Source organism: Pseudomonas sp. TNT3 (genome assembly GCF_010095445.2).
GTDB lineage: Bacteria > Pseudomonadota > Gammaproteobacteria > Pseudomonadales > Pseudomonadaceae > Aquipseudomonas.
The window spans coordinates 1-57403 of the sequence record NZ_WFGV02000034.1; the positions used below are offsets into that span (position 1 = coordinate 1).

A 57403-nucleotide genomic window follows, 5' to 3' on the forward strand; every position below is an offset into this window, starting at 1 on the left:
CGGCCGGTTGTTGCCAAAACCGGTCATTCGGATGCCGCCGCACTGCTGGCGAACATCGCCGCCCTGGCCAACGAAGGCAAAAGCGCCGAGGCCCGGGCTGCGTGCGAACGTTATTTGCGCAGTCACGAACCGGTTGCCCAAGTGTTTTACTGGTTGGGATTGCTCAGCGATGTCGCCGGTAGCGCCCTTGAAGCCCAAGGGTTTTATCGCAAGGCGCTGTACCTTGAACCCCAACACCCCGACGCGTTGATGCACCTGGCAGCCTTGCTGCAATCCCAGGGCGACACGGCGGGCGCCAGACGATTGCAGGACCGCGCCGCCCGTAGCGAGCGCGCCGCTGACAGTGAGCGCAAACGATGAACGCCTCCGACGCCTTGAGCGTAACTCACGACGATGCCCAGGCCATCGATGACTGCTGGAACCGCATCGGTGTCCATGGCGACAGGTCCTGCCCGCTGCTGAGCGAACACATTCATTGCCGCAACTGCGCTGTCTACTCGACCGCTGCCACGCGTTTGCTCGATCGCTACGCCTTGCAGCAGGAAGACCGCGGACAGGTGTCCAGCGCGGTCGAAAGCGATGTCAAAACCCGATCGCTACTGATGTTCCGCCTCGGCGAAGAATGGCTTGGTCTGGCCACCCGTACCTTGGTGGAAGTGGCGCCGCTGCAGGCTATTCACTCGTTACCCCATCAACGCTCCCGGGCCTTGCTCGGTGTGGCCAACGTGCGCGGCGCGCTGGTGGCCTGCCTGTCGCTGGTCGAGCTGTTGGGGCTCGATGCGGTTGGCAGCGTCGTGTCCGGGGCACGGGTGATGCCGCGCATGCTGATCATCGCCGCCAACGGTGGTCCCGTGGTGGTGCCGGTGGACGAGGTCGATGGCATTCATGCCATCGACGAGCGAATCCTCGACGCGGCGTCGCGTTCCGGGACACAGGCCAGCAGCAAATACACCCATGGCGTGTTGCAGTTCAAAGGTCGCAGCCTGCGTTGGCTCGATGAAGAGCAACTGTTGTCCGCCGTGACCCGGAGCCTTACATGACCCCTGAACAGATGCGCGACGCCTCGTTGCTGGAACTGTTCAGCCTGGAAGCCGAAGCCCAGACGCAGGTGCTGAGCGCGGGCTTGCTGGCACTTGAACGCGACCCGACTCAGGCCGATCACCTTGAGTCGTGCATGCGTGCCGCGCACTCGCTCAAGGGCGCTGCGCGGATCGTTGGCGTCGATGCCGGTGTCAGTGTTGCCCACGTCATGGAAGATTGCCTGGTCAGCGCGCAGGAAGGGCGTCTGTACCTTCGGCCAGAACATATCGACGCTTTGCTGCAAGGCACCGATCTGCTCATGCGCATTGCGACGCCTGATCACGCGCCGAGCCCGGCGGACATTGAAGCCTATGTGGCGCTGATGACACTGTTGCTGGACCCGCTGGCACTGGCTCCACCCATCAGCACACCGATCGCGCCGTTCATGGCCGAGCCTGAACCCGAAGCACCTGCTGCACCGATCGAGGTGCCGATCCCGGTCGTCGAGCCGCTGCCGGTGGCGCCCACCGAGTCGCCACCGAAAAACAGGCGCACCACGGAAAATGGCGAGCGAGTCCTGCGGGTCACGGCCGAACGCTTGAACAGCCTGCTCGATCTGTCGAGCAAGTCCCTGGTGGAAACCCTGCGGCTCAAACCGCATCTGGCGACCATGCAGCGCCTCAAACGCACGCAAAGCAACGGCTTGCGCGCGCTGGAAAATCTCAATGTGCACCTCAAGGACCACGCCTTGAGCCTCGAAGCCCGGGAAGCCCTTGAGGATGCTCGTCGGTTGCTGGCGGAATCCCAGCAGTTGCTGGTGGAGAAAAACGCCGAGCTGGACGAATTCGCCTGGCAAGCCAGTCAACGCGCCCAAGTGTTGTACGACACGGCGCTGGCGTGCCGCATGCGACCCTTCGCCGACGTGCTGACCGGGCAAGTACGCATGGTCCGCGACCTGGGTCGCAGCCTGGGCAAACAGGTGCGGCTGGAGATCGAGGGCGAGAAAACCCAGGTCGATCGCGACGTATTGGAAAAACTCGAAGCGCCGCTGACTCATCTGCTGCGCAACGCTGTCGACCATGGCATCGAATCTGCGGAGCAACGTCTGTTGGCCGGCAAGCCCGCTGAGGGCTTGATCCGACTGCGCGCCTCACACCAGGCCGGTCTGCTGGTGCTGGAACTTAGCGATGATGGCAACGGCGTCGACCTGGAAAAGGTCCGCCGCAGCATCATCGAGCGTCAATTGTCCCCGGCGGAAACCGCCGCGCAGTTGAGTGAAGAAGAGCTGCTGACGTTCCTGTTCCTGCCGGGTTTCAGCTTGCGCGACAAGGTCACCGAGGTTTCCGGGCGGGGGGTCGGTCTGGATGCGGTCCAGCATATGGTCCGTCAGCTGCGGGGCGCGGTGGTGCTGGAACAGACGGCGGGCGAGGGCAGTCATTTTCACCTCGAAGTGCCGCTGACACTGTCAGTGGTGCGCAGCCTGGTGGTGGAGGTCGGTGACGAGGCGTATGCGTTTCCGCTGGCTCACATTGAACGCATGTGCGATCTCGAACCTGCGGACATCGTTCAGGTCGAGGGCCGTCAGCATTTCTGGCACGAAGGCCGACATGTCGGGTTGGTCGCGGCCAGCCAATTGCTGCAACGGCCGGCCAGCCAGAGTGCGCAGGAGACGCTCAAGGTCGTGGTCATCCGCGAGCGCGAGGCGATTTACGGCGTGGCTGTCGAGCGGTTCATCGGCGAACGCACCCTGGTGGTGCTGCCGCTGGACGAGCGGCTGGGCAAGGTGCAGGACATCTCCGCCGGGGCTTTGCTCGACGACGGTTCGGTGGTGTTGATCGTCGACGTTGAAGACATGCTGCGTTCGGTGGACAAGCTGCTCAATACCGGTCGCCTGGAGCGCATTGCGCGTCAGGGCAATCAGGTCGTCGAAGCGGCTCGCAAACGGATTCTGGTGGTCGACGACTCGCTGACGGTGCGCGAACTGCAGCGCAAACTGTTGCTCAATCGCGGCTACGATGTGGCCGTGGCGGTCGACGGAATGGATGGCTGGAATGCCCTGCGCTCGGAGGATTTCGATCTGCTGATTACCGACATCGACATGCCGCGCATGGACGGCATCGAACTGGTGTCGTTGATGCGGCGGGACAACCGTCTGCAATCGCTGCCGGTCATGGTGGTGTCCTATAAAGATCGCGAAGAAGACCGCCGTCGTGGACTGGACGCGGGAGCCGACTATTATCTAGCCAAAGCCAGTTTTCATGACGACGCCCTGCTTGATGCAGTGGTTGAGCTCATCGGAGGAGCGCGGACATGAAAATCGCAATCGTCAACGACATGCCCATGGCGGTAGAGGCTCTGCGCCGCGCCCTGGCATTCGAACCGGCGCATCAGGTGATCTGGGTCGCCAGCAATGGCGCCGAGGCGGTTCAGCGTTGCGCTGAAAACACGCCGGACCTGATCCTGATGGACCTGATCATGCCGGTGATGGATGGCGTCGAAGCCACACGACGGATCATGGCCGAGACCCCGTGCGCCATCGTGGTCGTCACCGTCGACCGCCAACAGAACGTGCATCGGGTGTTCGAGGCCATGGGGCATGGCGCGCTGGACGTCGTCGATACCCCGGCGCTCGGTGCCGGCAACGCCCAGGAAGCGGCGGCGCCGTTATTGCGCAAGATCATGAACATTGGTTGGCTGATCGGCGACAAAGGCAACCGGGAACGTCCGGCGCCGAGTCCGCTGCGCAGTTCGGGTTCGCGGCAGCGGCTGATCGCCATTGGCTCGTCCGCGGGCGGGCCGGCTGCGCTGGAAGTGCTGCTGAAAGGGCTGCCACGGGATTTCCCGGCAGCCATTGTGCTGGTGCAGCACGTGGACCAGGTGTTTGCGGCCGGCATGGCCGAGTGGCTCAGCAGTGCCAGCGGCCTCAACGTGCGCCTGGCCCAGGAAGGCGAGCCACCGCAAAGCGGAACAGTGCTGCTGGCCGGCACCAATCATCATATTCGCTTGTTGAAAAACGGTACGCTGGCGTACACCGCTGAACCGGTCAACGAGATTTATCGGCCCTCGATCGACGTGTTTTTCGAAAGCGTGGCCAATTACTGGAACGGTGATGCCGTCGGCGTGTTGCTCACGGGCATGGGACGCGATGGCGCGCAGGGCCTCAAGCTCATGCGCCAGCAGGGCTACCTGACGATTGCTCAGGACCAACAAAGCAGTGCGGTTTACGGAATGCCCAAGGCAGCAGCGGCTATCGACGCGGCCTCGGAAATTCGCCCACTGGACAAGATAGCGCCACGATTGCTGGAGATTTTCGCTAAATGACTATTCTTGGCAGCAATCCTGGCTTCGGCAGTACTCAGGTGATCGCACATGAATGATTTACAGCTCGACGATTTCAAGACCGATGAAAACGCCGCCATGGTGTTGTTGGTGGACGATCAGGCGATGATCGGCGAGGCCGTGCGACGTGGGTTGTCGAATGAAGAAAATATCGACTTCCACTTTTGTGCGGACCCACATCAGGCGATCGCCCAGGCGATTCGCATCAAGCCGACGGTGATCCTGCAGGATTTGGTGATGCCCGGTCTCGATGGCCTGAGCCTGGTGCGCGAGTACCGCAATCACCCGGCGACCAAGGACATTCCGATCATTGTCCTGTCGACCAAGGAAGACCCGCTGATCAAAAGCGCGGCCTTCGCGGCGGGGGCCAACGATTATCTGGTGAAGTTGCCCGACAACATCGAGCTGGTGGCGCGCATCCGCTATCACTCGCGCTCCTACATGACCCTGTTGCAGCGTGACGCGGCTTACCGCGCATTACGCGTGAGCCAGCAGCAGTTGCTTGATACCAACCTGGTCCTGCAGCGGCTGATGAACTCCGACGGCCTGACCGGACTGTCGAACCGTCGTCACTTCGATGAGTACCTGGAGCTGGAATGGCGACGCTCGTTGCGTGACCAGACTCAGCTGTCGTTGTTGATGATTGATGTGGATTACTTCAAATCCTACAACGACAGCTTCGGTCACCTGGAAGGCGATGAGGCGCTGCGCAAGGTCGCCACGTCGATTCGCGATGCCAGCTCCCGTCCTTCTGATCTGCCGGCCCGTTACGGCGGTGAAGAGTTCGCGCTGGTGCTGCCCAACACGTCACCGGGTGGCGCGCGACTTGTGGCGGAAAAACTCCGGCAGACCGTCGCGGCCCTGAAAATCCCGCACAACGCACCGGCAGAAGGCTCGAGCCTGACCATCAGCATCGGCCTGTCGACCATCACCCCGCAGCAGGGCAGCGATTGCCGGCAACTGATCCTGGCGGCGGACAAGGGTTTGTATGCGGCGAAGAACAATGGGCGTAATCAGGTGGGGATTGCGTAGAGATAGATGGGGAGTTTGAACTCGCTGCCCCAGACCGGGAAAATCCCCTGTGGCGAGGGGATTTATCCCCGTTGGGCTGCGAAGCGGCCCCAGCATCCGGCCAAATAGATTGAGTTGACCGGACTTGCGACTGCTGCGCAGCCGAACGGGGATGAATCCCCTCACCACAGAACACCCTGCATTCGATTGAATCATTCACCCCTAAAGCCGCCAGGCGGGCTGCCTTGACAGCCTGATTACGGTATACTCGCCGGCTTTCAAAAGTTCGCCAACGAGTGCTGCCCGCCATGGAAATCAACCCGATCCTTAACAGTATCAAGGACCTGTCCGAGCGCTCCGAAACTATTCGGGGGTATCTTTGACTACGATCAAAAGCATGAGCGTCTGACCGAAGTCAATCGCGAGCTTGAAGATCCGTCTGTCTGGAACAACCCGTCGTACGCTCAGGAACTGGGTCGCGAGCGCTCCCTGCTGGCCCAGATCGTCGAAACCCTCGACGAAATGCACAGCGGCCTGGCTGACGCCAAAGACCTGCTGCTGATGTCCGCCGAAGAAGAAGACCAGGCTGCCGTCGATGACGTCGCCGCCGAAGTCGAGCGCCTTCGCGAATCCCTGGAAAAACTCGAATTCCGTCGCATGTTCAGCGGTGAGATGGACGCCAACAACGCCTACCTGGACATCCAGGCCGGCTCTGGCGGTACCGAAGCCCAGGACTGGGCCAACATCCTGTTGCGCATGTACCTGCGCTGGGCTGACAAGCGCGGCTTCGACGCGACCATCATGGAACTGTCCGCCGGTGAAGTCGCCGGGATCAAGGGCGCTACCGTGCACATCAAGGGCGAGTACGCCTTTGGCTGGTTGCGTACCGAAATCGGCGTGCACCGCCTGGTTCGCAAGAGCCCGTTCGACTCTGGCAACCGTCGCCACACCTCGTTCTCGGCTGTGTTCGTGTCGCCGGAAATCGATGACAACATCGAAATCGACATCAATCCGTCGGACCTGCGCATCGACACCTACCGCTCCTCCGGTGCCGGTGGTCAGCACGTAAACACCACCGACTCGGCCGTACGTATCACTCACGTACCGTCCAACACCGTGGTGAGCTGCCAGAACGAACGCTCCCAGCACGCTAACAAAGACACCGCGATGAAAATGTTGCGGGCGCGCTTGTACGAGCAGGAAGTGCAGAAGCGCAACGCTGCCTCGCAAGCGTTGGAAGACACCAAGTCGGACATCGGCTGGGGTCACCAGATTCGCTCGTACGTGCTCGATGCCTCGCGGATCAAGGATTTGCGCACTAACATCGAACGCAGCGACTGCGACAAGGTGCTCGACGGCGACATTGACGAATACCTGGTGGCGAGCTTGAAACAAGGCCTGTAAGGCATGCAATACAGGATCGACTGACACACATCGATCCTTGTAGGAGCCGGCCTGCCGGCGATCCCCAGGCCACAGGCCTGGGGGCAACGAACCTGTGATGGAATATTTAAAGACATGAGCGACCAACAACTCGACCCGCAAGCCCTGCAACAGGAAGAAAACTCCCTGATCGCACTGCGCAAGGAAAAGCTGGCTGCCGAGCGCGCCAAGGGCAACGCCTTCCCGAACGACTTCCGCCGCGACAACTACTGCGATGCGCTGCAGAAGCAGTACGCGGACAAGACCAAGGAAGAGCTGGCCGAGGCTGCGATTCCGGTCAAGGTTGCCGGTCGTATCATGCTCAACCGTGGCTCGTTCATGGTGATCCAGGACATGACCGGTCGAATCCAGGTCTACGTCAACCGCAAGACCCTGTCCGAAGAAACCCTGGCCGCGGTGAAAACCTGGGACATGGGCGACATCATTGCCGCTGAAGGCACCCTGGCCCGTTCCGGCAAGGGCGACCTGTACGTCGAAATGACCAACGTGCGCCTGCTGACCAAGTCCCTGCGTCCACTGCCGGACAAGCACCACGGGCTGACCGACACCGAGCAGCGCTACCGCCAGCGTTACGTTGACCTGATCGTCAACGAAGACGTGCGCCAGACATTTCGCGTGCGCTCGCAAGTGATTGCTCACATCCGCACCTTCCTGATGCAGCGTGACTTCCTGGAAGTGGAAACGCCGATGCTGCAAACCATTCCGGGCGGCGCGGCAGCCAAGCCGTTCGAAACTCACCACAACGCATTGGACATGGGCATGTTCCTGCGTATCGCGCCGGAGCTGTACCTCAAGCGCCTCGTGGTTGGTGGTTTTGAGAAAGTGTTCGAGATCAACCGCAACTTCCGTAATGAAGGCGTTTCGACTCGTCACAACCCTGAATTCACCATGTTGGAGTTCTACCAGGCGTACGCCGACTACGAAGACAACATGGACCTGACCGAAGAACTGTTCCGTGAGCTGGCGCAGCTGGTTCTGGGCAGCACCGACGTGCCTTACGGCGACAAGGTGTTCCACTTCGGCGAACCGTTCGTGCGTCTGTCGGTGTTCGACTCGATCCTCAAGTACAACCCTGAGCTGACCGCTGACGACCTGAACGACATCGACAAGGCTCGCGCCATCGCCAAGAAAGCCGGCGCCAAGGTGCTGGGCTTCGAAGGCCTGGGCAAGCTGCAGGTGATGATTTTCGAAGAGCTGGTCGAGCACAAGCTGGAGCAGCCGCACTTCATTACCCAGTACCCGTTCGAAGTGTCGCCGCTGGCTCGTCGCAACGACGACAACCCGAACGTCACCGACCGTTTCGAGCTGTTCATCGGTGGTCGTGAAATCGCCAACGCCTATTCCGAGTTGAACGACGCGGAAGACCAGGCCGAGCGCTTCATGGCGCAGGTAGCCGACAAGGACGCCGGCGACGACGAAGCCATGCACTACGACGCCGACTTCGTTCGCGCGCTGGAGTACGGCATGCCGCCAACGGCCGGCGAAGGTATCGGCATCGACCGTCTGGTGATGCTGCTGACCAACTCCCCGTCGATCCGCGACGTGATCCTGTTCCCGCACATGCGGCCGCAAGCGTAAGTGTTTTAGTTAAAAAGCCGCCTTTCAAGGCGGCTTTTTATTGCCTGTCTGGTACAAACGTATCAACTTGTTACTTTCATGTGAGAGGAAATACCTGTCGTGATTCGTGCAATGGCTCAAGAAGGTGCAGCGGGTATCGCCACTGCGGTCGCTGAAAGTGTTCAGTACCAGGGTCGCAAGGCCAGCCGACAGGGCAGCGAGCAGCGTCGACAGGACATTCTCGATGCGGCCATGCGCATTGTCGTGCGCGAAGGCGTGCGGGCTGTACGTCATCGAGCAGTGGCTGCTGAAGCGGGCGTGCCGTTATCGGCCACGACCTACTATTTCAAAGACATCGACGACTTGCTCACCGATACCTTCGCTCAGTATGTGGAGCGCAGCGCGGCGTTCATGGCCAAGCTGTGGGTGAACAACGAAGGCCTGCTGCGCGAGATGGTGGTCAGCGGCGACGGCAGCCCCGAGTCTCGCTCGCAGTTGGCGGATGATATTGCGCGGTTGATGGCGGACTATGTTCACCACCAATTGGTGAGCCGCCGCGAACATCTGATGGCCGAGCAGGCGTTTCGTCAGGAGGCGTTGTTGAACCCGCGCCTGGCGCAGTTGGTGCGCTCGCATCAGCAAATTCTCCTGCAGGGTACGTGTCAGCTTTTCGAGGTGTTGGGTTCACGAGAGCCACAACAGGACGCCAAGGTGTTGACGGCGATTATCGGACGGATGGAATATCAGGGCCTGCTCAACGACGCCGAGCCTGCTGCCGAAGCGGAAATGCTCGGTATTCTCAATCGCTACATGCATTTGGTATTGGCGTCGGTATAACTCTGTGGGAGCCGGGCGTGCCCGCGAGGGTGATCTGACATTCACCATGGATGTCGTCTGACACACCGTCATCGCGGGCAAGCCCGGCTCCCACTGATCGGTGTTTTGTTCATAGGGAGTGTTGAATGAAAACCTGGCGTGTCGTTGTGATCGCCTTGTCGTTCCTGCTGCTCAGTGGCTGCCTGGTGACCTTCAAGGAGCCGCTGCCCGAAAGCGATCCCGCGCCTAAAGGTTTGCTTGGCAAATGGACCAGCACCAACGCCTGGGGCGAGCCGATGGACCTGGAGCTCAGCCGCCTGGGCGACAGCCGTTATCAGGCCGTCAGCTATTTCAAGGCCAAACCCAAAACCCGCGAAGCCTATGCTTTCACCGTGTCGCGCCATGGCGATCGCTGGTACCTGTCAGCCAAAGTCCCGGCGCAATTTGGCGGGCATTTCATCATTGCCGGCTTCGAACTCAACGATCAGCATGAATTGGTGGTCTACAACCTCGATCTCGATCAGATCAAACAAGCTCTGGGCCAGAAAGTCTTCAGCGGCGAAGGCTTCCAGACCGACGACGGCGAGGGAGTACTGATCGACTCCCGCATGGATCAGGTTTTCGCCTGGCTCGATGATCCGGCCAATTCCGATGTCTTCGTCGAAGCGGTGCGTTATCAGCGCCTGGCCAGAGCCAAATAAATTCAGTGTTTACGGTTTGACTACAGGAGTTTCGGGTGGACGATTACCAGCAGACGATACGCATATTGTCCGATCGCATTGTGCTGGCACAGACACCGATTCGCGTCCTCGATGCGGTCAAATGGGATGACAGCATCCGCAAGGGTTTCCTCAAGGCCAAAGGCAAGGAAATGCCGGCGGTGGACCGCGATTACTACCTTAATCGGCCGCTTTCCTTCGACTCCAGCAAAGTGAAGCTGGAGTTCCAGAACATCGAGCGCGACATCACCCGCCAGCTTGGCCAGTTCAACCCGGTCGGGCAAATCATGCGACGCATGTGCAAGGAATACCGCATGGTGGTGCGCATGCTCGAAGCACGCGGTACCGAGGATTTCGGGCTTATTTCCCAAGAGCTGTACGGCGCGGCGTCCGACGCGTTCCACGCCGGCGACCCGACCTTGTCCGATCTGGGCTTGATGCTCTCCGATTACCTGAACAATATTGACGGCCGCGGCGACCTGAAGGACGAGCCGAAAACGCTCACCGCCAAGGACGCCGTGAATTTATTGCAAACCCGGTTGAGCAAAGTGTTTGGCGAGGCCGAGGAAACCATTCGCGTATTCGAGTCCGACGGCATTGTCGCGGACGCGGCGGCGGGCGCGGATTACATCAAGATCCGCACTGACGCGATGTTCAACGAACGTGATGTGCGTGCTCTGGAAGTTCATGAAGGTCTGGTGCACGTCGGCACCACGCTGAACGGCCTGAACCAGCCGATTTGTACCTTTCTCTCCAAGGGCCCGCCTTCTTCGACGGTGACCCAGGAAGGCCTGGCGATCCTGATGGAAATCATCACCTTCGCCTCGTACCCGAGTCGCTTGCGCAAACTGACCAACCGCACCCGCGCCATTCACATGGTGGAGGAGGGGGCCGACTTCCTGCAGGTGTACGAATTCTTCCGTGAGCAAGGCTTCGAAATGCCGGAAAGCTACGGCAACGCCAGCCGCGTGTTCCGTGGCTCGGTGCCCAACGGTTTGCCATTTACCAAAGACTTGTCCTACCTCAAGGGCTTTATCATGGTTTACAACTACATTCAGTTGGCCGTGCGCAAGGGCAAGCTTGAGCAGATTCCGCTACTGTTTTGTGGCAAGACTACGCTGGAAGACATGCGTACCCTGCGCCAGTTGGTGGATGAAGGCCTGGTGGTGCCGCCCAAGTATTTGCCTGAACAGTTCCGCGACATGAACGCGCTGTCGGCGTGGATGTGCTTCTCCAACTTCCTGAACCACCTGAGCCTGGACCGGATCGAAGCGGATTATTCCAATATCCTTTGAGTACAACACCAACCCTGTGGGAGCGGGCTTGCCCGCGATAGCGGTCTAACATTCACATCCAGGTTGTATGACACACCGCTATCGCGGGCAAGCCCGCTCCCACAGGTTATTCATTTTCCACGAAGTCGTATTTCAACTCGTATTTGCGAGGTTTCAACGGATGAGAATCCTCGGCATCCTCTGCCTTCTCCTGACCCTGGGCGGTTGCAGTTCGCTGCTGTTCTATCCCGAACCAGGCCAGTTGTTCACGCCGGAAAAAGCCAAACTCGAGTACCGTGAAGTCACCCTGACCACCGCCGACGGCCTCAAGCTGAACGCCTGGTGGCTGCCCGCCAAACAAGGTGTCGAGGTCAAAGGCACGGTGCTGCACCTGCACGGCAACGGCGGCAACTTGCCGATGCACCTCGGCGGGAGCTGGTGGTTGCCTGAAGAGGGGTATCAGGTGTTGCTGGTGGACTATCGCGGTTATGGCTTGTCCGAGGGTGAGCCGAGCTTGCCGGCGATCTATAAGGACATCGATGCGGCATTCAAATGGCTCGACCAAGCGCCCGAGGTCAAAGGTAAACCGCTGATCCTTCTCGGCCAGAGTCTCGGTGGTTCGATGGCCGTGCATTACCTGGTCCAGCACCCGGAACGCCAGAAACAACTCAAGGCGTTCGTGCTCGACGGAGTGCCCGCCAGTTACCGCAGCGTCGGCCAGTTTGCCTTGAGCACCTCCTGGCTGACCTGGGCGTTTCAGGTGCCATTGTCCTGGCTGGTGCCGGACGGTGACAGCGCGATCAACTCCATGGCTCAGCTCAATGGCGTGCCGAAACTGATCTACCACAGCATCGACGATCCGATCGTGCCCCTTTCCAACGGCATCCGACTGTATCAAGCTGCGCCGCCGCCGCGAGTGCTGCAACTGACCCGTGGCGGTCATGTGCAGACGTTCGCCGACCCGGTCTGGCGCAAAGTCATGCTGCGCTACCTTGACGATCCGCAGCATTTCAACGGCCTGCGCCGCCTGGGTGAAATCCCCAATTACCCGGCAACCCCGAATTCTGAAGATGAACCACCAGAGAGTCCGCAATGAGTGAAGAACGTAACGCCATCCCGCTGATCATCACCGGTATTTGCAGCATCCTCGGCACCGTCGCCGCCCTGTGGTGGTACGGCTACCTGCACTTCGCCAAACCCGAAGATGCGCTGCTGCTCAGCGACTTCACCATGCTCAAGACCGTGCCGGGCGAAGACTACAAGGTCTCCCTGGACCCGGCTCCGCAAGTCGCGCAGTGCATTGATGGAGTGCTGGTGCTGTTCGACACCGAGCAAAAAGGTTTGACAGGTGTGTTGATCAACGGCCAGAAAAAAGCGGTGCGGTGCATGGGGCAGGAAACGCCGCAGAAGCTGGAGCAGTAACTTCGTTTTGATCTTCAACAAAAAGCCCCGCCTGATCAGATCAGGCGGGGCTTTTAGTTACAGCGTGAGGCTTAGTTCGAGCTAACAGCCGAACGCGGGATCACTGGCTGGTTGTCGTTGGAAATGGTCACTTCCACACGACGGTTCATCGCACGACCCGAGACGCTGCCGTTTTCAGCAACCGGGTATTCCTTGCCATAACCCTGGGCAACGATGCGCGCTGGATCAACGCCCATTTTCACCAGAGCCATACGCACGGAGTTGGCGCGACGCTCGGACAGCGACTGGTTGTAGCTCGCTGCACCGGTGCTGTCGGTATAGCCTTCAACAATCACCTTACGGTCCGGGTTTTCCTGGAGGAACTGCGCCAGTTTGTTGATGTTCACCAGACCGCTGGATTTCAGGTCAGCCTTGTTGGTGGCGAACAATACGTCACCGAAGGTCACCAACGTACCGCGGTCGGTTTGCTTGGCGTTCAGGCTGTCCTGCAGCTGTTTGATCTGCTGGTCGCGAGCATCCAGGCGGGCCTGGGCACGTTGGGCGGATGCGTTTTTCAGATTCGCTTCAGCCGTGCGCAGGGCGATGGTCTGCTTCGCCACTTCAACACGCTGGTTGGTCAGGTAAGCCAACTGATCAACTGTCGATGCGTCTTCTTTATCCAGGTAAGCCTTGTTGGCCTTGTCCAGGTAGTCACTGGCGTCCTTGGTTTCCAACGCTGCGACTTTGCTCGCTTGCGGGTTGGTCTGCAGACCGCTGTAGTTGGTGCGAGCGTTTTCCAGGTTCTGGTTCGGCGGCGTGGAGCAGGCAGCCAGTGCAACGCTTGCGGCCAGGAGAGCAGGGATCATCAATTGTTTACGCATAATAATTCGTCCTTTCTATCGATTAGAGCTTCAGGCCCGGGGTCGTGATGCGCGCTTATTGCACGGTGCGCTGACTTTCCTGACGCAGTTCCTGAACACCTTTCTGAGAGTCCTTCACAGCTTGTTCGGCTTTCATCGCCTGAGCTTTGCGTTCAGCGACGCGAGCGTCCCACTCAGCCTGTTGGGCCAGAGTTTTGGCTTCTTCGTATTTTTTGTCGTGCATGGCCAGCTCGGCTTGCTTGAGCTTGTCCTGCGCAGATTTCATTTCGACAGCGGCGAATTCGGTACCGCCAGCGCTCACGGCGCTGTTGACTGCAGATTCAGTCACGGCGAATTGTTCGGTCGGCGGGTTGCCGGCACAACCGGCCAGAACGAAGCTGGTGCCGATCGCAAGGGCAGCCATTTTCAGACCGCGCAGGTGGGTGAACGAAGATTTGGCAGTGCTGGTCGTCATGGTCTTCAACTCCATTGGAATTACTCCTGAGAAACTTAAAAATCCATCCTGGGCAAGGAGCCGTACCATTCATTTGCGAGGGCTTTTGAAACGGCCGTCCCAGGTGTGGTTACAGGGTACGACCCGAGTGATTTTTCAAAAGTTCAGAAAAGATGGCCTATCGCCCGAAAATACATTGAGAGAGCCGAAAAGGCTCTAGATCGGGAACTTTGGCGGTGCGTAATGGTATCCCCAGCCTTCTTGGCGCCTGAGATAACGCAATTTTGGAGGATGTGAAAGCCAATGGGGGAGCGAGCCTGCTCGCGATAGCGGTTGTTCAGCCAACCCGTGTTTTGATTGAACTGACGCCATCGCGAGCAGGTGAACGCCCACAGGTGATGCGGGGAAAGATCAGTGTTTTTGCTCGTCGCTGCCCGATGCAAGATCGTGCAAATGCCGACGGGACAATGCGAGAAAACGCGGGGTCGGACCGACGTCTTCGTACAGTGGGTCACCTTCTTCATCGGTGGCCACGACAGTCGAACCCTTCACATACGGAAAGCTTTTTTCGAGCTCTTCCAGCGCGGCGCCGATCAACTCGCCGAGCAGTTCTTCGGGTTGGCGTTTCGGGTACATCTCGGTGATCGCCGCCAATCGGGCTGCGGCCTCCATGTCCAGATGAATCTTGTAGCCCGTATCAGTCAGACGACCTTTGGCGTTTTCTTCCCAATGCTGGGCAAGCTCGCGAATTTTCATAACGACCTCATTACGCGCCTGCTCGTGGCAGGCCGGGGAGTGTCCGCCTGTAGTCGGCGGTAAGCCGTTGTACGGCTTACTCTTCAGACTAGCTTTTACCCGTCAGGTTTAAAGTCCCTTCGTCGTTTGCTTGTAAGAACGGGTCTGGAGCGGCACTCTTGATGTTCGTGGCCGACCGGATTCCTGGAGAACTGCTGATGACCGATATTGATGCACGCTTGCGTGAGGACGTTCACCTGCTGGGTGAGCTGTTGGGCAACACCATTCGTGAGCAGTATGGGGACGGCTTCCTCGACAAGATCGAGCAGATCCGCAAGGGCGCCAAGGCGGACCGACGTGGATCGATGGACGCTGAGCTGAGCGCCAGCCTCAATCAATTGAGCGAAGACGAGCTGCTGCCGGTCGCGCGGGCTTTCAACCAGTTTCTCAATCTGGCCAACATCGCCGAGCAGTACCAACTGATTCACCGTCGCGAGGAATCACAACCCGCGCCGTTCGAGTCCCGGGTGTTGCCGGAGTTGCTGGCTCGCTTGCGCGCCGAAGGCCACGGCGCAGAATCCCTGGCGCGGCAGTTGGGGCGACTGGAAATCGAACTGGTCCTCACGGCCCACCCAACCGAAGTCGCGCGTCGCACGCTCATTCAGAAATACGACGCCATCGCCGCACAACTGGCGGCTCAGGATCATCGCGACCTGACGACTGCCGAGCGCGAGCAGATCCAGTCGAAGCTGCAGCGCCTGATCGCCGAAGCCTGGCACACCGAAGAAATCCGCCGCACGCGTCCGACGCCGGTGGACGAGGCGAAGTGGGGTTTCGCGGTGATCGAGCATTCCCTTTGGCAAGCCATCCCGAACTATTTGCGCAAGGCCGACAAAGCCCTGCATGACGCCACCGGCCTGCACCTTCCCCTCGAAGCGGCGCCTATCCGCTTTGCGTCGTGGATGGGCGGCGACCGCGACGGCAACCCCAACGTGACCGCTGCCGTTACCCGCGAAGTGCTGCTGCTGGCGCGCTGGATGGCGGCGGATTTGTACGTGCGCGATATCGATCATCTGGCGGCCGAGTTGTCGATGCAGCAAGCCAGCGATGCACTCAAGGCCAAGGCCGGGGACACCGCAGAACCTTATCGGACGGTGCTCAAGCAGTTGCGTGATCGGCTTCGCGCTACGCGTAACTGGGCACACGCTTCCTTGACGGCGACCACACCGGCAACCGCCGATGTGCTGCAAAACAATCGTGACCTGCTGGACCCGCTGGAGCTGTGCTACCAATCGCTGCATGAGTGCGGCATGGGCGTGATCGCCGACGGGCCGTTACTCGATTGCTTGCGCCGCGCGGTGACGTTCGGGTTGTTCCTGGTGCGTCTCGACGTGCGCCAGGATTCTTCACGGCACTCGGCGGCTATGACCGAAATCACCGACTACCTGGGCCTCGGTCGGTATGAAGACTGGAGCGAAGAAGAGCGCATCGCGTTCCTGATGCGCGAGCTCAACAATCGGCGTCCGCTGTTGCCGGCGTATTTCAAACCGTCCGCTGACACCGCCGAAGTGCTGGCGACCTGCCGGGAAGTGGCCGCAGCGCCGGGTGCGTCGCTGGGCTCTTACGTGATCTCCATGGCGGGTGCCGCCTCCGATGTATTGGCGGTGCAACTGTTGCTCAAGGAGTCGGGCGTGTTGCGGCCGATGCGCGTGGTGCCGCTGTTCGAAACACTCGCCGACCTGGATAACGCCGGGCCCGTGATTGAAAAACTATTGCTGTTGCCCGGCTACCGCGCACGCCTGCAAGGGCCCCAGGAAGTCATGATCGGCTACTCCGACTCGGCCAAGGATGCCGGCACCACGGCAGCCGCCTGGGCGCAGTATCGAGCGCAGGAACGGCTGGTCGATATCTGCCGCGAGCAGCAAGTGGAACTGCTGTTGTTCCACGGTCGTGGCGGCACCGTCGGACGTGGCGGGGGCCCGGCTCACGCGGCGATTCTGTCGCAGCCACCGGGTTCGGTGGCGGGGCGGTTCCGTACCACCGAACAGGGGGAAATGATCCGTTTCAAATTCGGGCTGCCGGACATCGCCGAACAAAACCTCAATCTCTACCTGGCGGCGGTGCTGGAGGCGACCCTGTTGCCACCGCCACCACCGGAACCTGCCTGGCGTCATTTGATGGACGAACTGGCCGCTGACGGGGTCAGTGCCTATCGCGCCGTGGTGCGGGAGAACCCGCAATTCGTCGAGTACTTCCGCCAATCCACTCCGGAACAGGAGCTTGGACGTCTGCCATTGGGCAGTCGACCTGCCAAGCGCCGTGCCGGTGGTATCGAAAGCCTGCGGGCGATTCCCTGGATCTTCGGCTGGACCCAGACCCGCCTGATGCTGCCGGCGTGGCTCGGCTGGGAAGCGGCGCTGAGCAAGGCGCTGGAGCGAGGCGAGGGCGAGCTGCTTGGGCAGATGCGAGAACAGTGGCCGTTCTTCCGGACCCGGATCGATATGCTGGAAATGGTCCTGGCCAAAGCGGACGCCGATATTGCCCGGTCCTACGATGAGCGCCTGGTCGAACCGGATCTGCTACCGCTGGGCGCGCATTTACGCGACCTATTGTCGCAGGCATGCGCGGTGGTCCTGGGTCTGACCGGCCAGTCGCAGCTGCTGGCACATAGCCCCGCAACCCTCGAGTTCATTCGTTTACGCAACACGTACCTTGACCCGCTACATCTATTGCAGGCGGAACTGTTGGCCCGTTCGCGGCAGCAGGAGGTGGCGCAAGGCAGCCCGGTAGAACAGGCATTACTGGTGTCTGTGGCGGGGATTGCGGCTGGTTTGCGTAACACGGGCTGACATTTTTGCCGTGGTGTCCCACACCCGTATCGGGTGTCGGACGGCGGCATGACAGGCGTTAAAAAGTGCGGGCAGGCGACAGTTAATGATGGGGTTGCGACTTGGAGTACCGCGTCGCAAGCTCAGGTCCGGCGCGGGTTTCTCCGACTTTCGGCGGCTTGTGTGGGCAGGAACTGCTGTGTATCTTGATCAGCCTTTGGCCGTTTGGGCGGTCACGACCCTATTTTTGAGATTGGCCCCACGAGGCGAATCTGACGTTATCTATATAAAAAATTGAGGAGCACATCGATGCGCGTCATTCTGCTGGGAGCTCCCGGGGCCGGTAAAGGTACTCAGGCTAAGTTCATCACCGAGAAATTCGGCATTCCGCAAATCTCCACCGGCGACATGCTGCGTGCAGCGGTCAAGGCCGGCACCGAGCTGGGCTTGATCGCCAAAAGCGTCATGGACAGCGGTGGTCTGGTTTCAGACGACCTGATCATCAACCTGGTCAAGGAACGCATCAGCCAGGCTGATTGTGCCAACGGTTTCCTGTTCGACGGTTTCCCGCGCACCATCCCTCAGGCTGAAGCGCTGGTCAAAGCCGGCGTGGAGCTGGATCACGTGGTCGAAATCGCTGTCGACGATGAAGAAATCGTTCAGCGTATTGCCGGTCGTCGTGTTCACGAAGCCAGCGGTCGCGTGTACCACACCGTCTACAACCCGCCAAAAGTCGCGGGCAAGGACGACATCACCGGTGAAGAACTGGTACAGCGCAAGGACGACACTGAAGAAACGGTTCGTCATCGTCTGTCGGTCTACCATTCCCAGACCAAGCCACTGGTTGAGTTCTACCAGGCGCTGTCTGCCGCTACCGACGGCAAGCCGAAATACAGCCACATCGCTGGCGTCGGCTCGGTTGAAGCGATCACTGGCAAGGTGCTTGAAGCGCTGAGCTGATAACCGCTTGATCTTCTACGGCCCGCTTGCGGGCCGTAGTTGTTTATACTGGCGCACTTTTTCTGACCTCTCTTACGGAAACATCGATGAGCACCTTGCTGGCCCTGGACACCGCGACTGAAGCTTGCTCCGTTGCATTGCTGCATGACGGCAAGGTTACGAGCCATTACGAGGTGATCCCGCGCCTGCATGCGCAGAAGTTGCTACCGATGATTCAGCAATTGCTGGCTGACGCCGGAATCACGCTGCAAGCGGTTGACGCCATCGCATTCGGCCGAGGCCCTGGTGCGTTCACGGGCGTGCGCATTGCCATTGGTGTGGTGCAGGGGTTGGCGTTTGCCCTGGACCGCCCGGTGCTCCCGGTATCGAACCTGGCCGTATTGGCGCAGCGGGCCTTCCGTGAACACGGCGTGAGCCAGGTCGCGTCGGCAATCGATGCGCGGATGGATGAAGTGTATTGGGGCTGCTACCGCGAGACGGCAGGGGAGATGCGCCTGGTCGGCAACGAAGCGGTGTTGCCGCCGGAAGTTGCGGCATTGCCTGCCGATGCCAGTGGCGAATGGTTCGGCGCCGGGACCGGTTGGGGATATGCCGAGCGCATCGGCGTCAGCCTGAACGGCCAGGACGCGGGCATGTTGCCACACGCCGAAGACCTGTTGACCCTGGCGCGTTTCGCGTGGGCGCGTGGTGAGGCGATTGTGGCGGATGAGGCGCAACCGGTTTATCTGCGCGATAAGGTGGCCACTCCCAAGGCGCGTTGATTTACCCTTTATTCTGTGGCGAGGGAGCTTGTCGAATCGTCGCACCGTCCCGCTGGGCTGCGAAGCGGCCCCCAGTGACCGGCAACTGCACCGCGCAGCCTGGACTTGCGACTGCTTCGCAGCCGGACGGGAGTAAGCTCCCTCGCCACAGCAAGCTCCCAGCAATCTCCCTCGCCACAAAAACGGGTCTCGCATAGAACCAATCGTCAGTTTCCAGCCCCCGCTTTTAAACCTTTTGCCTTTTATGTGTTCTAGTTATCACTCGGCGGTTTGCGAAGGGCGTTGCGCGCCACTAAACTGCCATCATCGATACCGAGCATGACTTTATGCGTATAGACGGCTTCTCCTCTCAGTCCTACCCCATCAAGCGCCAACCGCGCAAAGGCACTGTGGTGGAAGACGAGACCGTTGATATCGACGGTGAGCTGGAGTTTCCCTCCGAAGAGCAATTGGCCGCCCGCGCCGCCAAAGCCTCCGCACAACGCCTGAGCAATCTCCCTGCCCGTCAGCAAGACATGCTTTACCACCGAGCCATGAGTAAAAGCGTCTCGATGGCCCTGGCCAGCTATCTCAGCACTGCCGGTTTTGTCGATTGGGATGCGGATGTGCTGGGCCTCGATCTGTACATCTGATGTTGTTGTTGCCGTACTACCTCGGTTGCCCATCGTGGAGTGAAAGCGCCTGGCGCGACTACCTCTATCCGCAAGACGCTAAACCCGGCGAATTTCTCAATCTCTACACTCAAGTGTTCAACGCCGTGGAAGGCAATACGACTTTCTACGCGAGCCCGGCTGCCGACACCGTGCAGCGCTGGGCCGACACCATGCCCGAGCACTTTCGCTTCACCGCCAAGTTTCCCGGCGACATCAGCCACAACGGGGACCTGCGCGATCAACTGACCGCCGCTGAAACCTTCGTGCAATTGCTCAGCCCCCTCGGTGAGCGGGTGTCGCCACTGTGGCTGCAATTGGCAAAAAGCTTCACGCCTCAACGATTGCCCGAACTGGCCGGTTTCATCGATGCGCTGGATCGACCACTGGCTGTCGAGGTGCGGCACCGGGATTTTTTCGCCAAGGGTGACGGCGAGCGCCTGCTCAACCGGCTGTTGCTGGATCGCGGGGTCGAGCGCATCTGCCTTGATCCCCGTGCACTGTTCAGTTGCACTTCGACCGATCCTTCGGTGCTGCATGCCCAATCCAAAAAGCCCAACGTCCCGACCCGTCCGGCAGCGTTCACGCAATGTCCGCAGGTGCGCTTCATTGGCCACCCGCAGCTTGAGGCGAATGATTCATTCCTGGTGCCTTGGGTCGAAAAAATAGCGCAGTGGATTGAGGAAGGGCGCACGCCTTATATCTTCCTGCACACCGCCGACAATCTGCAGGCCGCGAGACTCGCACAGCGGTTTCACGCGCAACTGATGCTGCGTTTGCCTGGCTTGCCGGCGCTGCCTGAGCTATATAGAGAGCCCGCTGCGGAGCAACTTGGTTTGCTCTGAGGCGGGTTTTTCGTCCTTCTCAGGAGCCTGCCAAATGGATGCGCAAACCCTTCGAGCCCAAGCGTTCAAAGCGCTGCATGAACGTGATGGGGCTTTTGTCATTCCCAATCCGTGGGACGCCGGCTCGGCGAAAATGCTCGCCAGCCTGGGTTTCGAGGCGCTGGCGACCACCAGTGCCGGTTACGCCTTCTCCAACGCCCGCCCCGATGGCGGATTAACGCTGGACGACACCCTGGCAAATGTCCGAGCGATTGTTGCGGCGACGGACCTTCCGGTGGCGGTCGATCTGGAAAACGGCTTCGCTGACGACCCTGCTGAATGCGCGCAGAGTGTTTTGCGTGCTGCAGAGGCCGGTGCTGTCGGCGGTTCGATTGAGGACGCCACCGGGCGCGAAGACGCGCCGATCTATTGCTTTGAACACGCCGTCGCACGTGTCAAAGCTGCCGTCACCGCCGCGCGCAGTTTACCTTTTCCTTTCATGCTGACGGCCCGGGCCGAGAACTTCCTGCATGGCAATCCCGATCTGGCAGACACGATCCGCCGCTTGCAGGCATTTGCTGAGGCGGGCGCCGACGTGTTGTATGCGCCGGGTCTGCGCAGCGCTGAAGATGTGCTGGCGGTGGTCCGTGCCGTCGCGCCGAAACCGGTCAATGTACTGATGTCCGGTGGGCTCAAATTGACGGTCGAGGAGTTGAGCGAGATGGGCGTCAAACGCATCAGCGTCGGTTCGGCACTGGCCCTGGCGGCGTATGGCGAATTTTTTCGCGCAGCCGAAGAAATCAAGACGTCAGGCACATTCGGGTTCACCTCGAGGTCCATGCCCTACGCCAAGGCCAATCAGCTGTTCAAAGGCTGACAGTGCGGTTTCGCTGGTGGCTGTTGTTGCTGCTGTTGATCATCGGTGCGGGGGCCGTGGGGGTCTGGCGTGGCTGGATCTCGCTTGCGCCGCAATGGAACCCTTGGGCGCCGCTGGACGTGAAGGCGGCGCCCAATGTGTTGACCCGCTACAAACTCATGCGCCTGCGCGATGATCCCCAGCTGTGTGATCAAGCCCTCGCCAGCTCGGGCCTGCGGGTGAGTCGACAAGCCGACAGCCCCGGCGCGACCTGTCCGCTGCTCAATACCCTGCGTGTGCAGGGCGGTCAGGCGGCCCTGAGCAGCAGCTTCCTCGCGAGTTGCCGACTGGCCGTCTCGTACGCGCTGTTCGAGCACCACGCCCTGCAGCCTGCGGCTCAAGCCGTCTATGGGCAGGCAGTGACGCGTGTCGACCACCTCGGCAGTTTTGCCTGCCGCAATGTCTACGGGCGCGAGAACGCTCGACGCAGTCAGCACGCATCGGCCGATGCCCTGGACATTGCCGGTTTTCGGCTGGCGGATGGTCGCTCGATCAGCGTGCTGAAGGATTGGCCGAAGGACAATCAGGATGCGCGGTTTTTACGCCAGGTCCGGGATAGCGCCTGCGAGATGTTCAGTGTGGTGTTGAGCCCGGACTACAACGCTGCCCATCGCAATCACTTTCATGTCGATGTTGGCCCGTGGTGGGTGTGTCGCTGAGGGCTATGCGGCGATGCGCAGGTTTTGCAGGACGATCGGGCGAGCCCAGCCGATATCGAAGTCAAAGTTCTTTTGCTGTTCAACCAGCTCCTGCGGCGCAAACGGCGGGAACGGTTTGTCCAGCAGATCGAGTTCGAATTCGGCGATTGGCAGGTGCAGCGCGCGCGGCTGTGGCGCCGGGCCTGGCGCTGGCAAGGGCTGGCCGGCGGTGAGCACGAGCGGTCGAACCCAGCCGCTCTCGAAGTCCTGCTGTTTCTGCTGAGCCACAACTTCGTCGTCTGGAAACGGTGGGAAGGGCTTGTCTGCCAGGTCCATCTCGAACTCGGCAATCGGCAGGAAGAGCGGCTCTGGCGGGCGTACTTCGGTGTCTTTCACGTCACATTCACGCTGGGACATGATGTGCGCCAGCAGGTCGCTGCCGACGGTAGGTTCGACCGGGCTGTCGAGGTCCACCGGTGGGAAATCCAGCGAAGCGGGCAGCACCGCCTCCTTCGACTGATCGGCCAGGGCCCGGGCAAAAAAATCCTGCCAGAGGTGACTGACGCCGCTCAGTGCTTGGGAGTTTCGCAGGCTGTAATCGCCGTAGGGCGAGATAAAACCTGTGATGGTGGGTTGAATGTCTGACATTTCTCTCGGTCGACGCTCAGCTCTGGCAAAATGCTCGATAGTTTTGTTATCGGCCGTTTTTGCCGATCATTAATTTTTTGAGCGTTTTTTCCCATGATTGAGCAACCCGCGGCCTGCCGCATTCATGTCCAAGCCCTGAGCGAGATCTATCAGCCACAGGCCGAACAATGGGCCGAGCGCCTGGACTTGCCAATGCAGGTGGATGGCGCTGAGTTCGCGCTGCAGGTCGGGGAGCAGGGCTTGCAGCTTCAACAGCTGGGCCCGGACGCCCCGGGGCCGGTGCGTGTGGATTTCGTGGAAGGCGGGGCGGCCCATCGCCGGCTGTTCGGCGGCGGCACCGGGCAGATGATTGCCAAGGCAGTCGGCATCGCTCAAGGCGTGCGGCCTCGCGTGCTGGATGCCACGGCGGGCCTGGGCAAGGACGCATTCGTGCTGGCGAGCCTGGGGTGCGAGATGAGCCTGATCGAACGGCAGCCATTGATCGGTGCCTTGCTGGAGGACGGTCTGCTGCGCGGTGCTGAAGATTTCGACGTGGCGCCGATTGTGGCGCGCATGCGTTTGCTCAAGGGCAATTCGATCGAGGTGATGCGCAACTGGGAAGGCGAGCCGCCGCAGGTGATCTACCTCGACCCGATGTTCCCGCACCGTGAGAAAACGGCGTTGGTGAAGAAGGAAATGCGCCTGTTCCGGCCGTTGGTAGGGGACGATCCGGATGCACCGGCCTTGCTCGAAGCGGCGTTAGCGTTAGCCAGCCATCGGGTGGTGGTCAAGCGTCCGCGCAAGGCACCGTGTATCGAGGGGCCGAAGCCGAGCCATGCGCTGGACGGGAAATCGAGCCGGTATGATATTTATCCGAAGAAGGCGCTGAAGTCTTAAATCGAGTCGACGCCATCGCGGGCAAGCCCGCTCCCACAAGGTCTGCGTCACACCACAGATCATCGTGGGAGCGGGCTTGCCCGCGATGGCGCCTGATCAGTCACCCAATAACTATCAGGCTGTCGCCAGTCGATACGCCCGCATAAACAACCCCACCACTTCCTGCACATGGCTCTCCGCCGCATCCCCGGTCAGCGGCTCACCACAGCCATACAGCAAACGAAAATTCCCCGCGCCCTTGAGCAGGCAAAAGAAGTGCTCGGCCGCGTTGCGCGGTTTTTCGATGTGCAGCGCGCCACTCTGATCCACCTTGGCCAGCAAGCGCTCCATGCCATGCAGCATGCGCTCGGGTCCCGCTTCGAAGAAAATCAGTGAGAGTTTCGGGTCCTGGCTGCCCAGGGTCATGATCAATCGATGCAGGTTCACCGATTCATCGCTGTTGATCAGCTGATGAAAGCCGCGCGCGATGTTCAGCAGCACCTTTTCCACCGCGATGCCGTCCGGCAACTCGAAAAAATCCGGCGGTAATTGCTCCTCGCATTTGGCGACGACAGCGGCAGAGAACAGCGTTTCCTTGTCATTGAAATGGCTGTAGACCGTCAACTTCGACACGCCAGCCTCGGCTGCCACTGCGTCCATGCTGGTGTTCGCATAGCCATTGCTCAGGAACAGGATTTTCGCCGCATCGAGGATCGCCTGGCGCTTGGCCAGATCCTTGGGACGGCCCGGACCATTGGGTGCTGAAAGATTGTTCGACATTTTTCGCTTTAATACTGGACTGGTGAGTTTGCTATTAATAACATACTGGCCAGTATAATTATTCCAAGCACCATTAGCGAAAGGTCCTTCACCATGTTCCGCTATGCCTTGCCCCTCGCGTTGCCAGTCACTCTGGCTTTTTTATTGTCCGCGTGTGGGCACGAAGAGGCGCCCCAGGTCACCATCCGACCGGCCATGGTGGTGCAGCCAGAGCCATCGGCGCAGGCCATGGAGAGTTATCCCGGTGAAGTGCGGGCTCGCTACGAGCCGGAGCTGGCGTTTCGCATTGGCGGTAAAGTCAGCCGACGACTGGTCGAGGAAGGGGACCGGGTCAAGGCCGATCAGCCCTTGGCGGAACTCGATCCGCAGGATGTGCGCCTGCAACTGGAAGCCACCCGCGCCCAGGTCGCGGCGGCCGAAGCCAACCTCAACCTGGTCCGAGCCGAGCGTGATCGCTACAAGACGCTGATGGAGCGTCAGATGATCAGCCGTTCGGCGTACGACAATGCCGAAAACCTTTACCGATCCGGTGAGGCGCGTCTCAAGCAAATCAAAGCCGAATTCAACGTATCGACCAACCAGGCCAGCTACGCCGTGCTGCGTGCGCCACAGGACGGTGTGGTGGCCAAGCGCGCGGTGGAAGTCGGGCAAGTCGTGGCGGCCGGGCAAACCCTGTTCACCCTCGCCACTGATGGCGAGCGTGAAGTGCTGATCAGCCTGCCGGAGCAAAACTTTGGCCGCTTCAAGGTGGGCCAGCCGGTGTCCGTGGAACTCTGGACGCAACCGGATCAACGGTTCGCCGGACGGATCCGCGAGCTGTCGCCTGCTGCTGACCCAAGGTCGCGCACCTTTGCCGCACGTATCGCGTTTACTGCTGGCAAGGTACCTGCCGAACTGGGTCAGAGTGCCCGGGTATTCATCCAGGCGGCGGACGTGGTGTCGCTGTCGGTGCCGCTCTCGGCGGTCACCGCGCAGGACGGTGCTACTTACGTTTGGGTACTGGGTGCCAATAACACCCTGAAAAAAACGCCGGTTCGGATCGGTGCATTCGGCGAGAAAACCGTACCGGTGCTCGAAGGCCTGAGTGTCAATGATTGGGTGGTCGCGGCCGGTGTTCATGTGCTTCACGACGGGCAGCAAGTGCGCCCGGTGGATCGCTCCAACCGTGTGGTCAATCTGGCGGACAAGGAGTAGGTCCCGATGGGTTTCAATCTTTCCGCCTGGGCGCTGCGCAATCGCCAGATCGTCCTGTTCCTGATGCTTTTGCTGGCAGTGGTCGGTGCGCTTTCCTACACCAAGCTCGGACAAAGCGAAGATCCGCCGTTCACGTTCAAGGCGATGGTGATTCGTACGAACTGGCCCGGCGCAACGGCTCAGGAAGTGTCCCGCCAGGTCACCGAGCGCATTGAAAAGAAGCTGATGGAAACCGGCGAGTACGAGCGCATCGTGTCGTTCTCCCGTCCGGGCGAATCCCAGGTGACGTTCATCGCGCGCGATTCCATGCATTCGGTGGACATTCCCGAGCTTTGGTATCAAGTCCGCAAAAAAGTCAGCGATATTCGCCATACCCTGCCGCCCGGTATTCAGGGCCCTTTCTTCAATGACGAATTCGGCACCACCTTCGGCAACATCTATGCCCTGACCGGTGACGGTTTCGATTACGCCGTGCTCAAGGATTATGCGGACCGCATCCAGATCCAGCTGCAACGGGTCAAGGATGTGGGCAAGGTCGACCTGCTGGGATTGCAGGACGAGAAAATCTGGATCGAGCTGTCCAACGTCAAGCTCGCCACCCTCGGGTTGCCACTGGGGGCTGTGCAGCAAGCCCTTGAAGAGCAGAACGCCGTGTCCACTGCCGGGTTCTTCGAAACCACCAGCGAGCGATTGCAGCTACGGGTGTCGGGGAATTTTCAGACCGTCGACGAGATAAAAAACTTCCCGATCCGCGTCGGTGATCGCACGTTCCGCATCTCCGATGTGGCGGACGTGCGTCGTGGCTTCAACGATCCCCCCGCGCCGCGCATGCGCTTCATGGCGCAGGACGCCATCGGTCTGGCCGTTGCGATGAAGTCTGGCGGCGACATTCTGGTGCTGGGCAAGGCCCTGGAAGTCGAGTTCGACCGCATCCAGCAAAACCTTCCGGCGGGCATGCAGCTGCGCAAGGTCTCGGACCAGCCCGCCGCCGTGAAAACCGGCGTCGGCGAGTTCATCCAGGTGCTGGTGGAGGCCTTGGCGATTGTTTTGCTGGTGAGTTTCTTCTCCCTGGGCGTGCGCACGGGCATGGTCGTGGCGCTGGCGATTCCACTGGTGCTGGCGATGACGTTTGCCTGCATGTATTACCTGGGCATCGGTCTGCACAAGATTTCCCTGGGCGCGCTGGTGCTGGCGCTGGGGTTGCTGGTGGACGATGCGATCATCGCCGTGGAAATGATGGCGATCAAAATGGAGCAGGGTTTCGACCGGATCAAGGCAGCCAGTTATGCCTGGACCAGTACCGCATTCCCGATGCTCACCGGCACCTTGATCACGGCGGCCGGTTTCCTGCCGATCGCCACCGCGCAATCGGGGACGGGCGAATACACCCGTTCGATCTTCCAGGTCGTGACCATTGCGTTGATCGCGTCATGGATCGCCGCCGTGGTGTTCGTGCCGTATCTGGGGGAAAAGCTGCTGCCGGACCTGGCGAAGATTCATGCTGCCAAACACGGTGCCGGCCAACCGGACCCTTACGGCACACCGTTCTATCAGCGCGTCAGACGCCTGGTGGAGTGGTGTGTTCGCTGGCGCAAGACCGTGATCGTGCTGACCATTGTGTTGTTTATCGGCTCCATCGCGCTCTTTCGCTTCGTGCCGCAGCAATTCTTTCCGGCATCGGGTCGTCTGGAGTTGATGGTCGATCTGAAGTTGGCCGAAGGCGCGTCGCTGAGCAACACCGCCGAGGAGGCCAAACGTCTTGAAACCCTGCTCAAGGATAAGGCCGGCATCGACAACTATGTCGCCTACGTGGGCACCGGTTCACCGCGTTTTTACCTGCCGCTGGATCAACAACTGCCGGCAGCGAGCTTCGCGCAATTTGTCGTCCTGGCCAAAACCATCGAGGAGCGCGAAAGCCTGCGCACCTGGCTGATCGAAACCCTTAACGAACAATTCCCGGCGTTGCGCTCGCGGGTCACACGCCTGGAAAACGGTCCGCCCGTGGGCTATCCGGTGCAGTTCCGTGTGACCGGCGAACACATTGAGGAAGTCCGCGAACTGGCACGCAAAGTCGCGGCGAAGGTTCGCGAGAACCCGCATGTGGTCAACGTTCATCTGGACTGGGAAGAGCCGAGCAAAGTGGTGTACCTGAACGTCGATCAGGACCGTGCCCGGGCGCTTGGCGTCAGTACCGCGAACCTGTCGAAGTTTTTGCAAAGCTCCCTGACCGGTTCCAGTGTCAGCCAGTACCGCGAAGACAATGAATTGATCGAGATTCTGCTGCGCGGCACCTTGCACGAGCGCACCGAGTTGTCATTGCTGCCAAGCCTCGCAGTGCCCACCGACAATGGCCGCAGTGTGGCCCTGTCGCAGATCGCCACCCTGGAGTACGGCTTCGAAGAGGGCATCATCTGGCACCGCAATCGCCTGCCGAACGTGACAGTCCGCGCTGACATCTACGGCAAGGAACAACCGGCGACATTGGTTGCGCAGATCATGCCGACGCTCGATCCGATTCGCGCAGAATTGCCGGACGGCTACCTGCTGGATGTCGGCGGCACTGTGGAAGATTCTGCACGGGGGCAGAACTCGGTGAAGGCTGGCGTGCCGTTGTTCATCGTGGTCGTGCTGACGTTGCTGATGCTGCAACTGCGCAGTTTCTCTCGCACGGTGATGGTGTTCCTCACCGCGCCACTGGGACTGATCGGTGTGACCCTGTTCTTGCTGGTGTTCCGACAGCCGTTCGGGTTTGTGGCGATGCTCGGCACCATCGCGCTGTCCGGGATGATCATGCGTAACTCGGTGATTCTGGTGGACCAGATCGAGCAGGACATCGCCGCTGGTCTGAAGCCCTGGCAAGCGATCATCGAAGCCACTGTGCGACGCTTCCGGCCGATCGTGCTGACCGCGCTTGCGGCGGTGCTGGCGATGATTCCACTGTCTCGCAGCGTGTTCTTCGGGCCGATGGCAGTGGCGATCATGGGCGGCCTGATCGTGGCGACAGCATTGACGCTGTTGTTCCTGCCGGCGCTGTACGCCGCATGGTTCCGAATCAAGAAAGAAACCACCTGACCCCCGTAGGAGCTGCCGCAGGCTGCGATCTTTGATCTTGCTTTAATAAACAAGATCAAAAGATCGCAGCCTGCGGCAGCTCCTGCAGATTCGTTTTACAGCGTGCCGAAAACTTTCTTCGCCAGGCTGGTCGCAGCGGCGGCCGGGTTGTTGCGGATGGTTTCTTCCTGCTTGCCGATCATCTCGAACAAGCCGTTCAGCGCCTGCTCGGTCACGTAGCTCTCGATGTTGGCATTCTTGGCGTCCAGCACACCCAAGGTGGCCGCTTGCCCAGCGAACGAGTTGTACTGTTTGGCCAGGCCAACCTGATCGGTGGCTTGCTTGACGATGGGCAGGAACTTCGCGCGAATCTGCTCGCGGCTGGTTTTGTTGAGGTACTGAGTGGCGGAGTCGTTGCCGCCGCTGAGAATGCCTTTGGCATCTTCAACACTCATTTTTTTCACGGCATCCACCAGAATCGGCTGGGCCTGGGTCACGGCCGTTTCAGCCGCTTTGTTCATGCTGGTTTCCAGCTGATCGACCTGACTGCCCATACCGAACTGTTTCATTTTGCTGGCGACTTTGCCCAGCTTGCCCGGCAGTTCGATTTTGACCTCGGGGTTGTTGCTGAACCCACCGGGCGTGCCAAGTTGTTTGACTGCCACTTGAGCACCTTGCGTCAGGGCATCCTTGAGACCGCCGGTGGCGTCTTTTTGTGACAGGTCACTGAGCGACAGCGCCAGGGCGTTGGTGCAGATCAGCAAACCTGCACACAGACCGGCGAAGCGAAGGGTGGGGCGGAGCATGGCGGCTTCCTTGTACTTGAATAGCGTTAGCGAACGGCGTCGACACGGATTTTCAACGGCTGCGGATCGCTGCCATTCAGTTGCACGGCGTGGTGTTCGGTGGTGATGAAGATCAGCTTGCCATCCACTTCGATGCGGGCACTGACCGAGTAGCGGTGGCCAGGATTGACCTGGACCGGATCGTAGCTGAGATGAAATGGCAGCGGCACCTGACCCTTGACCGGGCCTTTCTGTTCATCGAGGACAAGCGCGGGCGCGTCGGCCAGCGACACGTCCTGCAAGCTCACCGTCAGGGTCGCGTTCGGTGGCAGGGCGATGCGTTGAAGGTAGAAGACTTCGCCATCAAGGCTGGTTTTGGTGGCAGGTGCCATCGACTGACAGGCGCTCAGCAGGGTGGCGGCGGCCAATAGAGTGAGTTTTTTCATCGGGTATCTCCAATCATTGTGGGAGCGAGCAGGCTCACTCCCACACGTTTTCATCAAATCTCGGGTTGTACGGCGATCTGGTCCGCCGCATCTTCACTGCGATGCAACGCCACCTGACGGATCGACAAGCGAATTTCCGCCGGCAGTACACGCTTCGCCGCACCCTCAGCCAATTCGCCCAGCAGCTCGTGATAGCTCAGCTTGCCGGCTTCATCGCGGCGCAAGACGTCCAGGTCCAGCATCGTCTGGATGAAGTGGCGGAACAGGCTCTTGTCGAAGAACTCGGGGGCGTTCAGCCCATGAAGGATCGACAGGCGCTGGGCCATGACCGTGCACAGGTCCTCGAGCTCTTCGGCACTGATGCTGTTCTGGCCGCTGTTGAGCAGCAGGGACACGGTCATGTAAAAGCGCTGCAGGGTCTGGGCGATGCTCTTCGACAGCAAGGTGAGCAGCACGAAATGCCGCGAACTTGGCGCAGGGCGCAGGTACACGTTGTTCTCGAAGCGCAGCAACCCTTGTTCAACGAAGGCCTCGAGCCATTGATCGACCACGGCGTCCAGCTCGTCCAGGGACCAGCGAATGAACAGTTCCGATTGCAGGTACGGATACAGCGCCCGGGTATAGCGCAGGATCTGTTCGCGGCTCATGCGTGACGCGCTCTGGAAGAAACTCGCGAGCAGCGCCGGCAGGGCAAAAATGTGCAGTACGTTGTTGCGGTAATAGGTCATCAGGACTGCATTCTGCTCGTCCAGATACAGAATTTTGCCGAGCGCATCGCTCTGCTCGGACAGCAGGTCCATGTCCTTCACATGTTTGATCAGCGCTCGTCCATCACCTTCCGGCAGGGTGGTGTGCGGCGAATATGGCACTTTGCGCAGCAGCGCCAGATAGAGGTCGAGTACGCGCGCCATGGCGCGATCGTCCAGGGCCAGGCGGGTGGTGGACAGCAAGGCGAGGGCGACCAGATTGACCGGATTGATGGCGGCCGCTTCGTTCAGGTGCTGCGCGACTTTTTCCCCGAGACGGTTGGTGGTTTCGTTGAGCCACGCCGGTTTGAATTGCGGCCCTAATTCCTGTTGGCGCCAGTCTGGCTGTTCGCTGTCGAGGAATTCCGCGAGTTTGATCGGCTCACCGAAGTTCACCGCCACCTGACCAAAGCGCTGCTTGAGGGCGCCGATGACTTTGAAGATGTCGAAGATCGATTCTTTCTTCTTGGTGGCGCCACGCAGTTCGCCCAGGTAAGTCCGGCCTTCCAGTACACGCTCGTAACCGATGTACACCGGAATAAAAACGATCGGCATGCGCGAGGAGCGCAGGAAGCTGCGCAGGGTGATCGCAAGCATCCCGGTTTTCGGTTGCAGCATGCGCCCTGTGCGCGAGCGGCCGCCTTCAACGAAGTACTCAACCGGGAAACCTTTGGTGAACAGCGTGTGCAGGTATTCGTTGAACACCGAGGTGTAGAGCGGGTTGCCCTTGAACGTACGGCGCATGAAAAACGCCCCGCCACGGCGCAAGAGACTGCCAATCACCGGCATGTTCAGGTTGATGCCGGCGGCGATGTGCGGCGGCGTCAGGCCATTGCGGAACAGCAGGTACGACAGCAGCAGGTAGTCGATATGGCTGCGGTGGCAGGGGACATAGATGACCTCGTGGCCCTGGGCGACCTTCTGCACACCTTCGATGTGGTTGACCTTGATTCCGTCGTAGATCTTGTTCCAGAACCAGCTCAACACCACTTCGAGGAAGCGGATCGCGGTGTAGGTGTAGTCCGAGGCAATCTCGTTGCCGTAACGCAGGGCCTGCGCCTTGGCTTTTTCGGGCGAGATGTTTTCGCGCTCGGCTTCGTCGAAGATTGCCTGTTTCACCAGCGGCTGGTTGAGCAAGCCTTTGACCAGGTTGCGACGGTGGGAAATGTCGGGACCGATCACGGCGGCTTTCAGGTTGCGAAAGTGCACCCGCAGGATGCGCTGGGCCATGCGCACGGTGCGTTCGTGGCCTTTGTTGTGATCGATCAGTTCGCGCAGGTGGATAGGCGCGGAGAACTGCACGCGCGTCTTGCGCCCCAACACGATGATGCTCAGCAGGCGACGCAATCGCCCGGTGACCGCCCAGCTGTCCGCGAACAGCAGTTTCCACGGGCTCGACTCACTGTCCGGCGACTGGCCCCAGAACACGCTGACCGGAATGATCTGCGCATCTTCGGCGGCATTCTGGCTCAGTGCGCTGACCAGGCGGGTGAGGGTGGGCGGTGCGCCGCGTTTGTCCTGACGGCCAAGCCAGTCCGGTTCCGGCGTCAGGTAGAAGAACGCCGCAGGTTCCAGCAGGTTGCCCACCGATACGGGCAGCACCGGGCGCGGCAGGCCGGCTTTGGTGCATTCGGTATCGACCACGGCAAGGTCGGTCAGCGAAGGGTTTTGCAGGACGTAGAACACCGGACGACTGCGGTCGAGGTTGAGGGTAAAGGACGACTGGTTGATCGTCTCCGAGCGAACCCAGAGGTACAGCAGTCGGCGCAAGGTGCCAAACACAAGACGACGGAACGGGGAGCGGGTCATACGGCTTCTGCATGAGTGAATAAAACCGAGCAGGTGCTCGGGCGGTGGATAGTGTGCCGGATTCATCGAAAATCGGCAAAAAAGCGGCTAAGTAAACTTGAGTTGAGAGTTTTTGCGTCTGTCATATACTCGCCCGCTCAACAATAAAAAGAAGGGGTACTGAGTTATGGCTGCGCGCGAGACCGGCAATGTGAAGTGGTTCAATGACGCCAAGGGCTACGGCTTTATTCAGCGCGAAGACGGGGTGGACGTGTTCGTGCACTACCGCGCGATCCGCGGCGAAGGTCACCGTTCGCTGGCTGAAGGTCAGCAGGTTGAATATGCGGTGGTGACGGGGGAGAAGGGGTTGCAGGCTGAGGATGTGGTGGGGCTGTAAACACGACCGCCCGGATCACACAAACCCACTGTGGGAGCGGGCTGTGGCGAGGGGATTTATCCCCGTTGGACTGCGAAGCAGGCCTCATGTTTTGAGGCGGCTGCGCCACCCAACGGGGCAACGGGGCGGTGCGACGTTTCGCTGATCCCCTCGCCACGCCCCCTCCCACAATGATCTCCTTTTGGCATGTCATCAGGGTATGCCAATAGTGCGGTGTTGAAGCGCTTAAACAGTTTTCCAGGTGATCTCTTCTTCACCATCGGCACTGATGCGCATCCAGCGATCTGCGGTTTCCTCGCCTTCTTCCTCGACCCAGGTACCCGGAGCGCAACGTACTTCGACGTTCAGCGCGGCGAACGCAGCGCGGGCGCAGGCGATGTCGTCTTCCCACGGGGTCTGGTCACTTTCCAGGTACAGACTGTTCCATTTTCCGACGGCTTTCGGCAGCCAGGTGACGGGCACATTGCCTGCCTTGCACTTGTAGGTCTGGCCTTTCTGTACCCAGTCGGTGCACGGGCCCAGCGCGGCGCCGAGCCAGGCTGCGATGGCCTTGTAGTCGACGTCAGCGTCTTTCAGGTAAATCTCGATATCGGGTTGGCGCATGGATGTCCTCACTGCGGGTCTGAAAAATCCATTCGCGGATTTAGCCGGCCTCAAGCCATTGCTCAAGACCAAAAATTAAAGGTTATTGCAGCACGAAATAATCGTAGCGCATGGAAACAGTGACTTCGAACGGCTCGACCTGATCGATGACGGCCGCTCGACGCTCAGCGCTGGCGCGCCAGCCGTGAGGTGTCATCGCCAACAGGTTCGCCCGGTCCTGACCCTTTTCCAGGGTCAGTTTGAATTCCAGGGTTTCACTGTGCTGCAGCGCCATGCCTTCCGGCACCAGCGCGAGGTGCTTGTCGTCGGTGTATTCACGGACTTCGTCGTACAGCCGCTCGCGTAATTCCATCAGATGCCCGCTGGTCGGTCCGACTTTCATCAACCCGCCACCCTGGCTCAGCAAACGCTTGGCTTCTTCCCAGTCCAGAGGACTGAAAACGCTGGCGAGAAACTGGCAACTGCCTGAAGCCAACGGTACGCGGGCCATGCTGGCGATCAACCAGGTCAACTGCGGGTTACGTTTGCAGGCGCGTTTGACCGCTTCACGGGAAATATCCAGCGCGTAGCCGTCAGCATTCGGCAAGGCCTGGGCGATTTGCGCGGTGTAGTAACCCTCGCCACAACCAATGTCCAGCCAGCGCTGCGGCGCGTACTGCGCCGCCAACTCCGCCAGACGCTTGGCCACCGGCGCGTAATGGCCGGCGTTGAGGAAATCGCGCCGGGCTTCGACCATCGCCAGGTTATCCCCAGGGTCGCGGCTGTTCTTGTGCTGCACCGGCAGCAGGTTCAGGTAACCCTGCCGCGCGCGGTCGAAACGATGGCCGGCGGGGCACGCCACGCCGTTGTCCACCGCATTCAGCGGTTCGCTGCAGATCGGGCAGGCCAGCATCAAGCGAGCAACTTGATCAGGGTCTGGTAGTAGATTTCGGTCAATACGTCGAGATCGGCGGCAAGTACGCGCTCGTTGACCTGGTGAATCGTGGCGTTGACCGGACCCAGTTCGACGACTTGCGTGCCCATGGTCGCAATGAAACGACCGTCAGACGTACCGCCGCTGGTGGACGCTTTGGTCTCGCGACCGGTGACGTCCTTGATGCTCGACGCCACGGCATCCAACAGCGCACCCGGCTCGGTCAGGAACGGCAGACCGGAGAGCGCCCAATCGACGTGCCAGTCCAGGCCGTGCTTGTCGAGGATGTCGGCGACGCGTTTCTGCAGGCCTTCAACGGTCGACTCGGTCGAGAAACGGAAGTTGAACACCGCCACCAGATCACCCGGAATCACGTTGGTGGCGCCCGTGCCGGAATTCACGTTGGAAATCTGGAAGCTGGTCGGCGGGAAGAAATCGTTGCCGTGGTCCCAATGCTCGGCGGCCAGTTCAGCCAGGGCCGGGGCGGCGAGGTGAATCGGATTTTTCGCCAGGTGCGGGTAGGCCACGTGACCTTGCACACCGCGTACGGTCAATTTGGCACCGAGGGAGCCGCGACGACCGTTCTTGACCACGTCACCGACCAGCGTGGTGCTCGACGGTTCGCCGACGATGCACCAGTCCAGACGCTCGTTGCGCGCAGCGAGGCGTTCGACCACGGCTTTGGTGCCGTGGTGCGCCGGGCCTTCTTCGTCGCTGGTGATGAGGAAAGCCACGGACCCTTTATGGTCCGGGTAGTCGGTGACGAAACGCTCGGCCGCCACGGTCATGGCCGCAAGGCTGCCTTTCATGTCCGCCGCGCCTCGGCCACAGAGCATGCCGTGCTCGTCGATCAGTGCGTTGAACGGGTCGATCTGCCAGGCCTGCACCGGGCCGGTCGGCACGACGTCGGTGTGACCGGCGAAGCACAGCACCGGGCCGTCATGTTTACCGTGAGTCGCCCAGAAGTTATCCACATCCTCGATGCGCATCGGTTCCAGCTTGAAACCGGCGTCGCCCAGGCGCTGCATCATCTGCTTCTGGCAATCGGCGTCGACCGGCGTCACGGACGGACGACGGATCAGGTCGATGGCGAGTTGAAGGGTCGGCGAAAGGTCGGCGTGGGCCGTCATGAAAAACTCCGAGGTGTGCACGGTAAACCTGTAGGAGCTGCCGCAGGCTGCGATCTTTTGATTTTGCTTTTTGAAAAACCAGATCAAAAGATCGCAGCCTGCGGCAGCTCCTACAGTGGAAAAGGGCGATCATTCTAAAGCAAAACGGCGGCCCGAAGGCCGCCGTTTGACGTTATCCAATAAAGGATTACGCCGTTGCCGGCTCAGGCTCCGCCGCCGGTTTCGGCAGCGAAGACAGGAACGCCATGATCAGCGCCGCCAGATACGGCAGCGACTGCACCAGCAACATGGTCACCCAGAAGCGCATGTCGTTGCTCGGCAAGCCGTTCACCAGGAAGATTCCCAGCGCAGCGCCCCACAGCAGCATCATGATGAACACTTCTTCACGCGCCTCGGAAATCGCGACCCAAAAGCCATGATTGTCGGCGTTTTTCGGTGTGCGGAAGAACGGAATGCTGCTGGTGAAGAAACCGTACAGCACCGCTTTGGCGATGGTGTGCGACAACGCCAGCCCAGCCAGGGCTGCACAGAACGCATCCTTGAGGTTGACCCCGACCGCGCGACGGTACAGGAAGATGATCTTGCCAACCTTGAACACGAACAGCGCCAAGGGCGGGATCGCGAAAATCAGCAACGGTGGATCGACGCGCTGCGGCACGATAATCATCGCCGCGGACCACAAAAGGGCGCCCACGGTGAAGAAGATGTTCATGCCGTCGGCGACCCACGGCAACCAGCCCGCGAGGAAGTGATAACGCTGGCCGCGGGTCAGTTCGGTGTCCTTGCCGCGCAACAGACTGGCGGTGTGACGGTTGATGATCTGAATCGCGCCATAGGCCCAGCGGAAACGCTGTTTCTTGAAGTCGATAAAGGTATCGGGCATCAGCCCCTTGCCGTAGCTGGTGTGGTAATACGCCGCTGACAGGCCTTTCTCGAACACCCGCAGACCGAGCTCGGCGTCTTCACAGATGCACCAATCGGCCCAGCCCAATTCCTCCAGCACCGAGCGCCGGGTCATGGTCATGGTCCCGTGCTGGATGATCGCGTCACGGTCGTTGCGGGTGACCATGCCGATATGGAAGAAGCCTTTATATTCCGCGTAGCAGAGCTTTTTGAACGTGCTTTCGTTCTGGTCGCGATAATCCTGTGGCGATTGCACCACGGCGATTTTCGGGTCGGCGAAGTGCGGCACCATGTGCTTGAGCCAGTTCGGGTCTACGCAGTAGTCCGAGTCGATCACCGCAATCACTTCAGCATCTTTGGCGGTATGCGGGATCAGGTAATTCAGCGCGCCACCCTTGAAACCGGCCAGCGGGGCGACGTGGAAGAACTTGAAGCGCGGGCCGAGGGTTTCGCAGTAGGCCTGCACCGGTTCCCAGACCGCCGGATCCTTGGTGTTGTTGTCGATGATCAGGACTTCGAAATCCGGATAGTCGAGATTGGCCAGGGCGTTGAGGGTCTGTTTGACCATCTCCGGCGGCTCGTTGTAGCAAGGCACGTGAATCGAGACTTTGGGTCTGTAATCCGAATCCCCCACTACGGGCAGGAATTCTCTTCGACGCTTGTGCGTCCAGACCGCTTCGGCCAGTTCGTGGGCCTCGGTCAGCAGCACGATAAACACACCGAGCGCACCGAGGGCGAGCAGGAACCCCACCGTCAGGCTGAACCAGGTGCTGTATTGCTGGCTGTAGTCGTAACCGATCCATACCAGCACCGAACCGCACAGGAACGCAATGAAGGTCAGGAAGGTGCGGCCCCGTTGGCGCAGGGCCGAACCGTCGATCATCAACAAGGTCAGCGAGAGCAAGGCCAGGACTGCAGAACCGATCGCCAGCACACGCCATTGCGGGATCGCTACCACCGGGCCTTCGAAGTTGAATTTCTGTTGGCGTGCGGCGTTGAACACGCCCCAGTACGCGCCTACCGAACCTTCGTCACTGGCTTTCCACGGCTGGTCGAAGGCTTCGATCACGAAGTAGTTGAAGCCTTGGCGGTTGAGTTTGTTAACCAGGGTGCGCAGGTAAATCGCCTGATCCGCCGGGCTGGCGTCGGTGCCGCCGCGCATACGTCCGTTGCTCGGCCAGCCAACCTCCGATAGCAGCAGCGGTTTTTTCGGGAACATCTTCTTCAGGTCGCGAGCGCGATCGAGGACGAACTGGCCGGCTTTGTCCACCGGGATGAACTCCCAGTACGGCAGGACGTGGGCAGCAATCAGGTCAACGTGCTTGGCCAGTTCAGGGTGTTCTTCCCAGACGTGCCATTGCTCGGAGGTGGTCACCGGGACTTTTACGGCCGCGCGGACGCGGTCCAGAATTACGCTCAGTTCCGCGGCGGTAATTTCCTTACGAAAGATCGCCTCGTTGCCTACAACCACACGAACCACACTGCGGGAGGTGTTGGCGATTTCGATGGCACGCAGGATTTCTCGTTCATTGCGTTCCTCGTCCGGGCTGATCCAGATCCCTAGCGTCACGCGCAGGCCGAACTCTTCCGCCAGCTTGGGGATATCACCCAATGTGCCGTCTACCGAGTAAGTCCGGATGTTGTCCGTCAGCTTGCTCATGATCTCCAGATCGCGACGCATTTCCTCGTCGGTCGGGTACTGGTCTTTTTGTGGGTACTGGCCTTGCTGAAACGGCGAGTAGGAAAAGCCGGAGATCTGTTCAGGCCAGTTAGGGGCAGTGACCGGGCGATTGATCAGTGCCCAGAAGCCGGTAAACAAGGCTGCGATGGCGAGCACCACGACCAGGTTGAGTCCAAATTTACGCGATGACATGGCTATTTCAGGTTCCAAAATGGCTGTGGAACGAAGGTTTTGGCGGTGACGGGGCTGCCTAAGAGCAGGGGCGCGCATCCTACACCGGGCGTTCACTGACCGTACAGCGAACAGGGAAATGCCTGACTTTTGGCACTGCACTTTCACATAAGTTCTTACACTTGTAGCCTTAAGCTTAAAACTTGTCGCTGCGAAGCCCTATAATGCGCGCCGGTTTTTGGGGTAATGGTCATGAGTACAGAAGATCCGCGTTTTGCAGGCATCGCCCGTTTGTATGGCATCGAAGGTCTCGCACGTCTGCGCGCGGCGCATGTGGCGATCGTCGGCGTCGGCGGCGTCGGTTCCTGGGCGGCGGAAGCCATCGCGCGGTGTGGTGTGGGCGAGATTTCCCTTTTTGACCTGGACGATGTCTGTGTCAGCAACGCCAACCGGCAGCTGCATGCGCTGGACAGCACCGTGGGCAAACCCAAGGTCGAGGTCATGGCTGAGCGTCTGCGCGGCATAAACCCCGAGTGCACCGTGCATGCGGTGGCGGACTTCGTGACCCGGGAAACCATGGCCGAATACATCACGCCGAACATCGATTGCGTGATCGACTGCATCGACAGCGTGAATGCCAAGGCGGCGTTGATCGCCTGGTGCAAGCGTCGCAAGATCCAGATCATCACGACCGGTGGAGCGGGTGGGCAAATTGATCCGACGCTGATTCAAGTCTGCGACTTGAACCGCACATTCAATGACCCGCTGGCTTCGAAAGTGCGTTCAACGCTACGCCGCGATTACAACTTCTCCCGCACCGTGACCCGCCACTACAGCGTGCCGTGCGTGTTCTCGACCGAGCAACTGCGCTACCCGAAACCGGATGGCAGCATTTGCCTGCAGAAGAGTTTCGTCGGGGATGGCGTGAAGCTGGACTGCGCGGGCGGGTTTGGCGCGGTGATGATGGTGACGGCGACGTTCGGCATGGTCGCGGCGACCAAGGCTGTGGACAAGATTGTGGCAGGGGTGCGGCGGCCGGCGGATCGGGTTAAGCCTCAAGCCTGACATCGAGTTCCATACGCTCAGCCGTGTAGCAGCTGTCGAGGCACGAGGCTGCGTTGCGTGTCCGCAGGACTGCCCTCGGGGCCGCTGCGCAGCCCAACGCAGCCTCGTGCCTCGGCAGCTGCTACATACCTGGCAGCGATCGGGCCTACAGGGTTGCAGCAAGTTCATTCATTCGCTGCAGTACGGCATTGAGGCCGTTACTTCGAGACGGGGAGAGTTGCCGGCTCAACCCCAACTGATTGAACCACTCTGGTAAATCCACCTGCTGCAGCTCTGCCGCCGACAAACCATTGACCCGAGCCAGCAACAACGCCACCAACCCGCGAATCAATCGCGCATCGCTGCTCGCCGCAAACTGCCAGTGCCCGTCGACGAGCGTAGCTACCAGCCACACCTGGCTTTCACAGCCATGCACCCGATTAGCGTCAACCGTGTCTGCATCGCTCAGTGCGGGCAGGCGGTCGCCCCATTGCATCAGCAGTCGCGCGCGTTGTTCCCAGCCAGCCGCATTCTGAAAAGTGTCCAGCGCAGTAACCGCATCAGCAGGCAAACTCATCGCAGCATCTCCAGCGCCTGATCCAGCGCCTCAAAGAAGCGTTCCAGGTCTTCGGAATCGTTGTACAGCGCCAACGACACCCTGATCGCTCCGGCCAGTTCAAAGCTTTTCAACAAAGGCATGGCGCAGTGATGGCCTGCGCGTACGGCGATGCCTTGCTCTGTCAGCAGATGGGCCACATCGGAGTTATGCACGCCTTCGACGACAAAACTGACCAGTGCCAGCTGCGGTTTACCCAACAGGCGAATGCCGTTGCGTGCCTCAAGGCCCTTGAGCAGATACTCATGCAGCGCCGCTTCGTGGGCGGATACCGCGTCTTGATCGAGCCCGGCAAGATAATCCAGCGTCGCGCCCAGGCCAATCACGCTGGCAATCGGTGGTGTGCCCGCTTCAAAACCCAGCGGCGCCGAGCGGAAGCGGGCGTCGTGGTAATTGGCGTCCAGCACCATTTCACCGCCGAACTGCCAGGGCCGCAGCTGTTCAAGGGCTTCAGTGCGCCCGAACAGCACACCCAGGCCATCGGGTCCGTAGAGCTTGTGGCTGGAAAACACATAGAAATCGTAGCCCAGCGCCTGCACGTCATGGCGACCATGCACCACGCCTTGGGCACCGTCGACCACGGTCAGCGCATTGTGCGCCTTGGCCATGGCCAGCAACGAGGTCAACGGTTGCCAGGCGCCGAGCACATTGGACAGCTGACTGACTGCCAGCAAGCGGGTGCGTGGGTTGATCAGCTGTGCGGCGGCTGCAAGGTCAATCAAACCGTCGGCATCCAGCGGCAAGACCACCAGTTTCAGTTCACGACGCAGGGCGAGTTGCTGCCACGGCAGCAGATTGGCGTGATGCTCCAGGGCGCTGATGACAATCTCATCGCCCGGTCGGAATAAATGTTCGAGGCCATAGGCCAGGAGGTTCAGCGCAGACGTTGCGCCGTGGGTGAAAATGATTTGCCCGCATTCGCCGACATTCAGCCATTGGGCGACTTTACTACGGCTGTCCTCGAACGCCTGGGTGGCGTGGGCGCCGGGCAGGTGTTGCGCCCGATGCACGTTGGCCGCGCCATTGGCGTAGTAATGCGCCAGAGCATCCAGCAGTGCTTGAGGTTTTTGGGTGGTGGCGGCGTTGTCCAGATAGGTCTGGTCTTGCCGTTGCAGCGCAGCGATGGCCGGAAAGTCGGCGCGCCAGGGAGAGGGAATCATCATGTTGTTCGGGCCCTGCTAAACATGGGCGGGGTGTACACCGGACCTTGGGGGAGTGAGGTTGCGTGGCGAGGGAGCTTGCTCCCGCTGGGCCGCGAAGCGGCCCCAAAAGTTTTGCGACTGCTTCGCAGCCGAGCGGGAGCAAGCTCCCTCGCCACACAAGCTCGCTACCACAGGTGCCTTCGGCGCTTAGTTGTGAGCGTGCAACGCTTCGTTCAGTTCGATCGCCGATTTGTGGGTTTTGCACTCCACGGCACCGGTTTCCGAATTGCGGCGGAACAGCAGGTCCGGCTGACCAGCCAATTCGCGGGCCTTGACGACTTTGACCAACTGGTTGTTCTCGTCCAGCAGCGCGACTTTGGTGCCAGCGGTGACGTACAGGCCCGATTCAACGGTGTTGCGGTCGCCCAGCGGGATACCGATACCGGCATTGGCGCCGATCAGGCAGCCTTCGCCGACCTTGATCACAATGTTGCCGCCGCCCGACAAGGTACCCATGGTCGAGCAACCGCCACCCAGGTCCGAACCCTTGCCGACGAAAACGCCAGCCGACACGCGGCCTTCGATCATGCCCGGGCCTTCGGTGCCTGCGTTGAAGTTGACGAAACCTTCGTGCATCACGGTCGTGCCTTCACCGACATAAGCGCCCAGACGAATACGGGCGGCATCAGCGATACGCACGCCGGCCGGAACCACGTAATCGGTCATTTTCGGGAATTTATCCACCGAGAACACTTCGAGCAGTTCGCCGCGCAGACGCGCTTCAAGTTGGTGCTCGGCCAGTTCGCTCAGGTCGATCGCACCCTGGCTGGTCCAGGCCACGTTCGGCAGCAACGGGAACACGCCGGCCAGGTTCAGGCCGTGTGGCTTGACCAGGCGATGGGACAGCAGGTGGAGTTTGAGGTAAGCCTCAGGCGTCGAGGTCAGTTGCGCATCGTCGGCCAGCAGGGTGGCAACCAGCGGTTTGTGGCTTTCGGCCAGGCGGGTCAGCAGTGCGGCCTGGGTCGCGTCGACCCCTTTGGCGGCTTCAGCCAGTTGCGAGGCCTGGGCGGTGGTGAACGTGATGGCCTGGTTGCCTGCGGTGTAACCCAGAATTGGCGCAATGGCGGCAACCAGTTCGGCGGACGGATTGAGCAGTGGCTGCGCGTAAAACACTTCCAGCCATGCGCCTTGACGGTTTTGAGTGCCGACACCAAAGGCCAGGCTGAACAGGGTAGTGGACATGTGAATACCTCTAACAAAATTGAACGGGCTGGCTTACTTGAGCGCTGCCGCGTAGATATCTGGCTTGAAGCCAATCAGGGTACGGTCACCGAGATCGAGCACCGGGCGCTTGATCATCGAAGGTTGTGCGAGCATCAGTTCGATGGCTTTCGCCTGGTCGAGATCGGCTTTGCGTTCGTCGTCGAGTTTGCGAAAGGTCGTGCCTGCACGGTTCAACACCACTTGCCAGCCGTGCTCATCACACCACTGGGTCAGGTGTTCACGGTCGATACCGGCCGTTTTGTAATCATGGAAGTCATAGCTGACAGCGTGTTCATCGAGCCAGGTGCGCGCCTTTTTCATGGTGTCGCAGGCTTTGATGCCGAAAAGGTGCAACGTTTTACTTGAAACGGTCAAGGAATTGCCCCCTTTACAGGTGCTGGAAAAAAAAGGTGAAGGATTATGCCATGACCCTTCAGTTAATACCCAAAACCCTGTGGGAGTGAGATTGCTCGCGGTGGCGATGTAACCGTCCAACATCGATATTGACTGACCCATCGCGATCGCGAGCAAGCTCGCTCGTACAGGGATATCAGACAGGCTGATACTCGCGATGCGACATTGGTACAACGGCCAGCCGCCAGTCTAAGCGGCTAATATGGCACTTCAATGCTGTCGAATGTCCGGGAACCCCGTTTTATGCAAACCGCCTATACCGTCCTGATTCTGCTGATGCTGGTGAGCGTTTCACGCCTGGTGGGGCGAGTCATCCCGCTGCCGTTACCGCTGGTGCAAATTGGCGCTGGAGCCCTGCTGGCCTGGCCGACACTGGGTTTGCATGTGGCGCTGGATCCTGAATTGTTTCTATTTTTGTTTTTGCCGCCGCTGCTGTTCTCGGACGGCTGGCGCATGCCCAAGCGTGAACTGTGGCGGCTGCGCGGGCCGATTCTGATGCTGGCCGTGGGACTGGTGCTGTTTACCGTCGTGGGCGCCGGATATTTCATTCATTGGCTGTTGCCGAGCATTCCGCTGCCGGTGGCATTCGCATTGGCGGCGGTGCTGTCACCGACAGATGCCGTGGCGGTGTCGGCGATTTCCCGTAATCGCCTGCCAACGCCGTTGATGCACATGCTGCAGGGTGAAGCGCTGATGAACGACGCCTCGGGTCTGGTGACGTTCAAGTTTGCCCTGGTCGCAGCAGTGACCGGCGTTTTCTCGTTGGCCAATGCAAGCCTGACGTTTGTGCTGGTGGCGATCGGTGGGCTGGCCGTCGGCGTGGCGCTAAGTTGGCTGGTGGGGCGTTTGCGGTCCTGGATGATTGCTCGCGGCTGGGACGACCCCGCAACGCATGTGGTGTTCATGTTGTTGCTGCCGTTTGCGGCTTACGTACTTGCTGAACGACTGGGGGCGTCGGGCATCCTGTCGGCCGTCGCGGCAGGGATGATGCAGAGCTGGCTCGACCTGTTGCCTCGGCAGACCAGTACTAGGCTGCTTAATCGTAGTGTCTGGTCATTACTGGAGTTCGCGTTCAACGGCTTGATCTTTTTGCTGTTGGGCTTGCAGTTGCCAGACATCATCAAGGCGGTGGCCAGCCATGAGACATCGTTGTGGCCAACCTTGCTTTATCGCTGCCTGGACGTCGTGGCGATATTTCTGGTGCTGCTGGTGTTGCGGTTTGTCTGGGTGCAGAGCACGTGGCGCTTTTCCGGACTGCTGCGTCGGTGGCGCGGTAAGGATGAAATGACCCAAGTGCCTACCGCCCGATCCTGCTGGTTGCTGACCGTTGGCGGAGTAAGAGGGGCGGTGACACTGGCGGGTGTGCTGTCGGTGCCAATGTTGATGGGGGGAGAGGCTTTTCCTGAGCGTGATTTGCTGATTTTCATCGCTGCCGGGGTGATTTTGCTGTCGTTGGTTGCCGCCTGCATCGCGTTGCCGCTTTTGCTGCGGGGCATTGAAGTCAGCCCTGACGACAAACGGCGCAGTGAAGTGCGTGACGCGTGGCGCAAAACGGCTGAAGCCGCGATTCAGGCGCTCGAGTCAGAGGAGGTCAATCCCCAGGATGCTGCCGAAACAGCGTTGGCGGCTGAATTGAGGGCGCGGATCATGTCCGAGTACCGGCATCAATTGGACGTGTTCAACGATTCGGCAGAAGCTCAGGCACTAGCATTCCAGATGGATTTGCTGGAGCGACGCATGAGATTGAAGGCGCTGCGAGCGCAGCGCCTGGAGTTGTACAAACTCAGCCGTCACCACCAGATTGGTGATGATGTATTGCGTGAGGTGCTTGGGGAACTGGATCTGAGTGAAGCAAACTTGGGGCAAATTAAATAATGAACTGGTTAGAGGCGGGGATATATCGTTCTTATATTGATCTTGTCTTGTTCGCTGATTACCAGATTGTTACCTACTTGCCAGTCTCCGTAGGTGAGTTCGTTCGGAATGCTGTAGTGCATGATCGAATGTTTATCGTAGGTTCCTGTGTGAGTGCGCGGGTCTTTGCTGACGTTGAATAGATTGATATCGACGTCTGTTTTGCTCCAGCCCTGAGTATCGCGGTAGTAGTCATAGACCTTTTCCTTGTTCCAGGGAATTCTGGCATGGGGGTGCAGATGTTCGTGCTCCAAACCCAGTACGTGACCAAACTCATGCAGTAATGTGCGCTCAAAAGACCAATGGTCCGGTTTCGATGCGACGAGCAGAGTGGGTTGATCGGGAGGTGCTATCAAGGCATCAGTACCCAGGTAGGATTCATTGTGCTTTCCACTCAGGTAAAGCCGGATGTCGGCTGGGCGATTCTTTACAAAATCGACCGCGAGGCTGTGGTGTGGGTCCCACTGTCTGATGATTCTTTCTACTCGATATTCCAGTTCGTCAGGTAGCGTTTCCATGAAGGAAACGGTCAGGGTTCGGCCATTGTCCCAAAACTTGCTGTAGGTGCCGACAGCGCGTTTGCTTCGCTTGCCGGGTGACGTGGGTTCGGCATTGTTGGGCGTTTCTTTTATCGCCATGTCATATGACGCTAGTGTACTAAGGGGTTGTATTAATTTAACGAACTGTTCGCTGTGCATAAGTTACATCCTTGTCAATTAAAACAGTCTGCCTCGTTCCAGAAGGCATGATCTTATGAAGTCAAAGTTCAGGATAGTATTGATGTGGGTAGAGGGGTGGGTGGTGTTGTAAGCTGATATTGAGGAAAGTCCCGTGTCTGCATTGCACAGCACGGGACGTGTTATTTATTGTTGGCCGGTAATGAATGCACGAATGCGCATTGCTGCCTCGACACATTCTGCCAGCGGCGCTACAAGTGCCAGGCGCACTCGGCCTGCACCTGGATTGAAACCGTCTACCTCGCGGGACAGATAAGACCCGGGCACCACGGTCACATGCTCTTCGCGGAACAGGTCGCGGCAAAACGCTTCGTCATCACCTTCAACATTTGGCCACAGGTAAAAACCACCATCGGGGCGCTGCACGTCCATGACCGGGCTGAGAATTTCCAGCACAGCGTCGTACTTCTCGCGATAGAGGTCACGGTTGGCGCGTACATGCGCTTCGTCATTCCACGCGGCAATACTGGCAAGTTGGGTCTGAACCGGCATCGCGCAGCCATGGTAGGTGCGATACAACAGGAAGCCTTTGAGAATGTCCGCATCACCGGCCACGAAGCCCGAACGCAGGCCCGGCAGGTTGGAGCGCTTGGACAGGCTGTGGAACACCACGCAGCGTTTGAAGTCCTTGCGACCCAGTTCCACACACGCACTGAGCAGGCCAGCCGGTGGGGTTTGCTCGTCGAAGTACAGTTCGCTGTAGCACTCGTCCGCGGCAATTATGAAATCGTATTCGTCAGCCAGGGCGATGAGTTTTTTCAGGGTGTCGACCGGAATCAACGCTCCTGTCGGATTGCCTGGGGAGCACAGGAACAGGATCTGGCAGCGTTTCCAGATGTCCGGGGATACCGCCTCGAAATCCGGGTTGAAACCGTTTTCGTCAAGGCAGGGCAAATAGTGTGGCTTGGCTCCGGCGAGAAACGCCGCGCCTTCGTAGATCTGATAGAACGGGTTCGGACTGACGACCAGGGCGTCTTCGCCACGGTTGACGACGGTTTGCGTGAAGGCAAACAGCGCCTCCCGGGTACCGTTGACCGGCAACACGTTGCGTGCCGGGTCGAGCCAGCCAGTCGGCACGCTGAAGCGACGCTCGCACCAGGCCGTGATGGCTTCACGCAAAGCCGGTATGCCGAGGGTTGTAGGGTATACGGCCATCTGATCCAGATTGCTTGCCAAAGCCTCGGCGACGAAGCTCGGAGAACGGTGCTTGGGCTCGCCAATGGACAGGGCGATGGCGCGCTTGTCCGGGTTTGGCGTAACGCTGCCGAGCAGGGCGCGGAGCTTTTCGAAAGGGTAAGGCTGGAGCTGGTTCAGTGCGTTGTTCATGCTGGTCTCGTTCAATCCGGAAGTGACCCCTGTGGCGAGGGGATTTATCCCCGCTGGGCTGCGAAGCGGCCCTGAAAACTTTACGACTGCTTCGCAGCCCAACGGGGATAAATCCCCTCGCCACAGGGGGGCACTCCCACAGGGGGAATAGGTAGTTTCAGATGCTGATGCGCGACAGTTTGATATCGGATTCCTGATTGACGGTCAGTTGTTCGACGATTGCATCCTGCAAGCGGCTGCACAGCAACGGATCCGACAACGGCTGGTTGTTCGCGTCCGTGATAAAGAACACGTCTTCCACGCGCTCCCCCAGGGTGGCGATCTTGGCGTTCTGCAGGGACAGGTCGAATTCCAGAAAGATCGTACCGATCCGTGCCAACAGGCCAGGACGGTCCGGCGCGCTGAGTTCCAGCACCGTCACCGGACGCTGGGCGTCGTTATGAATCGTCACCTGAGGCGCAAACGCAAAGTGCTTCAGTTGTCGCGGCACCCGTCGCTGGATGATGGTCGGGTAGTCGTCCGGGTTGCGCAGGGCTTCGGTCAGGCCTTCGCGAATCTGTTTGACCCGTGCAGGATTGTCGCCGATCGAGTCGCCATCAGTGTCAAGCACGATGTAGGTGTCGAGGGTGAACTGGCTGCTGGAGGTAATGACTCGGGCGTCATGAATGTTCAGGTTGAGCTGGTCCATCGCTGCCACGGTCACGGCGAAGAAGTCGTGCTGGTCCGGTGCATAAATGAAGATCTGCGTGCCGCCCTCGAATTCGCGCTGGGTGGTTTCCTTGATCAGTACGAGTGGCCCGCCATCAGCCGGCTGCTGGAGGATCGCGTCACTGTGCCAGGCAACATCGCCGGCAGTGTGGCGCAGAAAATAGTCGTCACCCAATTGTGCCCACAGCTGTTCGACGTCGTCCGGATCGGTGCCGCCGCGGACCAGAATATCCAGGGCGGCGCTTTGGGTCTGGCGGATCTGCTCTTCGCGATCCACCGGGTTTTCCAGGCCACGGCGCAAGGCGCGCTTGGTTTCGGTGTAGAGCTGGCGCAACAGGCTCGCGCGCCAGGAGTTCCACAGCGTCGGGTTAGTGGCGTTGATGTCCGCAACGGTCAACACGTACAGGTAATCCAGGTGGGTTTCATCACCGATGATCTGGGCGAAGTCGTGGATCACTTGCGGGTCGGACAAGTCCTTGCGCTGGGCGGTTGTCGACATCACCAGGTGGTTCTGCACCAGCCAGACGATCAGCCGGCTGTCCCACAACGGCAACTGGTGGCGCTGGCAAAAGGCCTCGGCATCCACCGCGCCGATTTCGGAGTGGTCGCCATGTCGGCCTTTGCCAATATCGTGGTAAAGCCCGGCCAGGTAGATCAGCTCTGGTTTCGGCAGCTTGCCCATGAGCTTGCTGGCCAGCGGGAATTTTTCCGACACCTGCGTGTACTGCAATTTGCGCAGGTGTTTGATGAGATTCAGGGTGTGGGCGTCGACCGTATAGATGTGAAACAGGTCGTGCTGCATCTGCCCGACAATGAAGCCGAACTCTGGTAGATAACGCCCGAGGATGCCGTAACGGTTCATCCGGCGCAGGTTGCGATGAATGCCGATCTTGCATTTGAACAGCTCGATAAACAGGCTGGTGTTGCGGATGTCGTTACGGAAATCGTCATCGATCAGGTGGCGGTGTTCACGCAGCAGACGAATGGTGTCTGCACGCACGCCTTTGATTTCCGGCTGCTGGGCCATCAGCACGAAGATTTCCAGCATCGCGAAGGGGGTGCGGCGGAAAACGTTGTCGTTGCGGGCCTCGATGTAGCCGTCGTGCAGTTGGAACCGCGAGTTGATCGGCTGCGGAGGCGCTTCGTCTTCCGGTGCGAGGATGACTTCCTCGAAGTGCTGGATGATCAGGTCGCTGAGCTGGGCAATGCTCATCACCACCCGATAATACTGCTGCATGAAGTTTTCAATGGCTTGCTTGGCGTCATCGCCCTCGAAACCCAGCAACCCGGCAATGGAGCGCTGGTGATCGAACAGCAGGCGGTCCTCGGAGCGACCCGCGAGCATGTGCAGGGCGTAACGGACTTTCCACAAGAACTCCTGGGAAGAAGCCAGCAAGGCGTTTTCGCTTTCAACCAGAAAACCTTCGCCTGCCAGTGCGCGCAGGTTCAAGGTGCCGTATTCGCGGCGGGCGACCCAGAGAATCGTCTGAATATCGCGCAAGCCGCCGGGGGAGCCTTTGACGTTGGGTTCCAGGTTGTATTCGGTATCGTTGTACTTGTGGTGGCGGGCTTTTTGCTCGGCGCGTTTGGCCAGGAAAAAGTCCTTGCTCGGCCACATGTGCGCGGTGCTGGTGACGTCCAGCATGCGCTGGCGCAATCGCTCGGGACCGCAGATGGTGCGGCTTTCCATCAGGTTGGTGACCACCGTCAGGTCGGCGCGGGCCTCGACGGCGCACTCGTCGACTGATCGAACACTCTGGCCGACTTCCAGGCCGATGTCCCACAGCAGCGTCAGGAATCGCTCGATGGAGTCACGGAAAACTTCGTGGTCGGCGCTGTCTAGGAGGATCAGCAGGTCGATGTCGGAATAGGGGTGAAGCTCTCCCCGGCCGTAGCCGCCGACCGCAATTAGCGCGATGTCGGCGTCTTCGCTCCAGTTGAACTGTTCCCAGGCCTTTTGCAGGATGTTATCGACGAACCAGGCGCGATCCTCGATCAGCCGGCGAATGTCCCGGCCGCTGCGAAAGCGCCCGTCGAGTACCTCTCGGGCTTGGCGGATCGCCTTCTTGAAGGCGGCGATAGGGCTTGCCTTCAGGGCCAGTTCAGCCTGGAACTGGCCGCGGTCGAAGAGTTCTGGATCCACCTGCGGCATTGATTGGCTTTCCTGTTTGTAAGACTAAGCGCTAAGGCTGAGCGCGATGCGGCCCTTATTAAGCCGAAACGCGCGGGATGGTGTCATCGGCGCGCAGGGTGAAAATCTCGTAACCGGTTTCGGTCACCGCCAGGGTGTGTTCCCACTGGGCCGAAAGCTTGCGGTCCTTGGTGATCGCGGTCCAGCCGTCGCCCAACACTTTGGTGTCGGCCTTGCCCTGGTTGATCATCGGTTCGATGGTGAAGGTCATGCCGGCTTTCAGCTCCATGCCGGTGCCCGCGCGGCCGTAGTGCAGAATCTGCGGTTCTTCGTGGAACACCTTGCCGATGCCGTGGCCGCAGAACTCGCGGACCACCGAAAAGCCATTCTTCTCGGCATGCTTCTGTATCACTTCGCCGATATCCCCGAGGCGGCAGCCAGGCTTGACGATTTCAATGGCCTTGTACATGCATTCCTGGGTGATCTGTGACAGGCGCTCGGCCCAGAGGGGGACCGTGCCGACGTGGAACATGCGGCTGGTGTCGCCGTGGTAGCCGTCCTTGATCACGGTGACGTCGATGTTCAGCGTGTCGCCATCCTTGAGCGGTTTCTCGTTCGGGATCCCGTGGCAGACCACGTGATTGATCGAGGTGCAGATAGACTTCGGATAGCCTTTATAGTTGAGCGGGGCAGGGATGGCTTGCTGCACATTGACGATGTAGTCGTGGCAGATGCGGTCCAGCTCTTCGGTCGTGACACCCGGCTTGACATGTTCGGCAATCATTTCGAGCACGTCGGCGGCCAGTTTGCCGGCGACACGCATCTTTGCGATGTCCTCTGGGGTCTTGAGGGTGACGGTCATACAGGCTCTCTCTGCGCTCGACGGCGCTTAACTAATTCGGAATGGGCGGTGCGCGATCAATCTTCGCAGCCCTTAAAAACGCGATTCTAACAGACGACCAGCGCATATCTGAGCCTCTGTGCATCGCATCTGTCTATAGATGGGCGCATTCTTGAGCGATTCCAAGGGGCGAATAAAGGCGTGCGTCAGGATTTGAGAATCCGGGTTCCGTTTTTTGCAACCTTATGATATAAAATGCGCCGCTTTCCGGGGATACCCCGAAGAGCTTAAATCCACACACGTGTCGACACGATGACCTGGGTGCCTTCAGCTGATGCTGCTGGTTGGTCATTGGGATACGTGGAGGCCAAACCCGACTTATTAAGGAACTATCATGTCCCAAGTCAACATGCGCGATATGCTGAAGGCCGGTGTGCACTTCGGTCACCAAACCCGTTACTGGAACCCGAAAATGGGTAAATACATTTTCGGCGCGCGTAACAAGATTCACATCATCAACCTTGAAAAAACCCTGCCAATGTTCAACGAAGCTCTGACTTTCGTAGAGCGTCTGGCCCAGGGCAAAAACAAGATTCTGTTCGTCGGCACCAAGCGTTCCGCTGGCAAGATCGTTGCTGAAGAAGCAGCACGTTGCGGTTCGCCGTACGTCGATCACCGCTGGTTGGGCGGCATGCTGACCAACTTCAAAACCATCCGTGCTTCCATCAAGCGTCTGCGTGACCTTGAAGTGCAAGCCGAAGACGGTACTTTCGCCAAGCTGACCAAGAAAGAAGCGCTGATGCGCACTCGCGATCTTGAGAAGCTCGATCGTTCCCTGGGTGGTATCAAGGACATGGGCGGTCTGCCAGACGCACTGTTCGTTATCGACGTTGATCACGAGCGCATCGCGATCACCGAAGCCAACAAGCTGGGCATCCCGGTTATCGGCGTAGTCGATACCAACAGCAGCCCGGAAGGCGTTGACTACATCATCCCAGGCAACGATGACGCAATCCGCGCTATCCAGCTGTACATGGGTTCGATGGCTGACGCTGTCATCCGTGGTCGCAACCACGTTGCTGGCGGCACCGAGCAGTTCGTTGAAGAAGCTCCGGTAGCTGCAGCTGAGTAATTGACGCCTTGGCGTTGACTCAGTAAGCAAAAAGGGGGCTTGGCCCCCTTTTTGCCACCTCGAAAACCATCTGTCAGCGGCGCAGCTACAGCATTTGTAACGTGCAGCAGCTAACACGGTGGTTCGGGAAGAATTGAACGCCCGTTCGATCGGGTGGAATGGTTGAAAACCTATCCAAGAGGAATTTTGAAATGGCAGAGATTACTGCAGCGTTGGTCAAAGAACTGCGCGAGCGTACCGGCGAAGGCATGATGGATTGCAAAAAGGCCTTGACCAAGGCTGGCGGCGACATCGAGAAAGCCATTGATGACATGCGTGCTTCGGGCGCGATCAAAGCTGCCAAGAAAGCTGGCAACGTTGCCGCTGAAGGCGCAATCGCACTTAAAGAAGACGGCAAATCGGCCGTTCTGCTGGAAGTGAACTCGCAGACCGACTTCCTGGCTTTGCAGGACGATTTCAAGGCATTTGTTGCTTCCAGCGTTGAAAAAGCGTTCGCTGACAAGCTGACTGACGTCGCTCCGCTGATCGCCGCTCAAGAAGCCGATCGTCTGGTTCTGGTCGGCAAGGTTGGCGAAAACGTCAACATCCGTCGTCTGGCACGCGTCGAAGGTGACGTTGTTGGTGGTTACCTGCACGGCAACAAGATCGGTGTTGTGGTTGCCCTTAAAGGCGGCAGCGTCGAGCTGGCCAAAGACATCGCCATGCACGTAGCGGCGACCAACCCTGAATTCCTGCTGCCATCGGAAGTTTCCGCTGAAGCGGTCGAGCGTGAGAAGGGCGTGTTCCTGACCCTCAACGCTGACAAGATCGCCGGCAAGCCGGAAAACATCGTTGAAAACATGGTTAAAGGTCGTATCAGCAAGTTCCTGGCTGAAGCGAGCCTGGTTGAGCAGGCGTTCGTCAAGAACCCTGAAATCAAGGTTGGCGAACTGGCCAAGAAAGCCGGTGCTGAAATCGTTTCCTTCACCTACTTCAAAGTAGGCGAAGGCATCGAGAAGCCGGTCGACAACTTCGCTGAAGAAGTTGCTGCCCAGCTGGCTGCCGCCAAGCAATAAGACAGTTTTCAACTGTCGCCCTGAAGAGGCTGCCCGCTCACGCGCGCAGCCTCTTTTCAGATGGGGCACCAATTTTTTATTGGTTTCCCTTTGGAACTGGCTTACAAAGCCATGTTCCGATGGCGCTGAAGCAGCGCCACGCTAGAGTGAACGCCAGCTGAAAACAGCTCGCAAAGAATTTTTTTAAAATACGCCGCAGGAGAGATTCGCAATGGCTCAGCAGGGCAGTGGTTATCAGGCTCGCTATAAACGCATTCTACTCAAGCTTAGCGGCGAGGCCTTGATGGGCTCGGAAGAGTTCGGGATTGATCCCAAGGTGCTGGACCGCATGGCGCTGGAAGTTGGCCAACTGGTCGGCATCGGCGTCCAGGTCGGTCTGGTAATTGGCGGCGGCAACCTGTTCCGCGGTGCAGCGCTGAGCGCGGCCGGCATGGATCGGGTCACCGGCGACCACATGGGCATGCTGGCCACTGTGATGAACGCCCTGGCCATGCGCGACGCGCTGGAACGTGCCAATATCTCGGCCATCGTAATGTCGGCCATCTCCATGGTCGGCGTGACCGATCACTACGACCGTCGCAAAGCCATGCGCCATCTGAACGCCAAAGAAGTCGTCATTTTTGCGGCAGGTACCGGTAATCCGTTCTTCACCACGGATTCGGCAGCGTGCTTGCGTGCTATCGAAATCGATGCCGATGTCGTGCTCAAGGCGACCAAGGTCGATGGCGTCTACACCGCTGACCCATTCAAAGATCCGCATGCCGAGAAGTTCGATCATCTGACCTACGATGAAGTGCTGGATCGCAAGCTGGGCGTGATGGATCTGACAGCGATTTGCCTGTGCCGCGACCACAAGATGCCGCTGCGCGTATTTAATATGAACAAGCCCGGCGCCCTGCTGAACATCGTGCATGGCGGAGCTGAAGGGACCCTGATCGAGGAAGGCCAACAATGATCAACGAAATCAAGAAAGACGCTCAAGAGCGCATGCAGAAATCCCTGGACTCTCTGAACCATGCATTTGGTCAGATTCGTACCGGCAAGGCTCACCCAAGCATTCTGGGCAGCGTGATGGTCCCGTACTACGGTGCAGACACTTCCATCACCCAAGTAGCCAACATCACGGTCAAAGACTCCCGGACCCTTCAGGTCGTGGCGTTTGAGCGCAACATGCTTGCGGCGGTCGACAAGGCAATCCAGAGCGCCGGTTTGAACCTCAATCCGACCAACCTGGGTGAGTTGCTGTTGATCTCCATGCCTGCCCTGACTGAAGAAACCCGTAAGGGCTTCACCAAGCAGGCCCGCAGCGCCGCAGAAGATGCTCGTGTTGCTGTGCGCAACATTCGTCGCGATGCGCTTGGCGATCTCAAGAAACTGGTCAAGGACAAGGAAATCAGCGAAGACGAAGAACGTCGTGCTGCTGCCGATATCCAGAAGCTCACCGATAAGGCTGAGGCCGATATCGACGCGGCGACTAAGCAGAAAGAAGCGGACCTGATGGCCGTATAAGGGTCACGTTTTCATGGAAAAGACTAAGCAGACTGCACCCTTCGCGGTGCCGCGCCATGTCGCGATTATCATGGATGGTAATAACCGCTGGGCGAAAAAACGCTTTTTGCCCGGTGTCGCCGGGCATAAAGCGGGTGTTGACGCGGTTCGTGCGGTGATTGAGGTGTGTGCCGAGGCGAAGGTCGAGGTTCTGACCCTGTTCGCCTTCTCCAGCGAGAACTGGCAGCGCCCTGCAGATGAGGTCAGCGCCTTGATGGAGTTATTCTTCAAGGCGTTGCGTCGCGAGGCCAAGCGCCTCAACGACAACAGCATCAGTTTGCGCATCATTGGTGACCGCTCGCGCTTCCATCCAGAGCTTCAGGCCGCCATGCGCGAGGCTGAAGCGATGACGGTGGGCGGCAACCGGCTCGTTCTGCAAATCGCCGCCAACTACGGTGGCCAGTGGGATATCGCCCAAGCGGCGCAGCGTCTGGCGCGTGAAGTTCAGGCAGGTCATCTGCGTCCGGAAGACATTACGCCGGATCTGCTGCAGACCTGTTTGGCTACAGGCGATCAGCCGATGCCTGACTTGTGCATTCGTACGGGTGGCGAACATCGCATCAGTAACTTCCTGCTGTGGCAGCTGGCGTACGCCGAGCTGTACTTCTCCGACCTGTTCTGGCCGGACTTCAAACACGACGCCATGCGCAAAGCGCTGGCCGATTTCGCTTCGCGCCAGCGCCGCTTCGGTAAAACGAGCGAGCAGGTTGAAGCTGGAGCCCGGGCTTAATGCTTAAACAACGAATCATCACAGCACTGATCCTGCTTCCGATAGCCCTATGCGGCTTCTTCCTTCTTGAAGGTTCCGGTTTCGCGCTATTCATCGGCCTGGTCGTGACCTTGGGTGCATGGGAATGGGCTCGCCTGGCGGGCTTCGAGGAGCAGCCGATTCGCGTTGCCTATGCGGCGGTCGTCGCGGTGATGCTGTTCTTTATGCACATCCTGCCCGGGCTGGCGCCATGGGTGTTGGGCGCTTCGGTGCTGTGGTGGGGCGTTGCGACCTACCTGGTGTTGACGTATCCACGTTCCAGTGGCCATTGGGCCAGTGCAGCCAGCAAGCTGGTGATCGGCTTGCTGGTGCTGCTGCCGGCTTGGCAAGGCTTGATCCTGATCAAACAGGAGCCTTTGGGGAACTGGTTGATCATGGCGGTCATGGTGTTGGTCTGGGGTGCTGATATCGGTGCCTATTTCTCCGGGCGTGCCTTTGGTAAGCGAAAGCTGGCACCACAGGTCAGCCCTGGCAAGAGTTGGGAAGGTGTCTACGGCGGCCTGGCGCTCAGCCTGGTGATCACCGCCATCGTCGGTCTTGTTCGCGACTGGACGGTGGCGGAGCTGCTCAAAGGCTTGGTGGGTGCCGCTGTGATCGTGTTTATCTCAGTCGTGGGTGACCTGACCGAGAGCATGTTCAAGCGCCAGTCCGGGATCAAGGACAGCAGTAACCTGCTGCCCGGTCACGGGGGTGTACTGGATCGCATCGACAGTCTGACCGCGGCTATTCCAGTGTTTGCAGTGTTGTTGTGGATGGCGGCACCGTGAGCCGCCCACAACTGATTACTGTCCTGGGCGCGACGGGTTCGATTGGTCTGAGCACGCTCGACGTCATTGCCCGTCATCCTGATCGATTCCAGGTGTTTGCCTTGAGCGGGTTCACTCGTTTGAGTGAGCTGCTGGCGCTGTGTATCAAGCATTCACCTCGGTTTGCCGTGGTGCCTGAGGTCGCTGCAGCTCGCACTCTGCAGGATGATCTTCGTGCTGCTGGCCTATCGACACGCGTGCTGGTCGGCGAGGAAGGCTTGTGTCAGGTGGCCTCCGATCCAGAAGTGGACGCGGTCATGGCTGCAATCGTCGGTGCCGCGGGGTTGCGTCCGACCCTGGCGGCGGTCGAGGCCGGCAAGAAAATCCTGCTGGCCAATAAAGAAGCACTGGTGATGTCCGGTGCTCTGTTCATGCAGGCTGTGCGCAAGAGCGGGTCGGTGCTGTTGCCGATCGACAGCGAGCACAATGCGATCTTCCAGTGCATGCCGCGAGATTTCGCTCGTGGCCTGGGGCAGGTAGGTGTTCGTCGGATTTTGCTGACAGCGTCGGGCGGACCGTTCCGCCAGACGCCGCTCGCCGAATTGGTCCACGTCACGCCGGAACAAGCCTGCGCCCATCCTAACTGGTCCATGGGTCGCAAGATTTCCGTGGATTCGGCCAGCATGATGAACAAGGGGCTCGAGCTGATCGAAGCCTGCTGGTTGTTCGACGCCAAGCCGTCCCAGGTAGAAGTGGTGATTCACTCGCAGAGCGTGATTCATTCGTTGGTCGATTACATCGATGGGTCGGTACTGGCGCAGTTGGGCAATCCTGATATGCGCACGCCGATCGCCAACGCGCTGGCCTGGCCGGAGCGCATCGACTCGGGCGTGGCGCCGCTGGATCTGTTTGCCATTGGACGCCTGGATTTTCAGGCGCCCGATGAAGAGCGTTTCCCGTGCCTGCGCCTTGCGCGTCAGGCGGCAGAGGCGGGCGATAGTGCGCCAGCCATGCTGAACGCGGCGAATGAAGTGGCTGTCGCGGCGTTTCTCGATGGGCGGGTTCGTTACCTGGAAATCGCGAGTATCATCGAAGAAGTCTTGAATCTGGAACCTGTCGTTGCGGTGAATGATCTCGAGGCAGTGTTCACGGCAGACGCCAAGGCGCGTGTGCTGTCAGAGCAATGGTTGAGTCGTCACGGGCGGTAGCAAGTGTTGCTTTACGCGGGTCCATGCAGCACTGAACAGGAATGCGGAGAAAGTAAATGAGCGCGCTCTATATGATTGTCGGCACCCTGGTAGCGTTGGGTGTGCTGGTCACCTTCCACGAGTTCGGCCATTTCTGGGTCGCGCGTCGTTGTGGCGTAAAAGTGCTGCGTTTCTCCGTAGGCTTCGGTATGCCGCTGCTGCGCTGGCACGATAAGCAGGGTACGGAATTTGTGGTTGCCGCCATTCCCCTGGGTGGCTACGTCAAGATGCTGGATGAGCGCGAAGGCGAAGTGCCAGCCGATCAGCTCGATCAATCCTTCAATCGCAAAACCGTACGCCAGCGCATCGCTATTGTCTCGGCGGGCCCGATAGCCAACTTCTTGTTGGCGATGTTTTTTTTCTGGGTGCTTGCCATGCTGGGCAGCGACCAGGTGCGCCCTGTCATTGGTGGCGTCGAGTCGGGGAGCATCGCCGCCAAGGCGGGCCTGGCCGCAGGTCAGGAAATTGTTGCC

53 protein-coding genes (1 of these 53 cut by a window edge) are annotated in these 57403 nt (G+C 59.6%); 33 read left to right on the plus strand and 20 right to left on the minus strand.

The genetic code is table 11. The features are described from left to right. From GBC55_RS19280 to GBC55_RS19335, 12 genes are all read left to right on the plus strand, one after another. Nucleotides 1-360: tetratricopeptide repeat protein (locus GBC55_RS19280; protein WP_348650982.1), on the plus strand; the 360-nt coding region annotated here is incomplete at its 5' end. Beyond that, complete coding sequence (locus GBC55_RS19285; RefSeq protein ID WP_162441181.1) at nt 357-1040, plus strand: chemotaxis protein CheW; 684 nt, start codon at nt 357-359, stop codon at nt 1038-1040. The genes GBC55_RS19280 and GBC55_RS19285, both read left to right, overlap by 4 nt. Next, on the plus strand, nt 1037-3334 hold the full coding sequence (locus tag GBC55_RS19290; protein ID WP_162441182.1) for a hybrid sensor histidine kinase/response regulator: 2298 nt from the start codon (nt 1037-1039) through the stop codon (nt 3332-3334). Before GBC55_RS19285 ends, GBC55_RS19290 begins: the two co-directional genes overlap by 4 nt. Continuing rightward, nucleotides 3331-4341, plus strand: a complete 1011-nt coding sequence (locus tag GBC55_RS19295; RefSeq protein ID WP_247266953.1) for a chemotaxis response regulator protein-glutamate methylesterase — start codon at nt 3331-3333, stop codon at nt 4339-4341. Before GBC55_RS19290 ends, GBC55_RS19295 begins: the two co-directional genes overlap by 4 nt. Before the next feature lie 48 nt (nt 4342-4389). Next, nucleotides 4390-5391: a PleD family two-component system response regulator gene (locus GBC55_RS19300; protein ID WP_162440795.1), complete on the plus strand. Its 1002-nt coding sequence runs from the start codon at nt 4390-4392 to the stop codon at nt 5389-5391. Between the two features lie 287 nt (nt 5392-5678). Then, nucleotides 5679-6774, plus strand: a protein-coding gene (gene prfB / locus GBC55_RS19305) for a peptide chain release factor 2 (protein WP_150630852.1) whose coding sequence is annotated in 2 segments (ribosomal slippage) — nt 5679-5750 and nt 5752-6774 — 1095 coding nt in all. Because the reading frame shifts where the segments join, the coding sequence is not laid out codon by codon here. 114 nt (nt 6775-6888) lie between these two features. Continuing rightward, entirely contained in the window at nt 6889-8391 is a 1503-nt protein-coding gene (lysS, locus tag GBC55_RS19310; RefSeq protein ID WP_162440796.1) for a lysine--tRNA ligase, read from the plus strand. Nucleotides 8392-8490: 99 nt separating this feature from the next. Beyond that, nucleotides 8491-9207 carry a TetR family transcriptional regulator gene (locus GBC55_RS19315; protein ID WP_178114348.1) on the plus strand — a complete coding sequence of 239 codons (717 nt, stop codon included), beginning with the start codon at nt 8491-8493 and terminating at the stop codon, nt 9205-9207. 125 nt (nt 9208-9332) lie between these two features. Beyond that, nucleotides 9333-9887, plus strand: a complete 555-nt coding sequence (locus GBC55_RS19320) for a hypothetical protein (protein WP_162440797.1) — start codon at nt 9333-9335, stop codon at nt 9885-9887. Nucleotides 9888-9922: 35 nt separating this feature from the next. Next, complete coding sequence (locus GBC55_RS19325) at nt 9923-11200, plus strand: flavohemoglobin expression-modulating QEGLA motif protein (RefSeq protein WP_162440798.1); 1278 nt, start codon at nt 9923-9925, stop codon at nt 11198-11200. Nucleotides 11201-11360: 160 nt separating this feature from the next. Next, on the plus strand, nt 11361-12275 hold the full coding sequence (locus GBC55_RS19330; protein WP_162440799.1) for an alpha/beta hydrolase: 915 nt from the start codon (nt 11361-11363) through the stop codon (nt 12273-12275). Then, the gene (locus GBC55_RS19335; RefSeq protein ID WP_162440800.1) at nt 12272-12601 is read left to right on the plus strand and encodes a hypothetical protein; all 330 of its coding nucleotides are present in this window, start codon (nt 12272-12274) and stop codon (nt 12599-12601) included. Before GBC55_RS19330 ends, GBC55_RS19335 begins: the two co-directional genes overlap by 4 nt. 71 nt (nt 12602-12672) lie before the next feature. Here the strand turns inward: GBC55_RS19335 and GBC55_RS19340 are convergent, their stop codons facing one another. The 3 genes from GBC55_RS19340 to GBC55_RS19350 form a co-directional block, all read right to left on the minus strand. Continuing rightward, on the minus strand, nt 12673-13461 hold the full coding sequence (locus tag GBC55_RS19340; RefSeq protein WP_162440801.1) for an OmpA family protein: 789 nt from the start codon (nt 13459-13461) through the stop codon (nt 12673-12675). 55 nt (nt 13462-13516) lie between these two features. Then, on the minus strand, nt 13517-13930 hold the full coding sequence (locus tag GBC55_RS19345; RefSeq protein WP_162440802.1) for a DUF4398 domain-containing protein: 414 nt from the start codon (nt 13928-13930) through the stop codon (nt 13517-13519). Between the two features lie 375 nt (nt 13931-14305). Further along, nucleotides 14306-14650, minus strand: a complete 345-nt coding sequence (locus tag GBC55_RS19350; RefSeq protein WP_162440803.1) for a pilin assembly protein — start codon at nt 14648-14650, stop codon at nt 14306-14308. 197 nt (nt 14651-14847) lie between these two features. Between GBC55_RS19350 and ppc the strand changes: the two genes are divergently transcribed. The 7 genes from ppc to GBC55_RS19385 all read left to right on the plus strand — a co-directional run bounded on the left by ppc (nt 14848) and on the right by GBC55_RS19385 (nt 22227). Beyond that, the gene (gene ppc, locus GBC55_RS19355) at nt 14848-17478 is read left to right on the plus strand and encodes a phosphoenolpyruvate carboxylase (protein ID WP_162440804.1); all 2631 of its coding nucleotides are present in this window, start codon (nt 14848-14850) and stop codon (nt 17476-17478) included. A 288-nt stretch (nt 17479-17766) separates the two neighbouring features. After that, entirely contained in the window at nt 17767-18417 is a 651-nt protein-coding gene (gene adk, locus GBC55_RS19360; RefSeq protein WP_162440805.1) for an adenylate kinase, read from the plus strand. Between the two features lie 86 nt (nt 18418-18503). Next, nucleotides 18504-19178 (plus strand): tRNA (adenosine(37)-N6)-threonylcarbamoyltransferase complex dimerization subunit type 1 TsaB, encoded by a 675-nt coding sequence (tsaB, locus tag GBC55_RS19365; protein ID WP_162440806.1) that lies wholly within the window; start codon nt 18504-18506, stop codon nt 19176-19178. Between the two features lie 326 nt (nt 19179-19504). After that, a complete protein-coding gene (locus tag GBC55_RS19370) occupies nt 19505-19810 on the plus strand; it encodes a hypothetical protein (protein WP_162440807.1) in 306 nt (101 codons plus the stop codon). A 2-nt stretch (nt 19811-19812) separates the two neighbouring features. Further along, nucleotides 19813-20673: a DUF72 domain-containing protein gene (locus GBC55_RS19375; protein WP_162440811.1), complete on the plus strand. Its 861-nt coding sequence runs from the start codon at nt 19813-19815 to the stop codon at nt 20671-20673. A 34-nt stretch (nt 20674-20707) separates the two neighbouring features. Then, nucleotides 20708-21529 carry an isocitrate lyase/phosphoenolpyruvate mutase family protein gene (locus GBC55_RS19380; RefSeq protein WP_162440808.1) on the plus strand — a complete coding sequence of 274 codons (822 nt, stop codon included), beginning with the start codon at nt 20708-20710 and terminating at the stop codon, nt 21527-21529. Between the two features lie 2 nt (nt 21530-21531). After that, entirely contained in the window at nt 21532-22227 is a 696-nt protein-coding gene (locus GBC55_RS19385; protein ID WP_162440809.1) for an extensin family protein, read from the plus strand. 3 nt (nt 22228-22230) lie between these two features. Here the strand turns inward: GBC55_RS19385 and GBC55_RS19390 are convergent, their stop codons facing one another. Further along, a complete protein-coding gene (locus GBC55_RS19390) occupies nt 22231-22854 on the minus strand; it encodes an energy transducer TonB (RefSeq protein ID WP_194691236.1) in 624 nt (207 codons plus the stop codon). A 96-nt stretch (nt 22855-22950) separates the two neighbouring features. Here GBC55_RS19390 and GBC55_RS19395 point away from each other — a divergent pair, with 96 nt between their 5' ends. Beyond that, nucleotides 22951-23730 carry a class I SAM-dependent methyltransferase gene (locus GBC55_RS19395; RefSeq protein WP_178114338.1) on the plus strand — a complete coding sequence of 260 codons (780 nt, stop codon included), beginning with the start codon at nt 22951-22953 and terminating at the stop codon, nt 23728-23730. A 114-nt stretch (nt 23731-23844) separates the two neighbouring features. Here the strand turns inward: GBC55_RS19395 and GBC55_RS19400 are convergent, their stop codons facing one another. Next, nucleotides 23845-24489, minus strand: a complete 645-nt coding sequence (locus GBC55_RS19400; protein WP_162440121.1) for a TetR/AcrR family transcriptional regulator — start codon at nt 24487-24489, stop codon at nt 23845-23847. A gap of 93 nt (nt 24490-24582) precedes the next feature. On the opposite strand from GBC55_RS19400, the gene GBC55_RS19405 reads away from it, so the two are divergent. Both GBC55_RS19405 and GBC55_RS19410 read left to right on the plus strand, forming a co-directional pair. After that, the gene (locus GBC55_RS19405) at nt 24583-25683 is read left to right on the plus strand and encodes an efflux RND transporter periplasmic adaptor subunit (protein ID WP_162440122.1); all 1101 of its coding nucleotides are present in this window, start codon (nt 24583-24585) and stop codon (nt 25681-25683) included. A 6-nt stretch (nt 25684-25689) separates the two neighbouring features. Then, nucleotides 25690-28755 (plus strand): efflux RND transporter permease subunit, encoded by a 3066-nt coding sequence (locus GBC55_RS19410; RefSeq protein WP_162440123.1) that lies wholly within the window; start codon nt 25690-25692, stop codon nt 28753-28755. A gap of 95 nt (nt 28756-28850) precedes the next feature. Here GBC55_RS19410 and GBC55_RS19415 read toward each other — a convergent pair whose 3' ends face one another. The 3 genes from GBC55_RS19415 to plsB are packed head-to-tail and all read right to left on the minus strand — an operon-like array spanning nt 28851 to nt 32520. Next, a complete protein-coding gene (locus GBC55_RS19415) occupies nt 28851-29540 on the minus strand; it encodes a DUF4197 domain-containing protein (RefSeq protein ID WP_162440124.1) in 690 nt (229 codons plus the stop codon). A gap of 26 nt (nt 29541-29566) precedes the next feature. Then, on the minus strand, nt 29567-29965 hold the full coding sequence (locus tag GBC55_RS19420; RefSeq protein ID WP_162440125.1) for a YbaY family lipoprotein: 399 nt from the start codon (nt 29963-29965) through the stop codon (nt 29567-29569). A 53-nt stretch (nt 29966-30018) separates the two neighbouring features. Then, nucleotides 30019-32520: a glycerol-3-phosphate 1-O-acyltransferase PlsB gene (gene plsB / locus GBC55_RS19425; RefSeq protein WP_162440126.1), complete on the minus strand. Its 2502-nt coding sequence runs from the start codon at nt 32518-32520 to the stop codon at nt 30019-30021. Between the two features lie 166 nt (nt 32521-32686). Between plsB and GBC55_RS19430 the strand changes: the two genes are divergently transcribed. After that, a complete protein-coding gene (locus GBC55_RS19430; RefSeq protein WP_150687717.1) occupies nt 32687-32896 on the plus strand; it encodes a cold-shock protein in 210 nt (69 codons plus the stop codon). A gap of 225 nt (nt 32897-33121) precedes the next feature. Here the strand turns inward: GBC55_RS19430 and GBC55_RS19435 are convergent, their stop codons facing one another. From GBC55_RS19435 to GBC55_RS19450, 4 genes are all read right to left on the minus strand, one after another. After that, the gene (locus GBC55_RS19435) at nt 33122-33499 is read right to left on the minus strand and encodes a hypothetical protein (protein WP_162440127.1); all 378 of its coding nucleotides are present in this window, start codon (nt 33497-33499) and stop codon (nt 33122-33124) included. A gap of 82 nt (nt 33500-33581) precedes the next feature. After that, nucleotides 33582-34391, minus strand: coding sequence for a putative RNA methyltransferase (locus GBC55_RS19440; RefSeq protein WP_162440128.1), 810 nt, complete (start codon nt 34389-34391; stop codon nt 33582-33584). Further along, nucleotides 34391-35542 carry a succinyl-diaminopimelate desuccinylase gene (gene dapE, locus GBC55_RS19445; RefSeq protein ID WP_162440129.1) on the minus strand — a complete coding sequence of 384 codons (1152 nt, stop codon included), beginning with the start codon at nt 35540-35542 and terminating at the stop codon, nt 34391-34393. The genes GBC55_RS19440 and dapE overlap by 1 nt, the downstream gene beginning before the upstream one ends. Before the next feature lie 187 nt (nt 35543-35729). Continuing rightward, nucleotides 35730-38318 carry a glycosyltransferase gene (locus GBC55_RS19450; protein ID WP_162440130.1) on the minus strand — a complete coding sequence of 863 codons (2589 nt, stop codon included), beginning with the start codon at nt 38316-38318 and terminating at the stop codon, nt 35730-35732. Between the two features lie 225 nt (nt 38319-38543). Between GBC55_RS19450 and tcdA the strand changes: the two genes are divergently transcribed. Beyond that, nucleotides 38544-39362, plus strand: coding sequence for a tRNA cyclic N6-threonylcarbamoyladenosine(37) synthase TcdA (gene tcdA, locus GBC55_RS19455; protein ID WP_162440131.1), 819 nt, complete (start codon nt 38544-38546; stop codon nt 39360-39362). Between the two features lie 145 nt (nt 39363-39507). Here tcdA and GBC55_RS19460 read toward each other — a convergent pair whose 3' ends face one another. The 4 genes from GBC55_RS19460 to GBC55_RS19475 all read right to left on the minus strand — a co-directional run bounded on the left by GBC55_RS19460 (nt 39508) and on the right by GBC55_RS19475 (nt 42737). After that, nucleotides 39508-39918, minus strand: a complete 411-nt coding sequence (locus tag GBC55_RS19460; RefSeq protein ID WP_162440132.1) for a SufE family protein — start codon at nt 39916-39918, stop codon at nt 39508-39510. Then, nucleotides 39915-41120: a cysteine desulfurase gene (locus GBC55_RS19465; RefSeq protein ID WP_162440133.1), complete on the minus strand. Its 1206-nt coding sequence runs from the start codon at nt 41118-41120 to the stop codon at nt 39915-39917. Before GBC55_RS19465 ends, GBC55_RS19460 begins: the two co-directional genes overlap by 4 nt. A 186-nt stretch (nt 41121-41306) precedes the next feature. Beyond that, nucleotides 41307-42341: a 2,3,4,5-tetrahydropyridine-2,6-dicarboxylate N-succinyltransferase gene (dapD, locus tag GBC55_RS19470; RefSeq protein ID WP_162440134.1), complete on the minus strand. Its 1035-nt coding sequence runs from the start codon at nt 42339-42341 to the stop codon at nt 41307-41309. 33 nt (nt 42342-42374) lie between these two features. Beyond that, a complete protein-coding gene (locus GBC55_RS19475; RefSeq protein ID WP_010462846.1) occupies nt 42375-42737 on the minus strand; it encodes an ArsC family reductase in 363 nt (120 codons plus the stop codon). Nucleotides 42738-43019: 282 nt separating this feature from the next. Between GBC55_RS19475 and GBC55_RS19480 the strand changes: the two genes are divergently transcribed. Continuing rightward, complete coding sequence (locus tag GBC55_RS19480) at nt 43020-44651, plus strand: Na+/H+ antiporter (RefSeq protein WP_162440135.1); 1632 nt, start codon at nt 43020-43022, stop codon at nt 44649-44651. Between the two features lie 8 nt (nt 44652-44659). On the opposite strand, the gene GBC55_RS19485 is transcribed toward GBC55_RS19480, so the two are convergent. The 4 genes from GBC55_RS19485 to map form a co-directional block, all read right to left on the minus strand. Further along, nucleotides 44660-45388: a peptidase M12 gene (locus tag GBC55_RS19485; RefSeq protein ID WP_162440136.1), complete on the minus strand. Its 729-nt coding sequence runs from the start codon at nt 45386-45388 to the stop codon at nt 44660-44662. 165 nt (nt 45389-45553) lie between these two features. After that, nucleotides 45554-46753, minus strand: coding sequence for a succinyldiaminopimelate transaminase (dapC, locus tag GBC55_RS19490; RefSeq protein ID WP_162440137.1), 1200 nt, complete (start codon nt 46751-46753; stop codon nt 45554-45556). A gap of 157 nt (nt 46754-46910) precedes the next feature. Beyond that, a complete protein-coding gene (locus GBC55_RS19495; RefSeq protein WP_162440138.1) occupies nt 46911-49613 on the minus strand; it encodes a [protein-PII] uridylyltransferase in 2703 nt (900 codons plus the stop codon). A gap of 58 nt (nt 49614-49671) precedes the next feature. Beyond that, complete coding sequence (map, locus tag GBC55_RS19500) at nt 49672-50454, minus strand: type I methionyl aminopeptidase (RefSeq protein WP_162440139.1); 783 nt, start codon at nt 50452-50454, stop codon at nt 49672-49674. Nucleotides 50455-50827: 373 nt separating this feature from the next. Here map and rpsB point away from each other — a divergent pair, with 373 nt between their 5' ends. The 8 genes from rpsB to rseP form a co-directional block, all read left to right on the plus strand. Continuing rightward, entirely contained in the window at nt 50828-51565 is a 738-nt protein-coding gene (gene rpsB, locus GBC55_RS19505; protein ID WP_003219330.1) for a 30S ribosomal protein S2, read from the plus strand. Nucleotides 51566-51756: 191 nt separating this feature from the next. After that, a complete protein-coding gene (gene tsf, locus GBC55_RS19510) occupies nt 51757-52620 on the plus strand; it encodes a translation elongation factor Ts (RefSeq protein WP_162440140.1) in 864 nt (287 codons plus the stop codon). A gap of 211 nt (nt 52621-52831) precedes the next feature. Then, entirely contained in the window at nt 52832-53575 is a 744-nt protein-coding gene (gene pyrH, locus GBC55_RS19515; RefSeq protein ID WP_003172271.1) for a UMP kinase, read from the plus strand. Continuing rightward, nucleotides 53572-54129, plus strand: a complete 558-nt coding sequence (frr, locus tag GBC55_RS19520; protein ID WP_131059158.1) for a ribosome recycling factor — start codon at nt 53572-53574, stop codon at nt 54127-54129. The genes pyrH and frr overlap by 4 nt, the downstream gene beginning before the upstream one ends. Nucleotides 54130-54142: 13 nt before the next feature. After that, a complete protein-coding gene (gene uppS, locus GBC55_RS19525; RefSeq protein ID WP_162440141.1) occupies nt 54143-54898 on the plus strand; it encodes a polyprenyl diphosphate synthase in 756 nt (251 codons plus the stop codon). Next, complete coding sequence (locus GBC55_RS19530; RefSeq protein WP_162440142.1) at nt 54898-55704, plus strand: phosphatidate cytidylyltransferase; 807 nt, start codon at nt 54898-54900, stop codon at nt 55702-55704. The genes uppS and GBC55_RS19530 overlap by 1 nt, the downstream gene beginning before the upstream one ends. Next, a complete protein-coding gene (ispC, locus tag GBC55_RS19535; RefSeq protein WP_162440143.1) occupies nt 55701-56891 on the plus strand; it encodes a 1-deoxy-D-xylulose-5-phosphate reductoisomerase in 1191 nt (396 codons plus the stop codon). Before GBC55_RS19530 ends, ispC begins: the two co-directional genes overlap by 4 nt. A 56-nt stretch (nt 56892-56947) precedes the next feature. Beyond that, a protein-coding gene (gene rseP, locus GBC55_RS19540) for a sigma E protease regulator RseP (RefSeq protein WP_162440144.1) crosses the window boundary here: on the plus strand, nt 56948-57403 show its beginning. The gene runs 897 nt beyond the window's last position; the window shows 456 of its 1353 coding nt (coding positions 1-456); its start codon is at nt 56948-56950; its stop codon lies beyond the right edge, outside the window.

Excerpts from the sequence above, each read along its gene's own strand:
- dapD (WP_162440134.1), bottom strand. The coding sequence starts at position 42,341 with ATGTCCACTACCCTGTTCAGCCTGGCCTTTGGTGTCGGCACTCAAAAC.
- uppS (WP_162440141.1), top strand. The coding sequence starts at position 54,143 with ATGGAAAAGACTAAGCAGACTGCACCCTTCGCGGTGCCGCGCCATGTC.
- frr (WP_131059158.1), top strand. The coding sequence starts at position 53,572 with ATGATCAACGAAATCAAGAAAGACGCTCAAGAGCGCATGCAGAAATCC.
- GBC55_RS19405 (WP_162440122.1), top strand. The coding sequence starts at position 24,583 with ATGTTCCGCTATGCCTTGCCCCTCGCGTTGCCAGTCACTCTGGCTTTT.
- GBC55_RS19320 (WP_162440797.1), top strand. The coding sequence starts at position 9,333 with ATGAAAACCTGGCGTGTCGTTGTGATCGCCTTGTCGTTCCTGCTGCTC.
- GBC55_RS19415 (WP_162440124.1), bottom strand. The coding sequence starts at position 29,540 with ATGCTCCGCCCCACCCTTCGCTTCGCCGGTCTGTGTGCAGGTTTGCTG.
- tsf (WP_162440140.1), top strand. The coding sequence starts at position 51,757 with ATGGCAGAGATTACTGCAGCGTTGGTCAAAGAACTGCGCGAGCGTACC.
- GBC55_RS19345 (WP_162440802.1), bottom strand. The coding sequence starts at position 13,930 with ATGGAGTTGAAGACCATGACGACCAGCACTGCCAAATCTTCGTTCACC.
- ppc (WP_162440804.1), top strand. The coding sequence starts at position 14,848 with ATGACCGATATTGATGCACGCTTGCGTGAGGACGTTCACCTGCTGGGT.
- GBC55_RS19420 (WP_162440125.1), bottom strand. The coding sequence starts at position 29,965 with ATGAAAAAACTCACTCTATTGGCCGCCGCCACCCTGCTGAGCGCCTGT.
- GBC55_RS19440 (WP_162440128.1), bottom strand. The coding sequence starts at position 34,391 with ATGCTGGCCTGCCCGATCTGCAGCGAACCGCTGAATGCGGTGGACAAC.
- GBC55_RS19465 (WP_162440133.1), bottom strand. The coding sequence starts at position 41,120 with ATGATGATTCCCTCTCCCTGGCGCGCCGACTTTCCGGCCATCGCTGCG.
- GBC55_RS19450 (WP_162440130.1), bottom strand. The coding sequence starts at position 38,318 with ATGTCATCGCGTAAATTTGGACTCAACCTGGTCGTGGTGCTCGCCATC.
- dapE (WP_162440129.1), bottom strand. The coding sequence starts at position 35,542 with ATGACGGCCCACGCCGACCTTTCGCCGACCCTTCAACTCGCCATCGAC.
- tsaB (WP_162440806.1), top strand. The coding sequence starts at position 18,504 with ATGAGCACCTTGCTGGCCCTGGACACCGCGACTGAAGCTTGCTCCGTT.
- tcdA (WP_162440131.1), top strand. The coding sequence starts at position 38,544 with ATGGTCATGAGTACAGAAGATCCGCGTTTTGCAGGCATCGCCCGTTTG.
- GBC55_RS19495 (WP_162440138.1), bottom strand. The coding sequence starts at position 49,613 with ATGCCGCAGGTGGATCCAGAACTCTTCGACCGCGGCCAGTTCCAGGCT.
- GBC55_RS19335 (WP_162440800.1), top strand. The coding sequence starts at position 12,272 with ATGAGTGAAGAACGTAACGCCATCCCGCTGATCATCACCGGTATTTGC.
- GBC55_RS19285 (WP_162441181.1), top strand. The coding sequence starts at position 357 with ATGAACGCCTCCGACGCCTTGAGCGTAACTCACGACGATGCCCAGGCC.
- GBC55_RS19430 (WP_150687717.1), top strand. The coding sequence starts at position 32,687 with ATGGCTGCGCGCGAGACCGGCAATGTGAAGTGGTTCAATGACGCCAAG.
- rpsB (WP_003219330.1), top strand. The coding sequence starts at position 50,828 with ATGTCCCAAGTCAACATGCGCGATATGCTGAAGGCCGGTGTGCACTTC.
- dapC (WP_162440137.1), bottom strand. The coding sequence starts at position 46,753 with ATGAACAACGCACTGAACCAGCTCCAGCCTTACCCTTTCGAAAAGCTC.
- GBC55_RS19295 (WP_247266953.1), top strand. The coding sequence starts at position 3,331 with ATGAAAATCGCAATCGTCAACGACATGCCCATGGCGGTAGAGGCTCTG.
- plsB (WP_162440126.1), bottom strand. The coding sequence starts at position 32,520 with ATGACCCGCTCCCCGTTCCGTCGTCTTGTGTTTGGCACCTTGCGCCGA.
- GBC55_RS19290 (WP_162441182.1), top strand. The coding sequence starts at position 1,037 with ATGACCCCTGAACAGATGCGCGACGCCTCGTTGCTGGAACTGTTCAGC.
- GBC55_RS19460 (WP_162440132.1), bottom strand. The coding sequence starts at position 39,918 with ATGAGTTTGCCTGCTGATGCGGTTACTGCGCTGGACACTTTTCAGAAT.
- lysS (WP_162440796.1), top strand. The coding sequence starts at position 6,889 with ATGAGCGACCAACAACTCGACCCGCAAGCCCTGCAACAGGAAGAAAAC.
- GBC55_RS19530 (WP_162440142.1), top strand. The coding sequence starts at position 54,898 with ATGCTTAAACAACGAATCATCACAGCACTGATCCTGCTTCCGATAGCC.
- GBC55_RS19300 (WP_162440795.1), top strand. The coding sequence starts at position 4,390 with ATGAATGATTTACAGCTCGACGATTTCAAGACCGATGAAAACGCCGCC.
- pyrH (WP_003172271.1), top strand. The coding sequence starts at position 52,832 with ATGGCTCAGCAGGGCAGTGGTTATCAGGCTCGCTATAAACGCATTCTA.
- map (WP_162440139.1), bottom strand. The coding sequence starts at position 50,454 with ATGACCGTCACCCTCAAGACCCCAGAGGACATCGCAAAGATGCGTGTC.
- GBC55_RS19330 (WP_162440799.1), top strand. The coding sequence starts at position 11,361 with ATGAGAATCCTCGGCATCCTCTGCCTTCTCCTGACCCTGGGCGGTTGC.
- GBC55_RS19370 (WP_162440807.1), top strand. The coding sequence starts at position 19,505 with ATGCGTATAGACGGCTTCTCCTCTCAGTCCTACCCCATCAAGCGCCAA.
- GBC55_RS19380 (WP_162440808.1), top strand. The coding sequence starts at position 20,708 with ATGGATGCGCAAACCCTTCGAGCCCAAGCGTTCAAAGCGCTGCATGAA.
- GBC55_RS19485 (WP_162440136.1), bottom strand. The coding sequence starts at position 45,388 with ATGCACAGCGAACAGTTCGTTAAATTAATACAACCCCTTAGTACACTA.
- GBC55_RS19435 (WP_162440127.1), bottom strand. The coding sequence starts at position 33,499 with ATGCGCCAACCCGATATCGAGATTTACCTGAAAGACGCTGACGTCGAC.
- GBC55_RS19480 (WP_162440135.1), top strand. The coding sequence starts at position 43,020 with ATGCAAACCGCCTATACCGTCCTGATTCTGCTGATGCTGGTGAGCGTT.
- GBC55_RS19390 (WP_194691236.1), bottom strand. The coding sequence starts at position 22,854 with ATGTCAGACATTCAACCCACCATCACAGGTTTTATCTCGCCCTACGGC.
- GBC55_RS19410 (WP_162440123.1), top strand. The coding sequence starts at position 25,690 with ATGGGTTTCAATCTTTCCGCCTGGGCGCTGCGCAATCGCCAGATCGTC.
- GBC55_RS19350 (WP_162440803.1), bottom strand. The coding sequence starts at position 14,650 with ATGAAAATTCGCGAGCTTGCCCAGCATTGGGAAGAAAACGCCAAAGGT.
- adk (WP_162440805.1), top strand. The coding sequence starts at position 17,767 with ATGCGCGTCATTCTGCTGGGAGCTCCCGGGGCCGGTAAAGGTACTCAG.
- GBC55_RS19340 (WP_162440801.1), bottom strand. The coding sequence starts at position 13,461 with ATGCGTAAACAATTGATGATCCCTGCTCTCCTGGCCGCAAGCGTTGCA.
- GBC55_RS19400 (WP_162440121.1), bottom strand. The coding sequence starts at position 24,489 with ATGTCGAACAATCTTTCAGCACCCAATGGTCCGGGCCGTCCCAAGGAT.